Source organism: Dyella sp. A6, from assembly GCF_036320485.1.
Lineage (GTDB): Bacteria > Pseudomonadota > Gammaproteobacteria > Xanthomonadales > Rhodanobacteraceae > Rhodanobacter_A > Rhodanobacter_A aluminiiresistens.
In genome coordinates, this window is record NZ_CP132911.1 from 2,347,277 (window position 1) to 2,403,004 (window position 55,728).

Here is a 55,728-nt window from a genome sequence, read left to right on the forward strand (position 1 = left end):
GTCGCTCTTGATGAAGCGCATCTCGCGCAGATAGTCCAGCTCCTCGGCGGTGAAGCGCAGCTCGCACAGCGCGGCCAGTTCGGCCCGGATCTCATCGATATAGGGCACCAGGTCGATGCCCGGATTGCGGCACTTGAAGCGGTACTCGACCTGGGCGGCCGGGTAATGGTGCAGCACCACCTGCATCATCGAGAATTTGTAGAGATCGGTATCCAGCAGGGATTCGATGATCATGGGTCGTCCATCGTTCGCGGGGAATCGCCGTGCAGCAGACCTGGGGAGCGCGGCGGCAGGCCTGATTATGCCCGGCCCGGAGCGGTGGCGATCCATCGATGCCCGCCTACGGGCTGCCGGCAGGCATAAAAAAACCCCGCGAGCCAGGGGATGGACGCGCGGGGCTTGTCAGGTCGACGGCCTTGGGGAGGTTTGGCCGACCCCTCGGCGGCACGATGTACTGTGCCGCCTCTTGTCGCCATCACGGCGATACGTGTGCTTAGTGTGGCCGCCACGGGGAAAGTTCAAGGGCAGCGTTTATCCTCCAGACAGCCTGGCAGGCAACCGCCTCCCCGGCTCTACAATCGTTTCATTTCGCCGGAGAACACCATGCCGATGCGCTGGACCGCCTGCCTGATCGCGCTATGCCTTGCCCTGCCCGTCCATGCCGCAGACCTGAAGATCGACCTCGGGCACGGCAGCACCGTCTACAGCACCGCCCAGCTGCTCGCCCGGCCCGACGCACGCACGGTCGCCATTCCGCACGATGTCGCCTACGGCCGCGCCATGCGCTACCGCGCGATCCCCCTGCGGGATCTGCTGCCCGGCATCGCCCCCGGTGACCACCTTCAATTCGTCGCCGCCGACGGCTTCATTGCGGAGATACCTGCCGCCGTTCTCCTGAATCGGCAGGGCGCCCACCCCTGGCTGGCCGTGGAGGACCCCGCGCATGCCTGGCCCGACATGCCCCACGAAGACCAGAGTCCGGCGCCGCTCTACCTGGTGTGGACACACCCCGAAGCCGCCCACATCAGCTCGGAGCAGTGGCCCTACCGGCTGGTCGAGATCCGCCTGACCCGCAGCGTCGACCGCCGCTTCCCGGCGATCGTGCCCAGCCCGACACTGCCCGCCGGCAGCCCGGTTCGGCGGGGATTCGCGGTATTCAAGCGCACCTGCTTCGCCTGCCACACGCTCAACGGCGAAGGCCACGCCACGCTGGGGCCGGATCTCAACATTCCGTACAACCCCACCGAATACCTGCACCCCGACCTGCTACGCGCTTTCATCCGCAATCCGCAGTCGCTGCACCGCTGGCCCACAGCCAAGATGCACGGATTCCCCACGCAGGACGACATGTCCGATGCCGACCTGAACGCGGTCATCGCGTATCTCAGGTACATGGCAAAGCACAAGGTGAAGCACTGAGGCTTCAGGAGTGTACGTGTGACGTCTCCGCCAGTGTCTGGAGGGTCGAATCACGCTCTGCCTTGCGCTCATGGGCCAATGCCCGGACCCGCTGGTAGAACGCCGGCCACTGCCCATGGCTGGCCCGGAACAACACCGCGAAGGCAGGCGTCCACTGGTCATACAGGCCGAACGGCAACAGGCGCGCATTGTTGATCGGCCGCGCCACCCAGGCGTCATAGCGGTGGTCGCCCGGCCAATGCGTGTGGCGCCATGCCTTGTAGCGCTGACGGAAGGCTTCGATCTCGCGGTGCTTGCCGGCTGCCATGGCCTCCTCGTCCACGCCACTGGCATACAACGCCTTCAGACGATCGCGCAGCCCCAGTACCAGCCGGGTGAAACCGTCGGCCATCTGCCGAGCCTTGCCGTCGTCCGGAGGCAGGCCGCGCGCGGCACGCCATTCGCGCAGCCCCTCGGTCTGCACGAAGGTGGCGAACGATTCATTGAATGCGGTATCGCCCTTCACGTAGATCAGCTGGTGCGCCAGCTCGTGGAAGATGGTGCTGGCCAGATCGTCGTCGTCCCATTCCATCATGCTGGACAGGATCGGATCGGCAAACCAGCCCAGCGTGGAGTACGCCGGCACCCCGCCCACGTAGACGTCATCGCCGCGCTTGCGCAGCCGCGCAGCGTCGGCCTCGGCCCTCGCTTCGCTGAACCAGCCTCGATACGCCACGCAGCCGGCAAACGGGAAACACTGCGGGACGGCCTGGACCGAGAAACGTGGTGTGGCGAACACGTTCCACACCACATAAGGGCGATCCAGGGCCACGTAATAGGTATAGCTGCGGTTATGCGGCAAGCCCAGCCGCTGCCAGGCGAAGCGCCTTGCCTGCTGGGCAAGGCGCAGTCGTACCGCCAGTGCGGGTGACGTGGAAGGGTCGCGCAACACCTTGGCGATGCTGCGGCGATGCAGCAGCAGCTCACCCTCGCCATGCGTCACATGGGCGTAGTAACGCAGATTCGCGCAGGCCGACAGCAGGCACATCAACGCAATACCGAACAGCCACTTCGGAAACGGACCGCGACGCGGCAGATTCCACCGCCCCCTCATGCAGGCGCGAGGCCTCCCGCACACCCCACGGAATCAGTGATGACGGTGGTCATCGTGCCCCGAGTGACCGCGTGATCGACGGTCATGGCCACCGTCACCATGGTAGCCCCCCCGCTGCGCCGGGCGACCATGCCAGCCGCCATGATCACGGTCGCGATGGTAGTCGCCGCCGTAGCGCGGCCGGCTGTACCAGACTCCACCCACGGTGATACCCGGAGCCACGCAGCAGCCATAGCCATAACCACCATATCCGTAGTAGTACGGCGAGGCGTAATAGCTGTCGTTGTAGATCACCGCGGGACCGCGGCCGTAGTAGGCGCCACCCTGGTAGCCGTTGCTGCGTACATAACTGTAGCCGGGGGCCACGTAGCAGCCCGACAGCAATGCCGTCGCAGCGAGGATGGAAGCAATAGCCAGCAGACGTTTCATGGCAGTCCTCCATGGAAATATGGATCCAAGCTGACAGCACCCGCTTGAACTGGCACTGAGTCCCAAGAATCCACAAACAGGCTCCCTGTCCTGCCCATACGACTCAAGCCCCTTCGCACCACGCAACGTTCCGGTCGACACGCTACCTGTTCAGCGCTTGCCGCGTTTCGTGCCCTTGTCTGGTGCATGGGCCGCTGCCGCAGTGCCTGGCGCCTTGCTGGTCGTAGCGGCGGACGAATCGCGACGCATGCGCCGACGCTTGGCATCCAGCAGCGCCTGGATCTGCGCCACCGCCTCTTCCTGGGTGATATGTGGCACCGGTGCCGGAGCCGGTGATGTCGATACGTCGGCCGCGGACCGGGCAACCGTCTTGCGACCCAGCCCCGTCGTGCGGACAGCGGCCTTCTTCGTCACCGACTTTCTCGGCGGCGCTTTCTTTACGGCAAGCTTCCTGGCGGCAGGCTTTGCGGGTGCGGCTTTCTTCGCGGTGGGCTTTTGCGACGACGCCTTCTTGGCGGTGCTCGCAGCTGTCCCGGCCTTGTGGGCCGCTGACTTTCTGGCGGTGGATTTGGCTGCGGCCCGTTTGCCCGTGGCAGATGTCTTGGCTGCCGGGGGCGCTGCAGCGACCTTCCTGGTTGCCGCTTTTTTCGCAGGTGCTCCCGCGACCTTCCTGGAAGTCGTTCGGGAGACGGAAGTTCCGGCCGAGGATTTCTTCGCGGCCGACTTGCGGGTCGTTGCCATGCGTTCGTACTCCTTCGGTTGCCAATACCCCAGTATGGACACGCCCATCATGACCCGGACGTGAGCATGCCGCCCGTGTCAGAAGTGAGGCTGCGCCAGTTCGCCGAGAAAATGCGGCAGCACTTGCGGATTCACCAGCAAGGTGAACACCACGCCGTAAGCGGCGCCCCACAGATGTGCACTGTGATTGATGCTATCCCGTCCGCGCCGATCCATGTAGATGGAATAAGCCGTATACAGCACGGCATAGATGATCGCCGGCATCGGAATCACCAGCACGATGATCTGCGACCAGGGCGCCAGCAGGATGTAACCGAACAATACCGCCGACACGGCGCCCGAGGCACCGAGGCTGTGGTAGTTCGAGTTATTCCGGTTCTTGAGATACGTCGGCAGTATCGAAACCAGCAAGCCGCCGAGGTAGAACAGGGCGAACCCGAACATGCTGCCTATCGACCCGTCATAGAACGGCGCCATGTCACGACCGAAGAAGTACAGCGTCAGCATGTTGAACAGCAGATGGGTGCCGTCCGCATGCACCAGACCGTAGGTCAGCAGGCGGTAGTACTCGCGCTTGCGGGACACTGCCGGCGGCCAGAGGATCAGGTCGTCCATCACCTTGCGGTTGTTGAAGGCGATGAACGAGACAATGCAGGTGCCCGCGAGAATCAGGATCAACACAAGCGACATATGGCAATTCCGACCTTGAACATGAATCCTCCCATCTTCGCGTTCACGCGTGTGCTTGTCGACCGTTAGAATGCGCGCTCCCCATGCGGCCACGGCCGCCCGTCGAGCTCATGAATCCCATTCGTTACCTGCACCTGGACGTCTTCGCCGCACATCGTGGCGTCGGCAACCACCTTGGTGTGGTCACCGACGCGCGCGGCTGGAGCGACGCGCAGATGCAGCGCTTCGCGCGCTGGACCAACCTAGTCGAGACCACGTTCCTGTTGCCGCCATCCGCCCCCGGAGCCAGCTACCGCGTGCGGATATTCACCCCGCACAAGGAAATCCCCTTCGCCGGACACCCCAGCATCGGCAGCGCACACGCCGTGCTGGAGTGCGGGCTGGCTGCGCCGGTCGAGGGCCTGCTGTGGCAGGAGTGCGGCGCCGGCGTGTTGCCGGTGCGGGTGGAAGGCGAAGGCACCGACCGCCGCCTGCTACTGCAATCGCCTGGCGAGCGGATACTGGCCACCGGCAGCGACGCCCACCCGCTGTTCGCTGCGGCATTGAACGGCATTGGCACCGGCACGCTGCCGCCGGCCCTGGTCGACGGCGGCCGTCGCTGGTGGCTGGCCGAAGTGGAGAGCGAAGCCGCCCTGCGTGCCTGGCAGCCCGACCATCAGGCGATCGGCGCACTGGCCCATGCCAGCGACAGCATGGGCCTGTGCGCCTTTGCACGCAGCGGACACGCCGACTACCAGCTGGTGGTACGTGCCCTGCCCGCCGGTGTCGGCATCGTCGAGGACCCGGCATCGGGTGCCGCCAATGGCCTGATCGCCGCCTACATCGCGCACGCCGAACCGCACGGACCACTGGCCGGCGGCTATACCGTCAGCCAGGGACGCGAAATCGGCCACGACGCCAGCCTGACCGCGCATATCGTCGATGGCGCCGTATGGATCGGCGGCCGCACCCACACCATCGTCGACGGCATGCTGCACTGGAGCGACTGTTGAGCGACGGTGCACAGATCTGGGTCGACGCGGACGCCTGCCCGGGCGTCATCAAGGAGATCCTGTTCCGTGCCGCCGAGCGCGAACGGATCAACGTGACCCTGGTCGCCAACCAGTACCTGCGCACCCCGCCGTCACCGTTGGTCCGTGCGGTGCAGGTGCCGGCCGGCCTCGATGTGGCCGACAACGAGATCGTGCAGCGCGTGAACGCTGGCGACCTAGTGGTTACACAAGACATCCCGCTGGCTGCGCTGGTGGTCGAAAAGGGGGCGCTGGCGCTGGACCCGCGTGGCGCGCTGCACACCCCGGAGACCATCGCGCAACGCCTGTCGATGCGCAATTTCATGGACGAACTGCGTGGCAGCGGCATCGACACCGGTGGTCACGCCGCCTTCCATGCGCGCGACCGGCAGGCCTTCGCCAACCAGCTCGACCGCTGGCTGGCGCAACGCCGGCGCGGCTGAACGCCGTTCCGGAACCGTCCGCCGCTCAGTCGTCGGGCAGATTGGCCCGGCGCGCCGCTACTTGCGACAGCGCCGACCAGTCGCGGTCGGGATCACCGGTCGCCAACGCTTCGAGCAGGCTGTCGCGCAGCACACCGGCAAACGGCAACGGCACCCGCGCAGCTTCGCCCGCCGCCAGGGCCAGACTGACGTCCTTGTAACCCAGCGGCAGGGTGAAACCGGCTGGCTTGAAGCGCCGCTCCGCAATCAGCCTGGCGTAACCCTGGTAGGCCGGTGCAGCGAACAGCGTGGACGTCATCACCTCGAGAAAGTCGGCCGCCTCGATACCGTGCGCCCGGGTCAGCGCCGAGGCCTCGGCCATGCTTTCGATCGCCGCGGCCAGCATGAAATTGCCGGCGATCTTTGCCACGTTGGCGCGCTCGGGAGCCTCACCCAGTGACCACACCCGACGTCCCATCGCCTCCAGCAGCGCGCGCACCTGCTCAATGCTGGCCGCTTCACCCGCAGCCAGGATATTGAGCGTACCGGCGGCGGCCACGTCAGGACGGCCGAACACCGGTGCCGCGACATAACCGACCCCGTGCTGTGCATGTACCGCGACCAGTTCCTTCGCCAGAGCCACCGATATCGTGGCGTGGTTCACGTGCACGGCACCCGACGGCATCGCCTCGAGCACACCGCCGTCGAGAATCACCGCACGTACGGCCTGGTCGTTCGCCAGCATGCTCAGCACGGCCTCGCCTTGTGCCGCATCCGCAGGACGTTCTGCCACCAGCGCTCCCTGAGCAGCCAGGGCCGCGGCCGGTTCCGGCGAGCGGTTCCATACGGTGACCGTGTGCCCGGCCTTGAGCAGGTTGGCCGCCATGGCCGCCCCCATTGCGCCGAGCCCGATGAATCCAACGTTCATGCCGTTACTCCCGTGTGTCTGTTGAAAGTTTCGAAGTAGACCCGCTGCCGCATGCAGCCGATGCGAATAACGCTTACACCACCTGGCCCGCAGCCTGGCCGGACGCCCAGGCCCACTGGAAGTTGTAGCCACCCAGCCAGCCGGTGACGTCCACCACTTCGCCAATGAAGTACAGGCCGGGCACAAGCTTCGACTGCATCGTGCTCGACGACAGACCGTCGGTATCCACCCCGCCCAGGGTGACCTCCGCCGTGCGGTAGCCCTCGGTGCCACTGGCCGTTATGGGCCAGTCGTGCAGTTGGCGACCGATCTCGCGCAACTCGGCATCGCGGTACTGGCGCATCGGACGATTGTCGAACCAGTGCTCGCACAGACGCTGGGCCAGGCGCTTCGGCAACAGGTCGGCCAGCACGTTCTTGAATTCGGCGGCGGGACGGGCCGCGCGCTGATCGACCAGCCAGTCACCCGCAGCATGGTCGGGCAGCAGGTCGACGCGCAGGTCGTCGCCCGGTTGCCAGTAGGACGAAATCTGCAGCACTGCCGGCCCACTCAGACCTCGATGCGTAAACAGCATGCCGGCGCGAAAACTCAGCTTGCCCGTGCGCGTCTCGACCACCGGCAACGCCACGCCAGCCAGATCATGGTAATGCTGCTGATGCTTGCCGCTGAGCGTAAGCGGCACCAGGCCGGCACGCACCGGCAGCACGGCGTGACCGAACTGGCGCGCCAGTTCGTAACCGAAACCGGTCGCGCCCATGCTGGGAATCGACAGTCCACCGGTCGCCACCACCAGCGACTCCGCATGCACCTCGCCGTGCGCGGTGAGCACGCCAAAACCTTCATCCGTGTGTCGCACCCGCTCAACCGCACACGACGTCTCCACCCGCACGCCTGCATCCGCGCATTCGTCCAGCAGCATGCGCACGATCTGCTTGGACGAGTCGTCGCAGAACAGCTGCCCCAGCTCCTTCTCGTGATAGGCGATCCGGTGCCGCTCGACCAGTGCGATGAAATCCGCCGGGGTATAGCGCGCCAGCGCCGACTTGGCGAAATGCGGATTGGCGGAAAGGTAGTTGGCCGGTGTAACGCCAAGGTTGGTGAAGTTGCAGCGCCCCCCGCCCGACATCAGGATCTTCTTGCCCGGCCGGTTGGCGTGATCGACCACCAGCACGCGACGGCCGCGCTGCCCGGCAGCGATCGCGCACATCAAGCCGGCGGCGCCGGCACCGACGATCAGCACATCCACTTTCACGCAACCGTATTCCTTGCTCGCACAGGGCCTGCATTATCGCCCAGCCGCATCGCTTAAACTGCACCACAACTTCAACACGAGCCGCCGCCATGCCCTCATTCGATGTGATTTCCGAAGTCGACAAGCACGAACTGACCAATGCCGTCGACCAGGCCAACCGCGAACTGGCCAACCGTTTCGACTTCAAGGGCACCGATGCGAAGTTCGAACTGGAAGCATTCGTGATCACCCAGGTCGCGCCCAGCGAATTCCAGCTGCAGCAGATGCTGGACATCCTGCACGGCCGGCTGATCTCGCGGAAAATCGACATCCGCGCGCTGGACGTGGCCGACCCGGAGACCAACCTCGCCGGATCGCGCCAGAAGATCACCGTCAAGCAGGGCATCGAGCAGCCCACCGCGAAGAAACTGGTGGCGGAACTGAAGGCCGCCAAGCTGAAGGTCGAAGCCCAGATCAATGGCGACAAGCTGCGCGTCACCGGCAAGAAGCGCGACGACCTGCAGCTGGCCATGGCCCTGCTGCGCAAGGCGGATGCCGGCGTGCCGCTGCAGTTCGACAACCTGCGCGACTAGGCCGTCAGTCGGGCCAGCATGCTGCTAGCTGCCCAACCCGCCCACCACGCTCACGCTGATCGCGAGGATGAACACGTTGAAGAAGAACGCCACGACACTGTGCAACAGGGTGACGTGGCGCATGTGGCGGGCGGCGACCGTCACGTCCGATGTCTGGAAGCACATGCCGATGACAAAGGAAAAGTACACGAAGTCCCAGTAATCGGGTGCGGGCGTACCGGGAAACTCGAGTCCACCGCAAGCGCGGTCGCCGTCCCCGTAATAGCTGTGTGCATAGTGCAGCGCGAAGCTGGTGTTCATGAACAACCACGACAGCACGACCGTGGCAGCGGCCACCAGCACCGCCGTGACACTGCCGCCCTTCGCCGCATGCAGCTCGGTCGCCAGCGCCGTCAGCACCATCAGCGACACCATCACCGTCACCGCCAGCGTGCCGCGGCGACCGGTGTCCTGCAGCCGGGCCTGGCGTGCCAGGTGCTCCTGACTGGAGTGCGCGAACATGCGCGCTAGCGCCACCAGGTACAACAACGCACCCAGGTCGAAACCCAGCATCAAGGCCGAGCCGACACGCATGCCGCCGAGCAGCAGCAGGGTGCCGGCGATCAGGAACACCACGGTCGACGTCATCAGGCGCGGACGTACCCGGATGTATCGCCACGGACGCCAATGGTAGCGATGCACGGTGTCCGGTCCCGTGGGTGTCGGCCCGATCGGCGAATTCATGGATGAACCGTGCTCCTGTGGTTGATCGGCCATGGTGACCTCAGGCCAGAAGATCAGCGTAGCCGGGATGACGCCGAAGCCATGCCGCTATATAGCTGCAGGCAGACACCACCTTCCACCCCGCCGTGCGCGCGGCATCCATCGCCGCCTGCGCCAGCTCGCCAGCCAGGCCGCGTCCAGCTACTACCGAAGGCACCGCCGTGTGGACGATCGTCATGACCTGGCCATCCAGCACATAGTCCAGCTCGCAGCGTTGGCCGTCCACGTGCATCTCGAACCGGCACGCCTGGGCGTCATGTGGATATCGGATTTCACCAGCCGGTCCGCCTGGCTTCGGGCACAAGCGCGCAGCATACGACGCGCTTGGCGAAAAGAGTCGTGAAACATCGTCCACGAGCTTTTCGCACGTCCTGCACGGGTCCCGCATCATCCTCAAATCATTCGCCTTGAAACGGAGGCAGCAATGATCAAGCGATCCGCATCCGCAACCTGGACCGGCGGATTGGAGAACGGGAAAGGGCGCGTGTCCACCCAGACCGGCGTCCTGCGCAACGCGCCCTACGGATGCCGCTCCCGCTTCGGCAACGGCCCGGGAACCAGTCCCGAGGAATTGCTGGCGGCCGCACATGCCGGCTGCTACTCGATGGCACTGGCACATGACCTGGAAAGCGCCGGCACCCCAGCCACGCGCATCGAGACCCATGCCGAAGTCACGCTGGAACATCGCGACGACGGCTTTACCATCGCCGCCGTGCACCTTGCCTGTCGCGCCCATGTCCCTGACATCGACATGGGTCTGTTCGAGCAGATCGCGCAGGCGACCCGGTTCGGCTGCCCACTGTCGAAAGCGCTGAACGCGCGCATCACCCTGGATGCCAGCCTAGACGGTTGAGTCATGGCATGACGCCGGCACCTGTCCGCGCCGACACAGGCTCGGCGACGGACAGCTTGCTCAACCGGCCACCTGGCGCAACAGCGACTCGCGCGCATCGCTCCCGCGGACACGCCGGCGGCGCACGGCCTGCGCCAGGCGCTCCAGCACGCCCACCGATGCATCCCAGTCGATGCAGCCATCGGTAATGCTCTGGCCATAGGTCAGCGGCTGCCCCGCAACCAGATCCTGACGACCGGCCTGCAGATGGCTTTCCACCATCACACCGACAATGCGCCGCTCGCCGGCTTCGATCTGCGCGGCAATGTCGGCGACCACGTGCGGCTGGTTCTCGGGCTTCTTGCTGCTGTTGGCGTGGCTCGCGTCGATCATCACCTGCGGTAGCAGACCTGCCTTCTCGATCGCGACACACGCGGCGTCCACGCTGGCGGCATCGAAGTTCGGCGCCTTGCCGCCGCGCAGGATCACGTGGCAGTCCTCGTTGCCTGCCGTGGCGGCGATGGCCGTGCGACCGTCCTTGGTGACCGCCATGAAATGATGCGGATGCGCTGCCGCCTGCACCGCATCCACCGCGATCTTCACATTGCCGTCGGTACCGTTCTTGAAACCGACAGGACAGGACAGACCCGACGCCAGCTCGCGATGCACCTGGCTTTCGGTGGTACGCGCTCCGATCGCCCCCCAGGACACCAGGTCGGCGATGTACTGGGGCGTGATCATGTCCAGGAACTCGCAACCGGCCGGCAGGCCCAGCGCGTTGATGTCGCCCAGCAGGCCGCGTGCCATGCGCAGCCCTTTGTCGATGCGGCAGCTGCCATCGAGGTCGGGGTCGTTGATCAGCCCTTTCCAGCCGACGGTGGTGCGCGGCTTTTCGAAATACACGCGCATCACGATCTCCAGCGCGTCGGCATGACGTTCGCGCTCCGCAAGCAGGCGCCGGGCGTATTCCAGTGCCGCCTGCGGATCGTGGATCGAGCATGGCCCGATCACCACCGCAAGACGGTCGTCGCGCCCCTGCAGGATGTCATGCATCGCACGACGCGATTCGGACACGGTGGCAAGCGCACGCTCATCGATGGGGTGTTCGCGCATCACCTCGGCGGGTGTGGGCAGTTCCCTGATCTCGCGTATACGCAAATCGTCGGTATGGCTGGTGCTGGACACGGCGGACTCCTTCGGTTCGGTTCCCGGCGGCCAGCAAAAAAGCCGCCAGGGTGGCTGGCGGCTTCTCGTGGGATGTTTCGTGATCTGGGTTTCTTACGATCGCGCTCCACGCTCCGCCGCTGGCATCGGATAGCCGTAAAACCAGAACCAATAGCGGCGGGGGGCGAGAATCATGCTGCAAGTGATAGCACGCCCAGCACGTCATGCAAAGTCCGCTTTGGCATGAGGATCGTGCTCAAGACACGATCAGGCGTACCTCTCCGTCAGGGGATATTCCGCTGCAAGCCGGCCTCGAAGCGGCCCGGGAGGGTCGTCGCACACATTGACAGCGCGGCCGGTTCGGCTAACGTCCGGGCAGGGTTTCCAGGGAAGCAATCGACCGGTGGCAACACTCATTCCGACCCGCAACAGCTGCCTGCCGCGGATGACCGGCGGCGAAAAGCGCGTTTCCGAACGACTGGAGCAGAAGCTCGAAGACGACTACCTGCTGTGGTACGACGTGCCGATCGGGCTGAAGCAGCGCCGTCCGGATTTCGTGGTGTTCCATCCACGCCGCGGCCTGCTGGTGCTGGAGGTGAAGGACTGGAAAGCCGACACCGTCCGCCACGCCGACCGCACCCAGGTCACCCTGGTCACCGACCGCGGCCTGACGAAGGAAACCAATCCGCTGCTGCAGGCGCGCGCCTACGCCCTGGAAATCGGCGTGGTGCTGGAACACGACCCGGCCCTGCGCCACCCGGAAGGCCATCGGCATGCCGGCAAGCTGATCATGCCCTGGGCGTTCGGCGTGGTGCTGGCCAATGTTACCCGCCGGCAATTCGAGGAGGGCGGGCTGGACGCGGTGATCCCGCCGCACCTGGCGATCTGTCGCGACGAACTGTACGAGACGGTGGACGCCGAGGTGCTGCAGGAACGCCTCTGGGCCATGTTTCCGCAGGTGTTTCCGGTGGCCCTGACCCTGCCGCAGATCGACCGGGTGCGCTGGCACCTGTTTCCGGAACTGCGGGTCGAGCCGGGCAATGGTCAGTTCGGCCTTTTCGCCAGGAGCGGCGAGACTTCGACGCGTGCGCTGGCGATTCCCGATCTGGTCAAGGTCATGGACGCCCAGCAGGAACAACTCGCCCGCTCGCTGGGCGACGAACACCGCATCATTCATGGCGTTGCCGGGTCCGGCAAGACGATGATCCTGGGCTTTCGCGCGATGCAGCTGGCGCGTGCGATGCAGCGCCCGATCCTGGTGCTCTGCTACAACAAGACGCTGGCCGCACGACTCGACCAGCTGATGGGCGAACGCGGCCTCAGCGACAAGGTGCAGGTCTACAACTTCCACAAGTGGTGCCGGCAGATGCTCTCCGCCTACCACGTCGACCTGCCGTCGAAGGAAGGCAAGAGTACCGACGCCTTCTTCGCCGAGATGGTCGAGCAGGTGATCGCCGGCGTGGACCGCGGCCAGATTCCGCGCTTCCAGTACGGTGCCGTGCTGGTGGACGAAGGCCACGACTTCGAGCCGGACTGGTACAAGCTGATCGTGCAGATGATCGACCCGGCCACCAACTCGCTGCTGGTGCTGTACGACGACGCGCAGAACATCTACGGCCAGGCCCACCGCAAGCAGGTGAGCTGGAAGAGCCTGGGCGTGCAGGCGCAGGGGCGCACGACCATTCTCAAGCTCAATTACCGCAACACGCTGGAGATCCTCGCCGTGGCACGCGGCTTCGCCAGCGAGCTGTTGACCGAGCGCGTGGGCGAGGACGACGACGTGCCGCTGATCGCGCCGGAAAGTGCCGGCCGCCGTGGTCCGCTGCCGGAACTGATCCGCACCGATACCGCCGCCGCTCAGCTGCAGGTGCTGATCACCCAGCTGCGCGACGAATATGCACATGGTCGTCCCTGGTCCGACATGGCGGTGATCTTCCGCAATCAGTGGGAGGGCGAGAAACTGCAGGAAGCACTCAAGCGCGAGGACATACCCTGCCGCCTCGCCGAGGGCAACGGCAAGAGCTCGCTGTTCGTGGTCGAGGACAGCGTGAAGCTGGTCACCATGCATTCCAGCAAGGGACTCGAGTTCCCGTTCGTGATCATCCCCGGCCTGGGCTCGCTGCCCAAGGCCGGCAAGAGCGAGGCGGACGAGGCTCGCCTGCTTTACGTGGCCATGACCCGTGCCACCGAACGGCTGCTGCTGATCCACCATGACGACTCGGTCTTCAGCAAGCGCATCCGCGATTCGATCAACGATGTGCAGGCGCAGCTGGCACCGCCTGAGCGGGATTGACGGGCGATCCGTCATGGCGGTGTTCAGGCGACCGGGTACAGGCTCGTGTTCAGACGTACAACGCAAAGGAGAACGCCCATGAGTCGATTCGCCTGGCTTGCTTCGATCCCGCTGCTGGCGCTGCCTGCACTCGCCATGGCGGCGGATGGCTATACCACCACCAGCGTCAATATGCGCGCCGGACCCGACATCAGCTACCCGTGGATCGACACCATTCCGGCGGGCGCGCCGGTGGCGATCCAGGGTTGTACCGACGGCTGGGCCTGGTGCGATGTGATCTACCGCGACGAGCGCGGCTGGGTCGCCGGCAACTTCATCCAGTACATCTATGACAACCAGAATGTGCTGGTGCCCCGGTACGGTGCGCGCATCGGCATCCCGATCATTTCCTTCGTGATCGGCACGTACTGGGGCCATCATTACCGCGACCGTCCGTTCTACCGCGAGCGCGACCGCTGGTATGCACGTCCGGTGCCGCATCGTGCCCCACCGCGACCAGCCTACCGCCCGGTGCCGCCGCACCACGGTGCGTTCCCACGCCCGTTACCGCGTCCCACCTCGGGCCCGGTACGCCCGGTGCCCGGCCTGCATGCCCGACCGCTGCAATCGCGGCCTTACCAGCCTGTTCGATCCGGCCAGCCGATGCAGACACGACCGGCACCGTCATGGCATGGCCACGACCGATCGGCACCGGCGTCGCGAGGCCAACCGAACCGCAACGACAAGGGCAGAGGCAAGGACCAGCACGGACATTGAGTTTCACGCCATACCCGACCCGGCCGCCCGGCTCACGGGTGGCCGGGTCACTCGGCTAGACTGCATGCATCCTGTTGCCGGAATCCCTGCATGCGTCGCCTGATCTTCGCCTCCTCCCTTGCCGTCCTTGCCTTGCTGGCCACCGTCTCGGCCAGCGTGCCGGCCGAACTGGTAAAGATCGATACCGTCGTCGGCAAGGGCGCGGTCGCCCACGACGGCGACATGGTCAGCGTCGACTACACCGGCTGGCTGTATGACGCCAATGCCAAGGATCACCACGGCAAGGAATTCGACAGCTCCGACGAGAATGGCGCGCCGATCAGCTTCACGCTGGGTGCCGGCCAGGTCATCACCGGCTGGGACCAGGGCATCGCCGGCATGCATGTCGGCGGCGAACGCACCCTGATCATCCCGGCCAACCTGGCCTATGGCAGCAAGGGCTCCGGCGACGACATTCCGCCGGGCGCCACCCTGGTGTTCGACGTGACGCTGATCAGCGTCAACTGAGGTACACCGACGACCGGCGTCACGAACTGCACGATAGCATCGAGCAACCGGGACGACCCTTCGCCCAGTCGGGTCGACGCTGCGCGTAGGCCTCCTGGCCAGGCTGCTCGTCGTAGGGGTGACGCAAAACGTCCTGCAATGCGCTGATGCCGGCATAGTCGCCCTGCTCGGCACGGTCGATCGCCTGCTGCGCCAGGTAGTTGCGCAGGACATAGCGTGGATTGGCCGCGTGCATGCGTTGGCGTCGCATCTCGGACGACAGCGGATCGTCGGCGATGCGTGCGGCGTAACGGCCCAGCCAGTCAAGCATGGCCGGCTCGTTGGCGCGGCGCTTCGCCTCGTCGTAGAACGCTTCGCGCATGGGCTCGATCGAAGGACTCGCGGGATCGAAGTCGGCCAGGGTGCGAAACCATAGCGTCATGTCGACATCGGCCGCATGGAGCAGGCCCAGCAAGGCATGCATCAATGCCGAATCATCGTCACGGTACGCCGCCAGGCCAAGCTTCGCGGCAGTATGGCGGCGATCAGCCTCGGCGTAGACGTCCACATAGTGGTTCAGCCCGTCCTGCAACGGTCCGATATCGTCGAACAACGGCGCCAAGGCTCCGGCCAGGCGGGACAGGTTCCACCAGGCCACCTGCGGCTGCTGGCCGAAGCGGTAACGGCGCTGATGCGCGTCGGTCGTGTTGGGTGTCCAGTCCGGATCGAAACTGTCGATCCAGCCGTAGGGGCCGTAGTCCAGCGTGAGACCGAGAATCGACATGTTGTCGGTATTCATCACGCCGTGGACAAAGCCGACGCGCATCCAGTGCGCCACCATCGTCGCGGTGCGTTCGCAGACTTCGCCGAACCAGTCGGCGTAGCGTGTCGACGCAGGTCCGGCGAGATGCGGAAAGTCCCGCTGCAAGGTGAAGTCGACCAGTGTGCGCAGCAGTGTTTCGTCGCCACGCGCAGCCGGCAGCTCGAAACTGCCAAAGCGGATGAACGACGGTGCCATGCGACAGACGATGGCCCCCGGCTCGGTCCGCGGGTGACCGTCGTAGAACATGTCGCGCACCACCTCCTCGCCGGTGCCGACCAGGCACAGCGCCCGCGTGGTGGGAACACCCAGATGATGCATCGCCTCGCTGCACAGGAATTCGCGGATCGACGAGCGCAACACCGCGCGGCCATCCGCCCCACGCGAGTACGGCGTCGGGCCGGCGCCCTTCAGCTGCAACTCCCAGCGTCGCCCATCCTCAGTGACCGCCTCGCCGAGCGAGATCGCCCGGCCATCACCAAGCTGGCCGGCCCAGACACCGAACTGATGCCCCCCATAATTCGCGGCCCAAGGCTCCATGCCTTCCAGCAAACGGTTGCCCGCGAACACCTCGCTGAACATGCGTTCGGTCACATCGCGCGGGTCGAGCCCCAGCGCCGCCAGCATCTCGGTCGAATATGCCAGCACCCTGGGCGCCGCGACCGGACTGGCATGCGTCCGCGAATACAGCGCGCCCTCGACCTGGCGCAGTCGTGGGCCTGCTTCCGGGTCACCCGGCAAGTCATGCAGAAAGGCGTTATCGAAGCGTGGAAAGCGCATGCGGAACTCGTGCTTCGGCGAACGGATAAAGGAAAGAACAGCGCACCATTTTGCGAAGCAAAAACGCGCGTAACACATTGCACTGCAACATAATACGAGCCACTTCACATTTCGCAAAAAATTGATAGAGTGCATCCAGGGCGGCACGGGGGCCGACCGGAGTGAACCACATGCGCTTGCTTCATGCCGACTCCGCGCTAGGGCGCGGAGTAAACATGGTGGCAGGGATGCTTTCCAGCTTAACGACCCGGAACGTCAAACAAGAATTCGAAACGGGTCAAGACTTCCATCTGGTCTCATGGCAACCCGGCGCACGTTCGCGGCGGGAAGACGAACTGGCCAGGCACAGGCAGCTACCGACCAGCTGAATCAGCCTAGTTTGCGTCGGGCACCCTTCAGCCCGGCGCTGCGGCGGGACCGATGACTTTGTCGATGTCCTCACGGGTCATTGCGCGCCACTGACCCGGCGCCAGGTCATCGAGCCCAAGCTCGCCGATGGCCACGCGCTGCAGCGTTTCCACACGATTGCCGGTCGCAGCGAACATGCGCCGCACCTGGTGGTAGCGCCCCTCGGTCACGGCCAGTCGCGCATGACGCGGCCCGAGCACATGCAGGACCGCCGGTGCCAACGGTGTGGTTTCCGAATCCAGCATCAGGCTGCCGCTGGCGAACAGTTCGCCTTCATCGCCCTTGAGATCCTCGGCCAGGGTGACTTCGTACAGCTTGGTCACATGCGACTTCGGCGCAATGATCCGGTGCAGCAGCGCCCCGTCGTCGGTCAGCAGCAACATGCCCGAAGTGTCGCGGTCGAGCCGCCCCACGGTGGACAGCGCCGGCTCGCGACGGCGATAGCGCGGCGGCAACAGATCGTAGACCAGCCGCCCGGCATCCTTGCGCGAACAGGTGTAGCCGACTGGCTTGTGCATCAACAGCGCCAGCCCCGAAGGCGGGTCCAGCGGTTCGCCGTCGATCCGGATGCGCTCCTGCGGCAGCTTGTCGTCGGCATAAAGCACGTCACCGTCACTGTCGGTGACGCGACCCTCGCGGAACATCCATGCCACCTCCCTGCGACTGCCGTAACCGAGGTTGGCGATCAGTTTAACCAGCTTCATGCGTGCGCCCCGCTTGCCTCGATCACCTTGAAACCATCCTTCACCACCATCGTACGCACCGTGTTGAAACGACGTGCCAGCACCGACTCGTAGGGCAGGTGGCGGTTGGCCACCAGCCAGAACCTGCCATGCGGCAGCAACGCATCGGCTGCCGCAGCAATGAAGGCGCGCCCCAGCTCGGGCAGATCCGCACGGCCTTGATGGAACGGCGGGTTGCTGACAATGGCGTCGTAGCGATGCGGCAGACCCTGCGTCACATCGTGCCAGTGGAACGTCACGGAAACCGTCCGCCCGCTTTGCCGCACCGCGTACTCCAGATTCGCGCGTGACGGTTCCAGCGCACGCGCCTCGGCCTCGTACAGATCGACGGCGTCGATGCCGGGACACTGCGCCAGCAGGCGTGTCGAAAGAAAGCCGTAACCGGCACCCAGGTCAGCCACCCGTCCCTGCAGATCGGCCGGCAGCTGCGCGGCCAGCAGGGCCGAGGCGGTGTCGATGCGATCCCAGGCGAACAGCCCAGGTCGACTGACCAGGCCGGGCGCGATCGTCTGCATCCCGTCCAGTGCCAGCCAGTCCGCCAGGAGCTCCTTGTCCACCTGGGGTCCGGGGCGGGTCCAGAACACCCTGCACTTGTGCTTCGAAAGGCTGCGCAGCGGTCCGGCGAGCCTGGCAAGGTCCGCCTCGCTGGACCTGGCGCCTTCCGCATTCGGCACACTGGCCAGCACCACGCCCGACGGCGCCAGGTACGTCAATGCCCGGGCAAGCAGCGCACGCGACGCGTCACGCGAACGTGGCGGCAGCATCAGCACGCGGGCAAAGGTATCGCCCTCCGACGGTTCGCCCACCGCATGACCCGAGCGCCGCAACGCATCGGCGAACGGCTTGAAGCTCTGCTCGCACAGCCAGCCTGGCTGCGCCGTCTCGCGCAGGCGGAAGCCATCCCGCGCATGCAGGAACAGCACGCGGCCGTCCGCAGGCAGATCCAGCTCGCCCGTGGCGAACGGCAGGAACAGCGCATCGAGAGCGGCATCAGGAGCAGGCGCGGAAAAGCCGGTAACGGTCACGGCAGACTTCAGGGGTGAACAGGCCGCTATTGTACGGCCTGTTCCCGGAATACCGCGTCACCCGGCCGGTCGCCGGGGTGCCGTCGGCGCGAACAGACGATCATTTCCCGCCGGTCTGATGCCCCATCCGCCAGATCCAGCGGTACAGCACCACCACGCAGGCCACGAAAGCGATGCCGCCGATCCAGATCGCCGGCGTGGCGAAGCTCTTGCCCACCAGCGCCAGCGGCGCATCGTGGTTGCGGAAGCCCAGCTTGTCGGAGAACGCGACCAGGGCCGCGACCACCACTCCGAGCAGGCTCTCGCCCACGATCAGACCCGACGCCAGCAGCACGCCGAGCTGCTTGGTCGCCTCGGCCCTCGGGCCGCGTTCCGCGCGACGGTCGAACCAGGCGCCGACCAGCGCACCGACCACCACCATCAAGGTGGTCGAGGTCGGCAGGTAGATGCCCAGACCCACCGCCAGCGGCGGCAGGCGCACCGACGTGCCGGCCAGGCCGAGCAGCTCGTCGATCAGGATGATCGCCGCGCCGATCAGCGCACCGATACCGATCAGGCTCCAGTCGATATTGCCGGTGATCACACCCTGCGCCAGCGCCGAGATCAGGCCAGCCTGGGGTGCCGGCAGCGCGCGGGAAGGATCCACACCCGGCGCACCAAGGAATCCGTAGGCGTGGTTGAGCAGGTCCATCACCGGCGGAATCACGATCGCCCCGGCGATCACGCCGATCACCAGCGCCCACTGCTGCAGCGAGGGCGTGGCGTCGACCAGTTGACCGGTCTTGAGGTCCTGCAGATTGTTGTTGGCGATCGACGCCACCGCGAACACGATCGCCGTGATGAACAGCGCGAAGGCCACCAGCGCCTTACCCGCGTCCGCCGGCATCAGCGACTTCACGCCCACCACCAGCAGCAGCGCGGCAATGATCACCACCAGGATGCCGACGCCCGAAAGCGGGCTGTTCGACGAACCGATCAGGCCGGCCATGTAGCCGCACACCGCCGAGACCAGAAAGCTGAGGATGACCACGAACAGCACGCCGCCGATCACCAGCAGCGCCGCATGCGAGCCCAGCCCGCTGACCACGCTGAAATGACCGAGCAGCCAGGCCACCGGGATCAGGCACAGCAGGATGATCAGGCCAACCATGCCGATCGGCATGTCGTGTTCGGTGCGCGGCAGCGTGCCCAGTTGTCCGGCCTTGCGCACGCGCGAGGCCGCCATCGCACCGCTCAGGCCGGTCACCACCGGCTTGACCAGCTTGGCCAGGGTCCAGATCGCCGCCACGCCGATGGTGCCGGCGCCGACGTAGCGCACATCGTGGCTCCAGGCGCCCTGCGCCACATCCATCGCCGAACCCGCCGCCGGATGCAGCAGCAGGAAATGCGGTACCGCCCAGCCCCAGCCGATCAGCGCACCGACCAGCATCGCCACGCCGACCCACAGGCCGACCAGGTGGCCCACCGCGAACAGTGCGAAGGACAGGCTGAAGTCGAAGCCGGTCGCTGCGCCCTTGTCGCCCACGCGGAAATAGCTGGACACCGAGGTGGCGAACAGCTTGGTCTGCACGATCACGTAGAACAGCGCGGACACGATAGAGCCGGTGATCACCGCCTTCAGCCCGGCACCGCCGGATTCAACCGAATCGGCCGCGGCGGCCTCGTCGCCGGAGCCGACCTTCAGCACCTCGGCGCAGGCCACGCCTTCCGGGTACGGAAGGTCGGAATCGGTGACCAGCGCGCGGCGCAGCGGGATGGTGTACATCACGCCGAGGATGCCGCCGGTCGCACAGATGCCGAAGGACATCCAGAACGGAAAGCCGTTCCACCAGCCGATGATGATCAGGCCCGGCAGCACGAAGATGATGGCGGACAGCGTGCCGGCAGCCGAAGCCACCGTCTGCACGATGTTGTTCTCCTGGATCGTGGAGTTCTTCATCGCACGCAGGATCGCCATCGAGATCACCGCGGCGGGGATCGAGGTGGCGAAGGTCAGGCCGGCCTTCAGGCCGAAGAACACATTGGCCGCGGTGAACACCACGGTGATCACGATGCCGATGATCAGGCCACGAAGGGTCAGCTCGGTGCGCGGTGCCGCGCCGGATTGGGACTGTGGTTTCACGAACGGGACTCCCCTGGCAGGTTCGTGCCTCAAGATAGCGTGGAACGGGCCTGGCGTGGAATTTCCAGCACGCGCGTGCTCTCGAAGTGGCGCTGCTCGCCGCTCAGCGGATCGTTGAATGCCAGCGTCCGGGCCAGCAGTTGCAGCGGTCGGTCCGGGTCGTCCGGTGCTTCCGCGGCCAGCTCCGGATACAGCGGGTCATGCCGGATCGGCGCGCCTAGGCCGGCCATCTGCACACGCAGCTGGTGCTTGCGACCGGTGACCGGATACAGCGCGTAATGCCAGTCGTGCTGGCCGCGACCGATCACGTCGATGCGCGTCTCGCTGTTGGGTTCGCCGTCGGCCTCGCGCATGCGGAAGAACGGCTCGCCGGGCTCGATTCGGCTACGACGCAGCAGCGGAAACGACTGATCCGGCAGCGGCGGCGCCAGTGCCTCGTAGTGTTTGGCAATGCGCCGCTCGCGGAACAACGCCTGGTAGGCGGCGCGGCTGCCCGGGTCGACCGAGAACAACACCAGCCCCGAGGTCAGCCGGTCGATGCGGTGCAGGGGCACCAGGTCTGCATGGCCGGTGCGGCGGATCAGCCGCGTCAGCAAGGTCTCTTCCACGAAGCGTCCCGCCGGCGTCACCGGCAGGAACGGCGGCTTGTCGGCGACCAGCAGATGCCGGTCGAGATGCACGATCGCCTCGTCGAACGGTATCCGTGGCTCATCCGTCACCTCGCGCCAGTAGCGTACACACAGGCCGGCGCGATAGCGCGTCTGCGCCACCACCGGCAGACCCGCGCTATCCAGCACACGGCCGCGCGCCATGCGGTCCAGCCAGCGTTCGCGGCCGATCGCCGGAAAATGCGCGCACAGTCCGTCCAGCACCGTTGCCCAGGGTCCCGGCGGCAGATGGAAGGTACTGGGTGCGATGGCGGGCATGGCCGCTCCGTCGACGGTTCGAGCCCTGCATTTTAGTGCCGTCTGGGATGCCGTCGAAGGGCCGTCTACTGACAGCAGGTTGTCAGCAGGCCTGCCGGACCATGGCGACGTCCATCCACGGAGCATTCCATGAACACCATCGAAGGTATCGTCCTGCACGGCAGCAACCCCGGCTTCGGCCTGCCCGAAGCCAGCCCGTTCGTGATTAAGACCGACGTGCAACTGCAACTGGCCGGCCTGCCCTACCGCAAGGTCGGCGGCACGCCTCCGCAGGCACCGAAAGGCAAGATTCCATGGCTCGTCGACGGCGACGAGACCGTGTGCGATTCCACCTTCATCCGCGCGCACCTCGAACGCAAGTACAGCATCGACCTGGACGCCGGTCTGGACGCACGCCAGCGGGCCGAATCCTGGGCGATCGAACGCATGCTCGAGGACCACCTGTACTGGACTATGGTCTGGTTCCGCTGGATCGATCCGGTGAATTTCGCCAAGGGGCCGGCGCACTTCGTCGACGCCGCACCGGAAGCCGCCCGCGCTTCGCTGCGCGAGGAACTGCAGGCACGCAGGCGCGCCGAACTGCATGCCCAGGGACTCGGCCGCCACACCGCCGACCAGATCGCCATGCTGGGCCAACGCTCGCTGGATGCGCTTTCCACCCTGCTGGACGACCGCGCGCATGTGACAGGAAGGCAGCCCGCTGCGGTCGACGCGTTCGCATTCGGAATGCTGGCATCGATCCTCACGCCGTTCTTCGACTCGCCGCTGCGCGACGCCGCACTCGGCTATCCGAACCTGGTCGCCTACACCGCACGCATGATGCAGCGGCACTACCCGGAACATCCGTGGACAGCCAGCGCGTAGAATGGGCGGTTATTGTCCCGCAGGCACCCACCCGCATGGCCCTCACCGCCACCATCCACAAGGCCGAACTGTCGATCAGCGACATGGACCGGCATTACTACGCCACCCATCCGCTGACCCTCGCACGGCATCCGTCGGAGACCGAAGAGCGACTGATGGCGCGCCTGCTCGCCTTCGCGCTGTACGCCGGCGAGCGGCTGGAGTTCGGCCGCGGCATCAGCGATGTCGATGAACCGGCCTTGTGGCGCAAGGACTACACCGGCGAGATCGAGCTGTGGATCGATGTCGGACAGCCCGACGAAACACGTATCCGCAAGGCCTGCCGGCAGGCGCAGCAGGTGGTGGTGATCGCCTACGGCGGGCATGTCGCCGACGTGTGGTGGGAAAAGATCGCCGGCAGCCTGGGCCGCCACGACAATCTCAGCGTCCTCGCCATCGTCGCCGACGACATGCGCCAACTCGAGGCGCTGTGCGATCGCGGCATGCGCCTACAGTGCCTGATCCAGGACGGCGAACTGCAGATGATCACCGGCGACACCACGCTGGCGATCCGCCCGGACATCCTCATGGGCGGCTACGCTGCCGCCTGACCCAACGCACCCATCCAAGGAATCGCCATGCGCCGGTTGCTGTCCATCCTCGCCCTGCTTGCCCTGCCCGTTGTGCTCGCCGCCTGCAGCCACCCACCGCAGCCCTACGACGGCGGTCAGGTGACGAAGCTGACGATCACCGACCTGAAGGTCGGTACCGGCGCCGAAGCCAAACCCGGTATGCAGGTGAAGGTGAACTACACCGGCTGGCTCTACGACCAGCACGCCAAGGACAAGCGCGGCAAGAAGTTCGACAGCTCGTTCGATCACGGCGCACCGTTCACGTTTACGCTGGGCAAGGGCATGGTGATCAAGGGCTGGGACGAGGGCGTGACCGGCATGCGCGTGGGCGGCAAGCGCCTCTTGCTGATCCCGGCCGCGCTCGGCTATGGCGCGCAGGGCGCCGGCGGCGTGATCCCGCCGAACGCCTCGCTGGTGTTCGAAGTCGACCTGCTCGGCGTTTCCGCTGCCCAGTAACAAGGCCCGGTCGCGGGCCGGCAGGACACGAGCCTTGCCGGCCACTGGCCGCACCTATCACATGGATGCGTGCAGCACAGACACCGCAGGCGCTCAGCCGACCGGTTGAGCCGCCAGCCGCCCGCGCACCGCCGCCGCCAGCTCGAACGAGCGCAGGCGCGCGGCATGGTCGAACACATTGGCGGTCAACATCAGCTCGTCCGGGCGATGCCGCTCGATGAAGTCGGCGATGCCGCGTTCCACCGTGTCGCTGTCGCCGACCACCGCGCAGGCCAGCGCATGCTCCATGCCCAGCCGTTCGTGCGACGCGCCGTAGCGGTTGATGTCGTCGATCGGCGGCGGCAGCAGTCCGGGCATGCCCCGTCGCAGGTTGACGAACGCCTGTTGCTGGCTGGTGAACAGGCGTCTTGCCTCGGCATCGCTGTCGGCCACCACCACGTTGATCGCCAGCATCGCATGTGGCTTTTGAAGATACTTCGACGGCTGGAACTCACGGCGGTAGACATCGAGTGCCGTGTCGAGCGCATCCGGCGCAAAGTGCGAGGCGAATGCATAAGGCAGGCCGAGCATCGCCGCCAGCCTCGCGCCGAACAAGCTGGAACCGAGCAGCCACACCGCAACGTCGACGCCAGACCCCGGCACCGCTTGCACCAGTTGTCCCGGACGCACCGGATCGAAATAGTGCAGCAGTTCCGCCACATCGTCGGGAAAATTGTCGGCGGACAGACCGTAGCGCCGCAGCGCGCGCATGGTGGCCTGATCGGTACCCGGCGCACGGCCCAGCCCCAGGTCGATGCGCCCCGGATAGAGTGAAGCCAGCGTGCCGAACTGCTCGGCCACCTGCAGCGGCGAGTGGTTCGGCAGCATGATGCCACCCGCCCCCACGCGGATACGCGACGTTCCGCCCGCCACATGGCCGATCAGCACGGCCGTCGCCGCGCTGGCAATGCCCGGCATGTTGTGGTGTTCGGCCAGCCAGTAGCGCGTGTAGCCGAGCGCATCGCCCAGCTGCGCTAGCTCCAGCGTGTTGCGGAAGGTCTGGCTGGGATCACTGCCTTCGGCCACCGGCGCGAGATCGAGAATCGAGAACGGAATCATGACAACCTCCTGGGATGCCCCCCATCTGGGGGCACCCGCCGGAATTGCCAGCCGGGTGGCATGGTCTTCCGCCGATCATGCCTTTGGGCACAGGCCGTGAAGGCTCACGGCCACTAGTCTTGGAGGGTTATCCGATCATTGAGGTTCACCGTGCGCAAGATTCTGCAAACCACCGCGTTGGCCGCACTCGTCATCGCGGGTCTCCAGTCGGCTCCGAGCATGGCCCATGGGCATCACCCCGCTGCCACGCCAGCCAGTGCCTCCACCAGTGGCCAGGCCAACGGTTTCCACCTGCCGGCCTTTCCCGCCGATGCGCATATCAGCCAGACCACCCGCGCCGATGGCCGCACGTTGAAGTACACCGTCACGGTCGGATCGCTGCCGGTGCGCGACGACAAGGGTACGGTGATTGGCCAGGTCATGTTCACCGCCTACACCATGCCCGGCAAGAACCGCCCGGTGACCTTCGCGGTGAACGGCGGTCCGGGCGCTTCGTCGGTATTCCTCAACTTCGGCGCGATCGGCCCGAAGAAGGTCGACTTCGGCGTGGAGGGCGACACGCCGTCCGAACCGGCCGTGCTGCACGACAACCCGGGCACCTGGCTGGGCTTCACCGATCTGGTGTTCATCGACCCGGTCGGCACCGGCTTCAGCCGTGCCCTGGTCGACCAGAAAAAGGCGGTCAAGGATTTCTACAGCACCGACAGCGATATCCACTATCTCTCGCGCATCATCTACGACTGGCTGCTGAAGAACGGCCGCATGGAGTCGCGCAAGTACCTGGTCGGCGAAAGCTATGGCGGCTTCCGCGGACCGCGCATCACCGAATACCTGCAGACCCAGTTGGGCGTGGCGATGAACGGCGTGGTGCTGCTGTCGCCCTACCTCGATCCGGGCGCGTCCGACGACCGCAATGTCTCGCCGCTACCCTGGATGCTGACCCTGCCGTCGATTGCCGCCGCCCACCTGGAGCGCGAGGGCAAGCTGACCGCCCAGGCGATGCAGCCGATCATCGACTACACCCGTACCACCTACGCCTCGACCCTGATGGAGGGCCGCAGCAACCCGGCCGCCACCGCCGCGATGATCCGTAAGGTCACCGCGTTGACCGGTCTCGATCCGACCTTCGTGAAGGAGTCCGGCGGGCGCCTGGACACCCAGGCCTACCTGCGCGAGGTCTACCGCGCCGAAGGCAAGCTGGGCAGCCGCTACGACTCCAACGTCACCGCCTGGGATCCGTTCCCGTATGCGCCTCACCAGCGCTCGGGCGACCCGATCCTCAACGGCATCATCGCGCCTACGACCACCGCGATGGTCAACTTCATCACCCAGACCGTGGGCTGGAAGTACGACGGCCGCTACAACGCACTCAGCTACAAGGTGAATGGCCTGTGGCACGAGGACAAGGACGCCCGCAAGGGTTCCGTCCGGCAGCTGCGTGAAGCGGTCGCCAACGACCCCAACCTGCACGTGCTGATCGCACACGGCTGGGACGACCTGTCCTGCCCGTTCATGGCCTCGCTGCTGATCGTCGACCAGATGCCGGCAATGGGTAACCCTGACCGGGTACAGGTGAAGGAATATCCGGGTGGCCACATGTTCTATGCACGCCCGGCCAGCCAGGCCATGCTGCTGAAAGACGTGAAAAAGATGTACGGCGCACACTGAATCCGCGCCTGCCGGGCGCGCCTTCATGGTTGCGCCCGGCCCCGCCGTATCCGGCCGGACCTGCCCATCGGGAGCTGTCGATGAAACGTATCTTGTGTACGCTGGCCCTGCTGCTGTGCTCCGCCGCATCGGCGCATGCCAGATCGGTTCAAGCCGCCACGGCGCAACCGGGTTTCCAGATCGTCGAGAGCGTGCCCGAGGCCACCATCTACGGGCAGCCCGGGGTGCCGCGCACGCAGGCGGTATGGCTGCAGATGATCCACGGCGCGCAACACCGCATCGACATCGCCGCGTTCTACATCGCCGAAAAACCCAACGGTCCGTTGCGGCCGGTGCTCGACGCACTGGCCGCGCGGGCGCGTGCCGGTGTCAAGGTGCGCATCCTGATCGACCAGACCTTCCTCAAGGACAGCACGCCCAGCCTCGACCGCCTGCGCAAGGTGCCGGGCATCCAGGTCCGCGTGCTTCCGGTGAACAAACTCACCGGCGGCGTGCTGCATGCCAAGTACATGGTGATCGACGGGCGCAGTGTCTTCGTCGGCAGCCAGAACTGGGACTGGCGGGCACTCACCCAGATCCACGAGATCGGTGCACGCATCGTCGACCCGCGCTTCGCACAGACCTTCGATGCCGTGTTCGATTTCGACTGGCGACTGGCGGCCGACCCCGACCTGCCCAAGGCCACAAGGCGCGCCATGCGGCCACCGACATTCGCGCCGGCCACCGAGCAGGACCCGGTGCTGCTGCATACCGCCCAGGGCGAAACGGTGACGGCCTTCCCGGCCTTCAGCCCGCCAGCACTGGTACCGCACTGGGTCAGCACCGAGCAACCCGCCCTGGTCCGCATGATCGAACGGGCGCAGCACGTGTTCCGCCTACAGGTGATGACGCTGTCGGCGATCCGCCACTATGGCCCCAGGGGCTGGTGGCCGGCGATCGACAATGCCCTGCGCGATGCTGCCGCACGCGGCGTGCAGGTGCGCATCATCGTCGCCGACTGGGCCCTGCGCGAACCGATGCAGTCGTACCTGAAGAGCCTGGCCGCCCTGCCCGGCATCACGGTGAAGTTCAGCCGGCTGCCGCTCTCGCCGCAGGGCTTCATTCCGTTTGCGCGGGTGGAGCACGCCAAGTACGCGGTGGCCGACGACCGCAGTGTCTACATCGGCACCGGCAACTGGGAATGGAGCTATTTCAACAACACCGTCGATGCCTCGGTGTTCGTGCACGGCAGCAGTCCGGCGCGGACCCTGGCGGCCATCTTCGACCGCGACTGGAACGGCCCCTATGTCACCACGCTGCAGCCCGGCACCAACTACAAGCCGCCGCGCATCCGCTGACGGCCGGCGACGCGCAGGTTCAGGCTCGCGGGCGCGCCGGCAAGCGCACCAGCCACCATGCGGCCTGCAGCAACCACCATACGATCAGAACGATCAACAGCTTCTGTTCCAGGCCGCACGGCATGCCTTTCCAGAATGCATCGATCCAGATGCCCGCGAAGCAGGCCAGCGCGAGCGTCATGGCAAAGCCACTACGCGACGCCCATCGCGAATCGCCACGCAGGCGCCAGGACTGCACAAGCATCGCCACGGTGACGCAAAGAAACGTCGCGGCCGCCGCCGCCCCATGCACGAATCCCTGCAGGGTATGCGGCTGCCCGGGCAGATTGCTGTGCGCCAGTGCGGTGACTATCAGCGCCACTGCGGAAACGGCAAACAGCAACAAGGGTGCCGCGCTGCGTGCCGTCGGCTGCAGCCCGCCATAAAAGCCCAGCCCCAGCGATACCAGCGCCACGGCCAGCGCCACATAGGCGGCTTGCAGGACGTGGCCGTCGTGCCCCAGCAGATACAGGCTCAGCGGCGCGTCCAGCCAGTCCAGATCGTGGCGCAACCATTGCAATACGAACGCCGTCGCCACAAACGCCGATATGCCCGCCAGCGACAGCGCACCGCAGCGACGTACGGCGACATCACGCATCCGGTTCCACCCCGGGGTGTCGTTCGCGCCAGGCGGCCAGGTCTTCGTTATAACGGTCCAGCGCGTTTTCGTAGCGGTCGTAGACGCAGGGCACGCAGCCCTCGCCACAGCATTCTTCCGGAGACGGCTCGGCCGGGCGCCGCGGCGGCAGGTCGTCGCCGTGGATCGGCGCATCACTGGAGTGGTGCAAGGTCATACCATGTCCCGTTGGATCCGGCAGACCATGCCTGCCGTCGAGTCCGCGCGCAGCGCGCCGTATTTGGACGTCTAAATTCAAAACCGTACTTGGGCCGTCATCGCAGTGCTGCGATGATCCATCGATCACCCACCACTGCCGCCACTGAAGGAGCCGTACATGCGCCGCCTCCCCACCCTGCTGTGCGCCACGCTCTGCATCGGCCTGTTCGCCGCCGCAGCCACTGCCGCCACACCCTACCGCATCATCGGCTACATCACCCACCGCGATCCGGCCCAGGACCAAGATATCGGCAAGATCAACACGCTGATCTTCGCCACCACGCGCATCGTGGACGGCCGCGTCTCGCTTGACCCTGCCGGTGCCGCGCGGCTGCAGAAGGTCATCGCGCTCAAGGCCAACCACCCGCAGCTCAAAGTGGAAATCTCGGTCGGCGGCTGGACCGTCGGCGGCTTTTCCGAGGCCGCCAGCACGCCGGCCAGCCGACGCATATTCGCCGACAGCGCCGCGCAGCTGGTCGCGGACCAGCACGCCGACGGCCTCGACGTGGACTGGGAATACCCGGGTCACCATGAGTCCGGCATCCACTCCAGCCCGCATGACCGCGCCAACTTCACCCTGCTGCTGAAGGCGATCCGAACCAGCCTCGACCGGGTGGGCGCCGCGCACGGCCGCACCGGCGCCAACCACTACACGCTGAGCATCGCCGCTGCCGACGGTCCGTTTGTCAGCGGCATCGACATCCATGCGGTCGCCAGGTATCTGGACTGGTTCAACCTGATGACCTACGACTTCGTCAATGCGATGACGCCCACCACCGGGCACCACACCGGCCTGTACGCGTCGAAATACGCGCCGGCCGACGCGCGCACCACACGGCGTGCCGTGCGCCAGTTCCTGGCCGCTGGCGTGCCGCCGCGCAAGCTGGTGATCGGAGTGGCGTTCTATGGCCGCGAGTTTGCCGACGTGAACCCGTTGCATCATGGCCTGTACCAGCCTTACGGCCATTTCGCCGGCACCCACGCGTGGCCACAGCTGCTGACCGACTACATCAACAAGAACGGTTATGTACGCTACTGGGACGCCAGAGCCAAGGCACCCTGGCTGTGGAACGCGAAAACGCACAGCTTCATCAGCTACGACGATCCGCGCTCGATCGCCGCCAAGGCCGCCTTCGTCAAAGCCCGGCACCTGGGCGGCATCATGTACTGGGAGCAGAGCCTGGACCCGAGCGACACCCTGCTGGATGCGATCTGGCACGACCTGCATTGACGGATCTTTCGCTGCCCCGCGACACGCGGGGCAGCGAAAACACGTGCCGGCGCCCTATTTGGCCGGCTTGCGGAAGCGATACATGAACTGGTCGGTGTGACCGCGTATCGACTTGTCGAAAACCGGAATGGTGTGCGGATCGTGCGGGTTGCGCAGCGCATCGCTCTTGCCGGCGAATACGAAGCCCGCCCCCTCGACTTCCTTCTTCACCACCGCCGGATCGATGCGGTGCAGGGTGTTGGTATCGGCAGTGCCGGAGCCGGCCGGCGCCACATGGTCGATCACCACGAACAGCCCGCCCGGCTTCAGCGTGTCGTAGACCTTCTTGTCGAACTGCGCCATGTTCACCGGACCCATGAACGGATCGTGGTAGTCGTGGTAGTTCTGCACGGTGAAGACCAGGTCCGCCTTCGCCGGCACGCTCAGGTCGGCCGCCGGCTGCTCCAGCACGCTGACGTTGGCGTAGTGCGGGATCGCCGAGAGCTGGCGCCACTCGGCGAGGCTCTTGCCATCGTACTTGGCCATCTGGTCCGGCCAGATGGTGTAGACGTGGCCGTGCGTACCTACGATCTGGCTGAACACGCGCGTCCAGTAGCCGGTGCCAGGCACCAGCTCCACCACGGTCTGACCCGGCTTGACCTCCGCAAAAGTCATCACCGCAGCCATCTGACGGCGCTTATCGTTGACCATGTCGGCCTTGCGCGCCGGGTCGTGCATGGCCTTCAGGACGTAGGCGGGGACGCGTACGTGAGTGTGCGCTGCTGGCGCAGCGGTGACCGCGGCGGCAGGCAGGGCGAGTGCAATCAATGCAGCAAGCACGGCAGAACGCATGGATGGCTCCTTGACGTCGATGGTCCATCCATTCTGCGCCGACCAGGGCTGGCCGAACAGTACTGGCCGCCAGTGCTGACTGATCAAGCCGCGCATGCGGCTCTGTCGGGTCGACAGTCGCCGGTCCGGCAGCCTCGCGGTTACCGGACCGGCGTCGATTCAATGCGCTGCGGGTGATGTCGTTACAAGCTTGCGCCCGGTCAGCTGCGAACGGATGTCACGCAGCGTGGCCTTGATCGCCGCCTCGTCGGCCGGCCCGGAGCGCAGCAGCATCTTCTGACCCACGGTCAGCGACTCCAGCGCCGGATCCACGTATGCATAGTGCTCGTTCACCTTGGTCAATGCCGCCGGCTTGGCCAGATCTGGCGTCGCCAGCAGGTTGTCGATCACCACGATCAGGCGGTCGTTGAAATAGCCTTTGGGATATCCCAACTGCCGATAGGCTTCCTGGAACAGCGGGTACGCATGCACGTACCAGTCGACCAGTGCCTTGGCATCCACGCCCTGCAGGGCTTTCATGTAGGGCGCGTAACGCTCGGTATTGCGCGCGGACATGACCGTGCCGCCGTTCACCTGCGTCGTGACGAAGGTCCCCCTGGGCTCGCGTACCGGCAGCACGGAATGCCCCAGCGCATGCCTGGGCAGGGCGTCCACGGTCGCCACGATGCGGCTGATGATCTGTCGCTGGATCAGCAACGAAGCCAGGTCCTTGCCGCCCTGCATGGACTCCAGCGCCGACAGCACACTCGAATCGCTGCTGTCCAGCGGCGGCAGCGGTGCGCTCGACGCGGATGCCGGTGCGGCCGCCTGGGTAATGGGATGCTGGATCGGCACGCTCGCCGGCGCCGCGGGCGCCGCAGTCGCCGCAGGTGCCGGCGCAGCGGGTGCAGGCGCTGCCGGATGCATGGCCCGATACGCCAGATAGCCACCAGCCGCTACGACGGCCGCGACAACGATCACTGCCACGATCCAACTGCCTGCCGAACTTTGTTTGCTCACGGATATTTCCCAGATTGCATGCGCCCTGTCGTTGTGACTCGCGCCCCGACGATTCGTTCAACGTCCCGTCAAGAATAAAGCACGAAACCTGCCGCATGCGTGACCTGTTCATCGCCGCTCTTACCTGTGGCCAGTTACAGCCGGGAGCGGGTGCGCGGCGACGTCCGCGCAAACGACAGGGGCCGGGTTTGCCCCGGCCCCTGCCTGGCTGTCCTGATCAGGACAAGCTGGTGCTTACCGCCCCAGGTCCTGCAGGAAGCGGTTGGTGTACTCCAGCGGCGTGGTTCCACTCACCGAGTTGCAGGTCGGCGACGCCGTGGTGCTGCCGCTCGAGCACGGCGTATCCCGGTCCAGTGACCAGAAATGCAGCCCGGCAAGCCCGTTGGTCGCCGCATAACTGGTGATGGTGTCGACATCCGCCGTGGTGAACGTCTCGCTGGAGACATCGTTCACACCGATCATCGGGGTCAGCTCGATCTTGCTGGCAGGTATACCGTAGGTGTGCTCCAGATTCGTCACCGCCTGGATCGCCGACTGACCCATCTCGCAGCTGCCGTTGGATACCACGCATACGCTCGAACTCGGGCTGCCGAAGTCCATCACCATGAGATTGATGGTGTAGTTGGTCAGGTTGGCCGCCTGGATCGCCTTCACTACCGAGTCGCCCAGCGAATTGAGTCCGCCGTAACTGCCGTCGGAAGCGGCCAGCGTGGCCAGGGTGAAGGAGAACCGCAGATTCGGATACAAGGTCTCCGCGTAGGCGACCGACGAGATCAGATTGCTGATGTCGGTCGAGGTCTGGCCACCTTCGATGTCGAAGTCCACGCCCACCATGTGCGGCGACATGTAGCGCGACAGGAACTGCGCCATGCCCGACTCGCTGGAACAGGTGAACACACCGGCCTGGCCACCGGTGGAAACCACATAGTCGAGTCCAGCGCTGTCCAACGCGGAAACGTTCGCGCTGGCGAAGCTGGCACCCGGCACGCCCCCCCAGTTCTCACTGCCGCACTCGCCGGTGGCAAAGGCCAGTGTGATCGCGCCCAGGTTCGGTTCTGCGGTGGACACCAGGCTGCCGCTGCCCACCACCGGGATCGCCGTACCGGTCACCGCCGTTTGCATCACGTTGGTGTTCCAGTTGAGGTTGATGGTGACGTCCTTGTATGGACTGAACAGCAGGCCGCTGGGCGCAGGGGTCGGCGTGGGAGTTGGCGTCGGTGTGGGGGTCGGCGTAGGCGTGGGGGTCGGTGTCGGGCTGGGCGAACTGCTGCTGCACGAACCGATCGGTGTCCACGGTTCGCCACTGCCGCTGGCGCCGCTGTTGGTGGCTGGATCATTGCCCTGAGTCCACCAGTTGGCCTGGTAGTTTTCGCCGTTTTCGCTGACCGTGGCCCCGCCGTTGTAGGCCGTGGTGGAAACCCAGGCCGGGTCGCAGCTGCCCGAGGGCGAAGGGGTCGGGGTCGGAGTCGGCGTTGGAGTTGGTGTCGGGCTGGGCGTGCCGCTGGTGCAGGCACCCTGCGAAGTCCATGGCTGGCCACTCCCGGTGGCGCCATTGTTGGTGGCCGGGTCGTTACCCTGGGTCCACCAGTTGGCCACATAGTCGATACCGTTCTCGCTGACCACCGCACCCCCGCTGTAGGCCGTGGTCGAGACCCAGGCCGCGGCACAGGTCGGGGTAGTTGTCGTGGTAGTGGCGGCGTGCACCGTCTGTACTGGAACAATGGCGAGCAGGCTCGCCGACAGGGCGGCTCCGATGGCACTGCTCAGGACTGCAGCGGTCGGACGCGACCACTTCTGCGATCGTTTGGCATGCATGAACTGTCTCCGGTTTGGATACATCGCTACGAATGCGTTACCGGGCGAATCGCAGCCAATCGTCCTGACGGCCACGTGGGGGACAGTCGCCACACCGCGTCCATGCCCCTGTTGTTTCATGGGTGAGCCCGACAAGTAGTAGACCCAATTGACAACGTTGTCTAGACACCGATGGTCATAACCACTCCATGGATCGCCGTAGCGCGAACCAGGTCTCACGAGCACATAAGTCGTCAGATTTGCGTAAGGAAATAATCCACACCTGCACCGCGCATGGCGATATGGGACGCAGGGATTTCGCAGGCATCAACGCCGCTCGCTATGGACAAGACAAATAGCCAGTCAAATCTGACAACGTTATCCCCAAAAGCCCAGAAACCGAAGCAGGCACGACCACCCAATCGGCTGGCGAAAGTCCGCACGCAAATATGAGGATCGAAGCGCTGTCATGGACGTTTTTCCGGCTAAAGTGGTCCGCGTGGCCGCTGCTCTCAACGACGCGACCATGCCTTACGTTCCGGCCGCCGATCATGGAAAAGCACGCCAACGCACCGCTCGCCAATGTTGCCGATCTGCTGCTGGACGCGATCTGCGTGGTCGACGCCGAAGGCCGCTACCTGTATGTGAACGCAGCCTACGAACGGATCTTCGGCTATAAGCCCGAAGAGATACTGGGCACCCGCATGATCGACCTGGTTCACCCCGACGATCGCGAGCGCACGCTGCATGTCGTCGACGAGATCATGGGTGGCCAGCCCAAGCCGCATTTCGAAAACCGTTATGTGCGCAAGGACGGGCAAGTCGTCCATATCATGTGGTCGGCACGCTGGTCCGAAGCCGAGCAGGCGCGCTTCGCGGTGGCACGGGACATTACCGAGCTCAAGCGCATCGAGCGCGTGCAGGCAGCGCTCTACGCCATCTCCGAAGCTGCCTTCGCCGCCGCCGACCTGCTGACCCTGTTCGGGCATATCCACCGCATCGTGGGCGAGCTGCTGACCGCCCGCAATCTGTTCGTCGCACTGCTGGACGAGAACGACATGCTCGACTTCCCCTACTTCGTGGACGAATACAACCAACGCCCACCGCCGCAACGGCTGGACTCCGATGCACTCAGCGCACTGGTCGTGCGCACTGGCGAAGCGCTGCTTCTGACGCCGGACAACCGCTCCGAAGTGTTGGCCCACGGGCGTCACCTTGTCGGCCGCGCCGCTCTCGACTGGCTGGGTGTGCCGCTACGTGTATCCCGCGGCGTCATCGGCGCCCTGGTCGTGCAGACCTATGCCGGCGATGTGCGCTACAGCGATCGCGACAAGCATCTGCTGCAGTTCGTCTCCGACCAGGTGGCCGCCGCCATCGAGCGCAAGCAGATCGAGGCAAGGCTGCATTACGTCGCCCATCACGATCCGCTGACCGAGCTACCCAACCGCGACGTCTTCCACCGGCGCCTGGACGATGCCCTGGCTCGTGCACGGCAAGACGGCCATATGTTGGCCCTGCTCTACATCGATCTCGATCGCTTCAAGCCGATAAACGACAGCTACGGTCACGACGTCGGCGACCTGCTGTTGCGCGAAGTAGCCGCACGGCTACGCCGTTGCGTGCGCGAATCCGACACGGTGAGCCGGCTAGGCGGGGACGAGTTCGCCGTGCTTCTGGAGCAGATCTCGCACCCGGAGGACGCCGCCCATATTGCAGCGAAGATCTGTCATACCTTCGATCACCCCTGCGTGCTTGGCGGGCACAGCCTGAACATTGCGGCCAGCATCGGTATCGCATTGCATCCTGCACACGGCAGCAGCAGGGAACGGCTGTTGCGCAACGCAGATGATGCAATGTACCTCGCCAAGAGTCGGGGCGGAAACCAGTTCGTGACCGCAACGGCTGGCACCGGGAACGCGACCGGTGTCGATTCACAACTCACCGATTGAACTTCTCGGCCAGCGCCTCGAATGCCCGTAATCGAATCGTGAATTCCATCAATGGGATCACGCGAGCCGCCTCCAGCGGCTGCTGCGGCGCAACAGGCCGGCGCGATTGACCACGCGATTTTCTTACACGGCCGGCATTTGTCCGTAGTGCGACCTTATGCCGCACCGCATGCTGTGCTTCGCCACGCCCCGCGCTATGGTCATTTCGCAAGTCCAACGCTCGGGGGAGTGATGGCAAGGCACGCATTGCAAGGCGTCGAAACGATGATCCTTATGCGCTGGCCGATCGGCCTGCTGGCCGGTCTTGCGGCCTGTGCGGGCGTGCATTACGGCTTCCACAGCGGACTGGCATTGATGCCGACTCCCGCGCCGCGGCACGACACCCTGGCGTGGTGGCTACTCGGCGGTTGCTGGTTCCTCACCTTGTGCACCAGCCCGGGCTACCAGCGCCGCAGGCACCGCAAGGTGCTCCACGAACAGCTCGACCAGTTGGCCGGCATGCCGCAGCCGGTCTTCGAGGAAGCCGTGATCGAAGCTTTCCATCGTCGTGGTTACGTGTTGGAAGACAACCTGCGCACCGAACATGGCGATCTGGCCGAACTGCTGCTCTACCGCAACGGCACTACGCTGCTCGTCAGCTGCCGCAACTGGCGGCGACGCGTCGTCGATGCCGACGCCGTGCGCATGCTGCCCGAATGGATGGCACAACAGCATGCCCATTCCGCCAGGCTGCTGGCCATCGGCGATTACGACGATACCGCCTGGAAACTCGTGGTGGGGCAACCGATCGAACTGATCCATGGCGAATCATTGCTGGCCATGCTGCACGAGGCGCAGATGCCTCCGCCGCCAAACCTGCACAAGTTCACGCGCACCGCCCAGCGACGCAACCAGCGTCACCAGGCACTGCGCATCGTGCATTGAGAAACGGCCATACCTGACATGCCGGCCCCTGGCGACCGGCATGTTTTTTATACGCGTGCTGCGTCACGATGACACCGGGCCGCAAGCCCGCGCGCAGGCGAAACGGATCAGGTCCCCGAACGCCGCGGCAAGCGCCAGCCGGGGCGCACGTAATGGCAGGTATAGCCGGTCGGGTAATGCTGCAGGTAATCCTGGTGCTCCGGCTCGGCCTCCCAGAAATCGCCGGCGGGAACCAGTTCGGTAACCACCTTGCCGGGCCACAACCCGGAAGCATCGACATCGGCAACGGTGTCTTCGGCCACCTGCTTCTGCGCATCGCCCAGGTACAGGATCATCGAACGATACGACGAACCGCGGTCGTTGCCCTGCCGGTTCGGCGTCGTCGGATCATGGATCTGGAAGAAAAACTCCAGCAGGGCGCGGTAACTGGTCTGTGCCGGATCGAACATGATCTCCACCGCCTCGGCATGCGTACCGTGGTTGCGGTAGGTTGCATGAGCCACGTCGCCGCCCGCGTAGCCGACACGCGTGGAGAGCACCCCCGGTTGCCGGCGGATCAATTCCTGCATGCCCCAGAAGCAACCGCCGGCGAAAATCGCCCGTTCGCTGTTCATCGCGCGCACTCCACCTGGTCCAGCCATGCGCCGTAGCCTTCGGCCTCCATCGCTTCACGCGGAATGAAACGCAGCGACGCGGAGTTGATGCAATAGCGCAGTCCGCCCCGATCGGCCGGGCCGTCGGGAAACACGTGACCGAGATGGCTGTCGCCCGAGGTCGAGCGGACTTCCGTGCGGACCATGCCATGCGACGCGTCATGCAACTCCTGCACCCTGGCCGCATCGATGGGCCGGGTAAAACTGGGCCAGCCACACCCCGACTCGTACTTGTCCGAGGAAGCGAACAACGGCTCGCCGGACACCACGTCGACGTAGATGCCGGCGGCCTTGTTGTGCAGGTACTCGCCGGTGCCTGGATATTCGGTAGCGTTTTCCTGGGTCACCCGGTACTGCTCGGGCGTAAGACGCGCCACGGCGTCAGGTGACTTGCGATAGCTCGACATGACGGGCCTCTTCTCGGTATCGATCACACCATGGTGGTGGCAGGCAGGCTGCTTCAAAAGGGGAGCCGGATGGCGCACGCCATCGGCTCCCGAAATAGGAAGCCTACCTTTACAGTTACCCTTCCAATATGTATGATCCGCACGCCATGACCGACGACCGCTCCGATAGCCGCATCGCCCAGGCCCACACGGCCGCCGCCGAGCTGCGCGTGCTGATCGGCAAGCTGAAGCGCCGCCTGCGCGAGCGGATGGCGCTTGACGGCATCACCCTCTCGCAACTGTCGGTACTGAGCCACCTGGACCGCGAAGGCCCGGCCACGATCAGCGAACTTGCACGGGTCGAAAACGTGCGACCGCAGTCGATGGGCGCCACGGTCGCCGGCATGCAGGCGGCCGGCCTGCTCAACGGCGAACCCGACCCAGGTGACGGCCGCCGTCACCTGCTTTCGCTGACGCCGATGGCGCGCGAGAAGATCCGCACCACCCGCGCCGCCCGCGAAGACTGGCTGTTCCACGCCATCCGCGAGCGCTACAACGCGAGCGAACAGGATGCCCTCGCACGCGGCATCGGCCTGCTCAAGCGATTGGTCGACGACTGACCACCTTGCTCCCGCACGACACTTCCCTCCCCCATACGAGTACTCCCCCATGGCACTCAGCACACTCGATCCCCGCACCGCCCTGATCGTCATCGACATGCAGCACGGCATCGTCAGCCTGCCGTGTGCGCACCCGATGGACACCGTGATCGGGCATGTCGCCGAACTGGTGCAGGCCTTCCGCCAGAAGCACTGCCCGGTCGTACTGGTGAACGTGACCGGCGGCGCGCCCGGCCGCAACGAACAGCCCCCGCGCAGCGGCAGCATGCCCGACGACTGGGCCGAACTGATCCCGCAGCTTGACCAGCAGGCCAGCGACCACACGGTGTCCAAGCGCACCTGGGGCGCGTTCATGCATACCGATCTGCACGACTACCTGCAGCAGCAGGGTGTAACCCAGGTGGTGATCGCCGGTGTGGCGACCAGCATCGGCGTGGAGTCGACCGCGCGCCAGGCCTACGAACTGGGCTACAACGTCAGCCTGGTCACCGATGCCATGACCGACCTGAACCGCGATGCGCACGAAAACAGCGTGGCGCGCGTTTTCCCCCGGCTGGGCGAAGGCGGTTCCACCCGCGACATGATCGACCTGCTCGGCCGCACGCACGGCTGATCCTGAAGAGCACACCCCATATGACCTGGCTGCATGCCCTGTCCTGGTTCGTCGGTGGCGCCCTGCTCGCCAATGCGTTGCCCCACACGGTCAGCGGCGTGCTGGGGCGCGCTTTCCAGACGCCATTCGCCAGGCCACGCGGCGAAGGAACCTCCACAGCCACCGTGAACGTGCTGTGGGGCTTCTTCAATCTGGCCATGGGTTACCTGCTGCTCGATCACGTGGGCCAGTTCAATCCGCACGCACTCCCGTGCATGGCCGTGGCCGGTACGGGTGCGCTGCTGTCGAGTCTCGGCATGGCCCGCTGGTTCGGCCGTTTCAATGGCGGCAACAAGGCACAGCGGCCATGAGCGACAACGCATCCGGCATGTTCCGCTCGCTGCGCGTATACAACTACCGCGTATGGGCCAGCGGCGCCTTGGTGTCGAATGTCGGCACCTGGATGCAGCGCGTGGCGCAGGACTGGCTGGTACTGACCGCCCTGACCCACCACAACGCCAGCGCGGTCGGCGTGACCATGGCGCTGCAGTTCGGCCCGCAGCTGCTGCTGCTGCCCTGGACCGGCTACGCCGCCGACCGCTTCGACCGCCGCAAGCTGCTGATGGCCACCCAGGCCATGCTCGGCCTGCTCGCGCTGGGGCTGGGCCTGGTCACCGTGACCGGCATCGTGACGCTATGGCAGGTGTACGGCTTCGCGCTGCTGCTGGGCTGTGTCACCGCCTTCGACGCACCGGCACGCCAGACCTTTGTCAATGAACTGGTCGGCGAGGCGCAGCTGGCCAACGCGGTGGCGCTGAACTCCACCTCGTTCAACGCCGCACGCATGATCGGGCCCGCCGTGGCCGGCCTGCTGATCGCCGCGGTAGGCACCGGCTGGGTGTTCCTGATCAATGCCGTGTCGTTCGCCGGCGTGCTGGCCTCGCTGAGCCTGCTGCGGGTACACGAGCTGCACACCAGCGAACGGGTCGGCCGCAAGGCCGGCGGCATCGCCGAAGGCTTCCGCTACGTGTGGCGCCGCCCCGACCTGATGACGGTACTGGTGATGCTGTTCCTGATCGGCACCTTCGGCTTCAACTTCCCGATCTACATTTCCACCATGTCGCTGACGGCCTTCCACGGCGGTGCCGGACAGTACGGCCTGCTGACCTCGGCCTTCGCGATCGGCTCGGTCGGCGGCGCGCTGTACGCTGCCCGCCGCGAACTGCCGGAAATGCGGCGACTGTGCATCGCGTCAGCCGTCTTCGGCGTAGGCTGCCTGCTGGCTGCCCTGTCGCCGAACGAAGGCCTGTTCGCGGCTGCACTGGTCGTCACCGGCCTGTCGGCGCTGATCTTCACCACCGGCACCAACAGCCTGATGCAGCTCACCACGGAACCGGCGATGCGCGGCCGCGTGATGGCATTGCGCATTGCCATCGCGATGGGCGGCACGCCGATCGGCGCGCCGATCGTCGGCAGCATCGCGGACCATTTCGGTCCCCGCTGGGCCATGGTGGCAGGTGCGGCGGCAGGCATCGTCGCAATGCTGGTGGGTCTGCGCCACCTGTCGGTCTCGCGCACGCGCGAGGCGACAGCCAAGGCCTAGCCGGCTAAGGCTGTTCGATCGAACTCGCGCGTATACGACATTTTTCCAACTGCCGTGGTACATCCTGCACGGCAGGACCGACGGCCAGTCATCGGCACCGGTCCTGCCTGGAACCCTCAGCAGGAGCGCTCAGCCATGCCACGCACACTCTTCGTGATCGGCACCATGCTCACCCTGGCCGGCCTGCCGGCCACCTTGCCTGCGCAGACCGGCCTCAGCAACATCACCCGGAGTGTGGCGATCCTCGACAAGAACTTCGAGATCGCCGACCGCAACCACGACGGCGAGCTGAGCCTGAAGGAAGCCCAGGACGGCCCGGTCCCCTTCATCGCCCGCAACTTCGCCGCCATCGATACCGCACATACCGGACTGGTCTCGAAAAAGGACGTGCATGCCTACATCGCGCGCATGCTGATGCGCTCGCAACCCAAACCGGGTCCGGTGACAGACCAGAAGCACTGATCGCGTCGGCCGGCCCGCCGCGAGGCTCATTTCGCCTGCAGGGTCTCCATCGCCTTCTTCGCATCCGCATGGGCGGTCGCCAGGTTATGCGACTTCAGGCCGCTACGGGCATCGGCCAGCGCCTTGTGCAGGCGTGCCTCCATCGCCTTGTCGCCCTTGGCATCCGCGATGGCGCCATGCCCCATGCCCTTGCACGGGTCGCCCGCCTTGGCGTCGAAGCCCCAGCCCGACGGGCCGACCAGGCAGTTGACCACGTGGTGCAGGTGCAGGTGTGCCGTCTTCAGGTTGCCGGCACCCAGCGACATGCCGGCATGCGCCGCCGCAGTCGCAGCCTGTTTGGTTGCCGCCGCACTGCCATCCGCGGCCAGTGCCATCGCCGGCACGAAGGCCACCAGCAGCACGGCCGGCATCCAGAAGGACAACTTGCTCGCCATGACACGACTCCTCGACAGCGCGGCGGTAGCCGCAAAGCGACAAGCGTAGAACGGCAAACGTGAGCAAAAAGTCAGCCCGGCACGCCGGCGCAGCCCTGCTGGGGCTGCGGCATGGCGGCACCCGACCCGGACTGGGTGGCTAGTGCCGCGCCGCGATGATCTGGTCCAGATAGTCCGGCGTGCCCTCGATGCGGACCAGATGCGGATACTGCAGGCCGCCGTGGTAGTCCACCGGCACGGTGGTCAGCCCGCCCTGGTACTTCATCAGCAGCCTGATCGGCGCCTGCGTGCCCTTGGCCGCGGCGATCGCCTGCTTGAGCACGTCGCTGGTGTAGGCCCGGCCGTCGACCGCAACGAGCGTGGCGCCGGTGCTGACGCCTGCCTTGAAGGCCGGCCCGTTCCAGCGCACGTCGTTGATCTCGCCGTTCCTTGTCAGGGTGATGCCGATCGACCAGGTGAAGTTGTACAGGTGCCGCGGCGATTCCGGCTGGCTGTCGTAGGCCTTCTCATAGGCGCTGGGCTGGTCGGTGTAGACCAGCTTCCAGCCCGAGGCCGTCACACCCTGCAGGAACGGCGGTCGAAGCGCATCGACACGGGCGCGCAGGAAGTGCGCCCAGTCGTATTTCGCAACTCCGTTCAGCGCCGTCACCACGTCGTCGAAGGTATAGGTCTTGGTGACGTAGCTGCCGTTGTCGATGCCGTAGAAAGCCCTGGCGAAATCGTCCAGCGACTTGCGGTCGTGCGTCAGCGCGCGGATTTTGGCATCGACTGCCAGCCACATCATCTGGCCGCCGCTGTAGTAGTCCTCGCTCATCTGCCAGCTGCGGTAAGGCAACGCGGCACGATGGGCGGCGGTGGGGTCGTTGGTGGTGTCTTCCAGGGTGCGCCAGTCGAAGCCGACCCGGTTGCGGTCGTAGTTGGCCGCCACCATCGCCAGCGCGTCGCGGAACTGCTGCGGCGTCCACATGCCCGAGCGCGCCGTCAGCACATAGCCCCAATACTGGGTCAGCCCCTCGTACACCCACAGCAGCGAGTCGCCCATCGGCACGTTGAAGTTGGGCGTCCACAGGTCAGCCGGACGGCGGAACTTGCCGTTCCACGAGTGCGTGTATTCGTGCGCCAGCAGGTCGCGGTTCGGGGCGTTGTGGGCCCAGTCGGTGAAGTAGTCGGCGCCCATGCCGTCCTCGCTCGACTGGTGATGTTCCAGGCCGTTGCCGGCCAGCTGGTCGGACAGCGAGAACAGGAAGTCGTAGTGATCGTAATGATGCGCACCGAACAGCCTGAGTGCCTGCGTCACCAGGGCGCGATGCACCTTCAGCTGTTCCGGTGTCATCACCAGGTCTTTAGGCGCGTCGGCGACGATGTCCAGGTGCACCGGCGCCTTGCCGCCGGGGTTGAGGTCGACGCGCTTGAAATAGAGCCCGGCATAGATCGGCGAATCGACCAGGTTGTTGAACGTGACCGGCTTGAACGTGGTGGTGCCCGCCGCGCTCGATGCCGTCTCCAGCGCGGTGCCGAAGCGCCAGCCCCGGGGCAGCGTGACGCTGGGCGCGAAGGTGATCTCGCGCGAATAGTGACCGGCCGGATACAGCGCCACCCGGTTCCATTCCAGGTCGAGCATGCGGTCGGTCATCTGGAACCCGCCGCGGCGGGGCGAGAGGTACTGAAAATCGGCATCCAGCACCGAAACGCCTTGCGGAACAACCACGTGGAAGGCGTACACGTTGTATTCGTCACGCTTCCACATCAGCGGCTTGCCGCCTGCACTGAGCGTCAGCCCGGCCAGCATGTCGACCGGGCCGGTCGGCGAGTGGTCGCCGGGAATCCACTGCGGGTACAGCAGGGTCAGCGCACCGGGACGTACCGGAATCGTTTCGTGCACGCGGAAGATGCCCTGCCGCGTGTCGCCGGCATAGACGTGCAGGGTGATCGTGCCGGGATAGACCGTATCCTGCGGAGCCGGCACCTGGCCGCCGCGCTGGCCCTCGGCCAGCGCGGCCTGCGTGGCGAGCGCCATCGAAACGGCGATGGCGAGGCGTGCCGCGACACGACGCGCACCCTGCGACGGTGCAATGGAAACGGCGGTCGGCATGACGAACTCCTGCAGGCAGTCGATGACCAGGCAACTTAACATGACCGTCCGGACCGGGCATGCCGACAGCGCCGTTCCTGCACGGCAAGGATGCCGCTACGATCATCCCGATGACGCCTCTGGATTCCACGCTCGCCCAACTCGAACGCGATGCCTCGCTTGTCCTTCCCGCACGGTTGAAAGCGCGCACGGAGGCCCTGGACTGGCTCGAACGCATGTTCCCGGAAGACATACCGCACACCCGCCTGGACGCGCGCGTGCAGGCCCTGCGGGAGCGGCTGAGCGCCGCCGATGCCGGCCTGTTCCACAGCCTGCGCGAAGCGATCCGCCAGGGGCACGGCATCGCGGCCATGGAACCATGGCTGGACGAAACCCCGGCCGGAGGCGACGGCTACGACCACGCCGACGCGCTGGTCAGCGGCATTCTTCAGCTGGAAGAACCCGCGACACCGGCGGTGACGCTATCGCCGGACATGGTGTTCTACCAGCCCACCCCGGCCCGGCACATCTTCAGCCTGCTGCGGCAGCTTCGGCTGGCACCTGACGACGTGCTGGTGGACATCGGCTCCGGACTCGGCCACGTGCCACTGCTGGCGGCGATCCTCACGCCCGCACGCAGCATCGGCATCGAACTCGAGCCTGCCTACGTCGCCTGCGCCCGGCATGCGGCGGATGCGCTGGCGCTCAGGCGGGTCCGCTTCGATGCCGTCGATGCGCGTGCCGCCAACTACGCCGAAGGCAACGTGTTCTATCTCTACACACCGTTCCGCGGCAGCGTGCTGCGGGCCGTACTCGACACGCTGCACGAATGCAGCACACGGCGTGACATACGCGTCTGCACCTACGGCCCTTGCACCGCGACCGTCGCCGGCGAGACATGGCTGACACCGCTGGACTCCCGCGTGAGCAGCGACCAGGTCGCCATCTTCACCTCGCGGGCACCGGACGCGATGGCTTAGTGCTGCAGCCGTTCCTTGCGCTGGCGCTTGACCTGGTACATGGCCGCATCGGCTCGCTCCAGCAATGCTTCCGCATCGGAGGCGCCCGGCTCGGCCACGATCACTCCGATGCTCGGTCCGTCGTAATCGATCGTGAGCTCGCCCAGTGCGAAGCTGCCACAGGTTGCAGCCAGCAGCCGTGCCGACAAGGCTTCGGCCATGGCTGGTGCGGCATCGGCTGCGGCCGACGAGAGCACCACGAATTCATCGCCACCCTGCCGTGCCACCAGATCCAGCCCGCGTAGCACGCCCTGCAGGCGCTGGCCGATGGCGATCAGGAAACGGTCGCCTATGGCGTGGCCGTAGCGGTCGTTGATGCCCTTGAATCCGTCCAGGTCGATGAAGGCGACCAGCACCCGCCCACCGTCCGTGGCCGTCGCAGCAAGACGTCGTTCCATCGATTCGAGCAGGGCACGACGGTTGGGCAAGCGCGTCACCTGATCGGTATGCGCGCTGACCGACAGTTCGTCGTTGGCCTGACGCAGCGACTGCACGGTCTGTTCCCGCTCGACCTGCTGGGCGATCAGCTTCGAGAACATTTCCATCACGTGCATGGCCCCGGGTACGCCAGGCCGGCGCTCGTCACTGGCCGCGCACAAGGTGCCGTACAGGTGGCCGTCACCGGTATGCACCGGCGTACTGGCATACGTCGCAATGCCGAGTTCGCGCGCCGCATCGACATTGCCCCAGCGTTCGGGCACGTCGCTGACATAGGTACTGCCGTCTTCGAGTGCCCGTTTGCACAGCGTGTCCTCCCACGGAACGGAGAGACCCTCGGGCACCTTCATCCGGCGCGTGTTGCGGGCAAACAGAATCCGCTGGTAACCAGCCTCGATGTCGATCGTGGTGAGGTAGGTCGACTCCAGCCCCGTCACTGTTTCCAGCAGCTCGAGCAATGGCCGGACCAGTGTTTCCAGCGAATCCGCCTGGGCGACAACGTCGGGCAGAGCGTCGATCAGCTCGCGCACGACCGGGTCGGTAGAAAGCATCGTCATCGAAACACCCGCGCCTGGGTTCAGGCCATGTGTGCCAAGGCGAAATCGATGGCCGCGTGCACGGCGGCCACCTGCGCGGCATTGCACAGCTCGGGCGTGGCGCGCGGGCTGTCCGGATAGACCTCGGTGGTCGTGGTGTAGCGCGCGCCACTGATCCCCGCGCACAAGCCCAGCGGCTTCAGCGCATAGTTGATGACGCCCGGCGCAACCACCGGCGAACCGATGATCTCGCCACGTTCGTCAGCCGGCGCGATGTGGGTGACCTTCGCCACCGCCTCGATCACCGCCTTCTGGAATGCCGGTTGCGGATTCTCGCTGTCGTCCACCAGGTAGAAGCCGTCCGGAATCGTATCCGGCGCGTAGACCTTGCCGTCGCGTGCCGCCAGTGCGGGACGGAACTCGGACTCGTCGCTGTCGGTGGTCTCGTGCAGGTCGATATGCATCACGATGCGCTCGTGCAGCGGTGCGACCAGCCGCATCAGCGCGGCCGACTCGCCGGCCGGGCTGTCCGCGTGGAACGAGCGGTTCGGGTCGATCGCATCCGGGTTCCAGCGGTGGATCCGCTCGTAGGCCCACGGACTGACGCACGGCACGATCAGCAGGTTGGCACGGCCGTCGTAGGCCGATGCATGCTGCTCGGCGAATTGCAGCGCGCCATGCACGCCACTGGTTTCGTAACCGTGCACGCCACCCGTCACCAGCATGCACGGCAACTCGTCGGACCAGCCGCGCGAGCGCAGCGCGAACAACGGGAAGCTGCCGTCAGGCGCGTAATCCAGGCAACCGTATTCCTCGACATCGAAACGCGACCGCAGCCGCTCGACCACGCTCAACACGTCCTGTTCGTAACTGCGTTGCGGACGCTGCTGCGAGCGCCACTCGGCCCGCTCCGCGGCACCCCAGGGCTGGCCCGGTGTACCGATGGGATAAAACGACGACGTGCTGGTCATGCCACTACTCTCTGGGTCATGTAAGGGAACCCCCACACGATAACCGAAGCCGGCGGCAGCTACCGAGCCCTAGTGCGTGGTGGCAGCAGCCTCCGGTTCACCATCGCCGAGCCCGTGCCGCCGATACGCCTTCATCCGCCATACCCGCAGATGCAGCACCGTGGCCTTGCCGCCCCGGGCGCTGGCCGACCAGCGCAGTTGCTCGCTGCCCGGGAAAAAGCGCTCGGTCATCACCGTGCGGCCACCGTCGGCGAAGACCTCGATGATCGAACGGTCGACGAACAGATGCAGACGCAGGTGCCGGTCGTGCATGTCGACCCTGGCCACCTGGCGGCCACCGAAGGCATCGCTGAAATGCGGCCCCGAGCGGTCCCGGTCGACGAAGATCTCGTTCACGGCGGGATTCGCGCCGATCTGCGTGACGTAACCCTTGGCATCGGTGATCGTGAACAGGATCTGCCGCGCATGACCGGTGTCGATGTCCAGCTCGAGCTCGGCCGAACGACCATCGGTCACCCACCGCGACAGGTCGAGCGGCGTCCCGTCCAGCGTCAGCTTGCTGGCGGTGCGTGGGTCCGCGCGCAGGGACTGCAACTCGCGGACCGGTGCCTGCCACAGGCGGAATCCGTCCGCGCCACGATGCAGGGTCAGCACCCGCGGCAGCGACATCGCACCGCGTTCGGGGTAACCCGGTATCGCCTGCGAATAGGCGTGCCCGTCGGCCCAGCCGATCAGTAGGCGCCGGCCGTCGCTGGCGGGTATGTCGTTCCAGGTGGAACTGGCATAGAAGTCGGCGCCCTTGTCGATCCAGCGCGGCGCGCTGCCCCAAGACGGATCGGGCACGAAACGCTTACCGTCGAAGCTGCCGACGAAATACTGCGCGCCCGATCCGGCCGGTGCGCCATTGCTCAGGTTCACCGCCAGCACCCAGCGCGTTTCGCCTGGATGGCCCACGACCGGCATCGGATACAGATCGGGACACTCCCACTCGCGCGCTCGTGCGCCGGCCGGTCCGAACACGCTGGCAAGCGTCCAGTCGATCAGGTTCGGCGAATCGTAGATCGCCACCTGGTTGGCGGTGGCGCGCACCACCGCCATCACCCAGTGATGCCCCGGCGCATACCAGAACACCTTGGGATCGCGAAACTCGGTCGAGCCGATGTCGAGCACCGGCTTGTCTCCGTAGCGCGTCCAGGCAAGGCCGCCGTCGTTACTGTAGGCCAGGTACTGCGCCTGGATTTTCGTCTTCGGATTGAAACCGGTATACAGCGCCACCAACGGTGGCTGGCCGGACTTGCCCAGACCGCTGGTGTCATGCCAGTCGACCACCGCGCTGCCGGAAAACGCCATCACATCCGTTTCCGGAATCGCGACCGGCAAGAGGTGCCAGTGCACCAGGTCGCGGCTGACCGCGTGTCCCCAGTTCATGTGCCCCCACAGGTCGCCGTAGGGGTTGTACTGGAAGAACAGGTTGTACTGGCCCTTGTACCAGACCAGCCCGTTCGGATCGTTCATCCAGTTGCGCGTCGGCGTGAAGTGGTAACGCGGCCGGTACATGTCCGGCTTCGGCGGCCCATCCTGCGCTTGTGCCAGTCCGGACCCGGCCGCGCCAGCCAGCAGCAGGACGACCACCCCGACGAACCACCGGACCCTGGACATGGCGCTGAACCCCTGGCTGGCAAGCGATGCGCCAAGCCTAGCGCATCGCTGCTGCCACATCGCAGGCGCGATGCGGCATCCGGTTTACAGGTGCGCGTCGGGCTCGAAATGCTGCAGGAACTCGTAGCGCGCTGCCTTGTGGTCGACGATAGTATGCGTGTGCGCACCGATCACCTGGCGCAGCAGCCCGCCGTCCTTCGGCGCCGTCGCCGGCCAGTGCGGCAAACCCTTGCCGTTCGGGTTGCCGGTCTTGATGAAGTTGGCCCAGTAGGCCTCCATGGTGGTCGAAACCCTGCGGTCGACCGGCGTCCACGCATATACATGGTTGCCGTCAAGGTTGCCCAGTGCGTATTCGATCTCGCCGCTGTGCACCGCGCCCGGATCGGGACCAGCACTGCCGTCGCGCTTGGCCGGGCGCCCCTTGTCGAAATAGTAGTAATACACCGGCGCCTCACCGGTCTGGCGCTGCAGATGCATCCAGCGCCAGGTGGCGAAGGCGATGAACTGGTCGCCGGCCAGCGCCGTGCCGGAGGCCTTCACCTGCGCCTCGGTCTGCCCCGGATACAGCTTCAATGCTTCATTCGCCTGGCTGCCGAACTGCTTTTCCAGCACCGCGCGGTAGTTGGCCGGGGTCGGTGGCTTGTCGCCGAACAGGCTGGCGTAATAACCCTCCTGCGAGTTCGAACCCACCAGCAGCGGAATATGCGCCTGCTCACCGGCCTTGAAGATGGCCTCGGGCGAACGCGGGAAGAACCAGCCGTCGATGTTCGGTCCGAAGCCGTCGATGGTCGAACCGAATGCAGCCGCGCTCTTGTCGCCGCAGGCTTTCAGCAGTTTGTCCGCGCTCATCGCGCGCAGGTCCGCCAGTGAATGGGCACCGACATCCCGCATGAAGGCCTCGCCCTGCTGCTCGCTCAGTGCCAAAGGCCGTGGCTTGAGATTGCCGAGCACCGCGCCGCTCTCGCCGATGGCCTGATGCATCAGGCCCTTCGACAACGGCGAAGCCATCTGTGCGGATACCGACATCGAGCCGGCCGATTCACCACCGATGGTGACCCGCGACGGATCGCCGCCGAAAGCCGCGATATTGCGTTGCACCCAATGCAGCGCGGCATTCTGGTCGAGCAGCCCGTAGTTGCCGGTGGCGTGGTACGGGGATTCCCTGGCCAACGCCGGCAGCGCCAGGAAGCCGAATACGTCCAGCCGGTAGTTCACGGTCACCGTGACGATGCCGCGGCGGGCCAGGCTGGCACCGTCGTAGCGCGACTCCGAGCCGTCGCCGGTGAGGAAACCACCGCCATAGAAATACACCAGCACCGGCAGCTTCTTGCCTTCGCTGTGCGCCGGCGTCCACACGTTCAGATACAGGCAGTCCTCGCTCATGCCGTTGGAACGGAACACCATGTCGCTGAACAGTGGCCGCTGCATGCAGCGCGGTGCGAAGCGGTCGGCCTTGCGCACGCCGATCCACGGTGCCACCGGTTGCGGCGGTTTCCAGCGCAGCGCGCCAAGCGGCGGCGCGGCATAGGGAATGCCCTTGAATTCGTCCAGCCCCATGCGCGCATTGCGGATGCCCGACAACTGCCCGCTGTCGACATGCACTTCCGGCGGCGTGCCTGTCGCCATGACCGATACCGCCGACATCGCAAGCGTCACCCCCAGCAGGACACGGCTAATGCGCGCGAATGCAGTGGACATGATCATGAGCCTCACATGGACAATGAACGCCCATCATAGCGATATGACAGCGCTGACGGCAGCGTGCCGGAGCATCGTCGAAGCGTGTACATGGGCACCATCGCACGTTGCGCGGTGCCACATGCCCGGACGCCGGGAGACAAGCTCCCGGCGTCCGGCCCGGGTGAGCCCGGGATGCGCGTTTCGGACTCAGTTCGACTCGGTGAACTGGATGTACGGCATCGAGCCGCCGTAGGCACTGCAGCTGCCCAGGTTGAGGTTGTTGCTCTCGCCGGTGGAACCGGAATTAGCCACACAGCTCGGCACGCTGGTGGCGCCGTCGTTCACCGCCACGTTGACCGTCAGCGACGAACCGCTGTTGAAGTCGGCCTCCGAACCGCCGGCGTTGCCGACGACGTTGAACTCGGACGAGTTCCACACCTGCGACAGGTACAGCACGCTGTCGCTGCCGCTGGAGCTGTAGGCATTGGTACCGTAGGTGAAGACGACCGTGTCGTTGCCGCCGGAGGTCACGGTGCCGGTCAGCTTCGCGCTCGCCAGGTCGGTCGCCGGCACATCCGGCGCAACCGTGATCGCACTGTTGCGATAGCAGTCGCCATAACCGTCGCTACCCCAGCTGCGCGGGCAGCGACGACCGCCGTAGCCGATCAGCCAGTACTGCATGAACACCGAGGCCTCGCCGCTGGTCTGGTAGTCCGGCGCATAGACGAACTGCTGCCAGATCGTGCAGCCCGAACGACCGCCACAGGCGGAGGTAGTGGAATTGAAGCTGGAATTGATCTGCAGCGAATACTCGTTCGCCCCGAGAATGCCGCCGCCCCCATACGACGCCACGCCGACACCGGTCTCCGAGGTCACCCCACTGACCGAGGGGAAGCTGCCGACCGTCTCGCTGATCAGCGACGCGGTCTGGATGGTGTAGTCGTTGCCATTGCCGGTGGTCTGCGAACTGCCGTTGGTCTGCGCAATACCGAACGCATGCCAGCGCGGCACCGGATGCGAGCGCGGAGCCATGTCGTTGCAGGCGACCTGCTGCCATACGATGCTCGGGTAGACAGCATGGAAGCAGCCCTGCGCCGGCGTGGCGACATGCGCCATGTCATGACGCCAGGATGCACGTGCGGCCGCCTCCAGCGGGCCAACCTGCGCATCGCTGGCACTCGATCCGAACGAGTACCCGGCCGGGGCCGCAAACGCTGACGGCAACAAGGCCGCTCCGGCGAGTCCCATGGCGAGCAGGCAGGTCATCTTGAGCTTGGATTGCATTGCGATCTCCTCAGAATATGTAACTGCATGGGTTTCGAATCCCCTCGACAGAACGAGGGGCTGGCTTTCCCAACTACACATCTCGCAAATACAGGCAGCACGTCGCAGCGTGCTGCATCGGGGACACCGGACGATTCACGGCGACACGATTCGACGGCCTCGGGACATCGCACGTCACGCCACATCCGGGACCGCATGGCATGGACATGCGCGCGCACATCCGCACGGGTGAGGCATGCGCCGCGTTCGCAGCGGGCGGCTCACATCCAGCATGCGTCGATCACTACATCATCGATGCCGCAGCAGCGACAGGTATCCCATCGCCATGCGACAAGCCCCCATAACGCCCCTCGTCCGTTTCCCCGTGGCCTCGATCCGTCCTTCATCCCCAGCGACTCAACCGGGGCGATTCGCCGAATTGCTCGGCACGCCCCGCAAGAGTCGACGTCACTATGCGCAGACGATGCCATCACACGATGTGACACGGGACACGTTACGGCACTGGCATTTTCTTGCGGCACGTGCTTGCTTGCACGTGCCTTACAAATCGCGGCAAAAAGGCTACCCCTGTAGATTTGGGCCACCGTCCCCACATACGGCGGAGGGCCATTCCGGCCACGCATTCGAGGTCAAGCCATGAGCGACGCACTCCACATCGTCTGTCCGCACTGCGAGGCAGTGAACCGCGTGCCGGCCGAGCGCCTTGGCGCAGCCCCGACCTGCGGCCGCTGCCATCAGGCGCTGTTCCAGCGACAGCCGCACGAAGTGAACGACGCCGCTTTCCAGAAGCACCTGGCGCGCAACGACATCCCGGTGCTGGTGGACTTCTGGGCACCGTGGTGCGGCCCGTGCCGGATGATGGCGCCGCAGTTCGTGCAGGCGGCCGCGCAGCTGGAGCCGCGGGTGCGTCTGCTCAAACTGGATACCGAAGCGGAACAGGCTGTGGGCGCCCGCTACGACATCCGCAGCATTCCCACCCTCGCGCTGTTCCGCGGCGGCCGTGAAATCGCCCGCCAGGCAGGCGCCATGCAAAGCGCGGGCATCGTGCAGTGGGCACGCTCGCACGGCGCCTGAGGATAGCCGGGCGCGTCGCGAACAGACTCAGCCCACCGCTTTCACGATCAGGGCCGCGATGCGCTTTTCCACGGCCGGCGTCCATGCCGTCAGCGCGAATGCCGTCGGCCACATCGCACCATCGTCGAGGCCGGCCTTGTCGCTGAAACCGAGCGTGGCGTAGCGGGTTCCGAACTTCTGCGAGCTCTGGAAGAAGCAGAGAATCTTGCCGTCCCGCGCATACGCCGGCATGCCGTACCACGTCCTGGGCACCAGCATCGGCGCGCGGACCTTGAGCAAGGCATGCAGCCGGCCCGCCATCTCGCGGTCCGGCTCCGGCATCGAGGCGATTTTGTCCAGCACATCACGCTCGCCATCGGCGCCGCGACGAGCGGACGCCTTCGTTTCACGGGTGCGCTCGCGCATCGCCGCGCGTTCCTCGGCGGAGAAGCCTGCCGTCGATGTTTCCGCCCGGCGACGGACGACGGCTTTCTTCGCGGCCTTGGCCGGTGACCGGATCTCGGGTGTCGTGCGTGCCATGTACTCAACTCCTCTGCTGCACGCGCAACAGGTTGCCGGCCGGATCGCGCACGGCGCAGTCGCGCACCCCGTACGGCTGCATGGTGGGTTCCTCGACGATCTCGGCGCCACTGGCCTGGATGCGCTCGAACGCCGCATCGAGATCCGGCGTTGCCAGCAACATGATCGCGTAGGTTCCCTTGGCCATCATCTCGGCGATGGTGCGTTTCTCGTCGTCGGTGACGCCAGGGCTCGCCGCTGGCGGAAACAGCACGATGGACGTACCTGGCTGTTCCGCCGGCCCCATCGTGATCCAGCGCATACCGTTGTAGCCCACGTCGTTGCGCACCTCGAAACCGAGCGTGTCGCGGTAGAACGCCAGCGAGGCGTCGGGATCGGTGTGCGGCAGAAAACTGGCGTGAATGCTGATGTCCATGCGTGCGATACCTCCTGTGGAAGAAGCCGTCATGCTAGATCCGGAGTCGCGGCCGGCGCTTCTCGATTCCTGATCGGTCGCGTCACCTGCCTTGCCACGCAGGAAGGCAGCCCCTCCGTCGCAAGTGCCGCGTCGCGCCGGTAGGCACTGGGTGACATGCCCACCAGCTCGGCAAAGCGCGTACTGAAGGTACCCAGCGAGGCACATCCCACCGCGAAGCAGACCTCGGTGACACCCAGGTCGCCCCGCCGCAACAGGGCCATTGCGCGCTCGATGCGACGGGTCATCAGGTAGCTGTAGGGCGACTCGCCGAAGGCCGCCCTGAACTGGCGACTCAGGTGACCGGCCGACATGCCGATGCCACGTGCCAGCACATCGACATTCAGCGGCCGCGCATACTCGCGGTCGATGCGATCGCGCACGTGGCGCAACCGTGCCAGGTCACGCAACTGCACTGCCGAAGCGGGTTCGCGGGTCATCGCCGGATCGTCCCACGCAGTACCGACGCGCTCAAGTGCGCAGTTGCACAACCCCTGGGCAAGTGCCAGCCACGCCTAGTCCGACCATGCCGTATGCAGCGGCACCAGCCATGGATGATCCGGGCGCGAACGGCTGTCCAGATGATTGACGTCGCCGGGGCAACCGGTGCCTTGCGCGACCCGGGTCAGGCGCTCGTCGCGCGAACGCAGCGCCGTGCTATAGCAGCTACCCAGCGAATCGCGGAAGGTCGCGCGCTCGCTGCCCGCCTCGTCATGCGCGAAGCGGCTGCGGTCGAGCGGATCGGGAATGGTGTTGCCGTCGGCGTGGTCGCGGGTGGCTAGGTTTTCGTCCAGCACGGCGTGATAGACCGCGCCGTGCGCGTCGGTCCGCCGCGTCTCGATACGATGCCCCTGCTTCATCGCCACATTGGCGGTGAAATCCTGCCCCTTGGTCCGCATGGTCTTGCGCACGGAGAGGTACAGCGGGTCGCGCTGGCTCAGCGTATAGCCGTCCAGATGATGACCATCGAGCGTGCGCTCCACCGCCAGCGAAGTCGTGCCGACCTGATCGATGGTCTCGTCGTAGCGCCTGGCGCCGGGGCGCGCGAAAGTCTGGTGATTATGGAATCCGCCGTGGTAGCGCACGGTGGTGACGATCGTGCCGCGCGGCGTGTGCAGGTGCCCGGCGATCACGTACGACTGCACCTGGTCGGTGTCGATCGTGCCGATGATGCGCCCCCTGGGGTCCTTGTGCAGGGTGTCGCGCACGACCAGTCCGGCCGGCTGCCGCACCACCAGCGTGTCCCGGATCAACCCGCCATGCAGCTCGGTGGCATGTGGGTCCTGGTAGACCAGCAGGTTCGCCGCCACATTGAAAAAGTGGTCGGCGCCCGGCACGCGTACCGCGACGGTGTGCGGCTGGCCGTCGTCGAGCAGGCCGGCGAACGGCGTCAGGTCCACCCGCGCCGGAATGAAATTGACCGTCTGGATACCCGGTGTGGGCAGCCACAGGTGCGGCGCCACGCCACCGGTGTAGATCCACGGATAGACCGGCGCCAGCCCGGCCGGCTTGCCGTCCACCAGCACCTCGACACCACGGAAACTGCCGCCGTCGCAGGCCTCGAACGACTCCAGCGAATAGTCACGCGTCCGTTCCAGGTAGGCCTTGTCGACGCATGTGTACCAGCGCTCGTCATGCGCCTGGCTCTGGGCGATCACGTCCAGATAGGCCCGTTCCACATTGCGGGGGAACGTGATTTTCCGCGACAGGCTCGCGCTACCGTTTTCCAGCGGCGTCTGCTCGCCGCGCGGATCGCTTCCGAGCGGATACACCTTGTCGGCCGCCGACGCCGCCTTCTGCCCGTTGCCCGCCGGATAGAAGAGCAGCCGGACATCCGCGTAGATCGGCTGATTGGTGGTGGGGCTGACCCAGTTGTTGAGAATCATCTGCCCCGCTTCCGCCTGACGGAACAGGGCGGTGTAGTCGGTAAGGTCGCGCGCCGCATGCCAGTGCTGCGCCACGTCCGGTTCCGGCTCGATGGTGGTACCGAAGTAGAGGTTCACGCCGCCCAGCCAGATCGCCACCGTGCGGTCGAACTGGCGCCCCGCCGGCACGGAAAAGTCGGCTTCCAGCACCACCTTGCTCCAGCTGTCGCCGCAGCCCTTCGGCGGCGTGTAGTCGAAACGGTGCGGATGCGCCGCCATCGACGAAGCGTCGCCATGGTCGTCGAACGACTCGTGCGCGAACAGCGTCACCACGCAGGGCTTCGTCGCCAGTCGCGACACCGGCGGCTCGGCCGAAGCCACCACCCGCGAACCGATCTCGAATCCCGCCCCGGACGCCACCTGCGTCCCCATCGCCGGCCCCATGCCGGCGGCAAGCAGCGCCACCGCACCCGGCAGCCAGCGCCACCCCATCATCGTTTTCGCTGTCACGACCGTCACCGCTCCCGTTTCCGGCTATTCACGACGTATCGTGCCGGTCCGACGACGAACTGCCAAGCAGCTAACGGCCCGGCCTAACGAACACATGGGAAGTCATGCAGCCATCACGACCATAAAGACAGACCTCGACCAGCAGAGCGCCCCTGCGATTGGCGATGCCAATTTGGATCTCAAACACCCGGCTTTGCCAGCATGGCAAGCGATATGAGGCGCGTTCGAGTGGAACGCGCGCTCAGAGATCATGGCTTGGCAACCAAGGATTAATGTCGCGCTTTCGCCCCTTACGTATCTGCTCAGCAGCCTGAGGAAAGACATAGGCTGTTGGAACGCGCGCTCTATTGCTCAATGACTCAACCAAAGGGATTTTCTCGGCAGACCTGTCGAGAAAGCGAATCAGCGCTCGCCACCATTTCTTGGCCTCGGGATGTGCTGACTTACCTATGGATTTGTAGTGATCGATAGCCCAAGAAAACTCAGAGCGGGCAAGGTTACCGGATGCCTCGCATCCATCTTCCGCAAACGTGAAGTGATATGGCCCGGGAAGGTTCGCTCCAAACCAGGGACAGGTAGCCCCTTCGTA

The 55,728-nt window shown here is 65.7% G+C and carries 58 protein-coding genes (2 of these 58 only partly in view); 24 read left to right on the forward strand and 34 right to left on the reverse strand.

What is annotated here, in order from left to right:
• Positions 1-234 carry the 5' portion of a nicotinate phosphoribosyltransferase gene (pncB, locus tag RA164_RS10480; RefSeq protein ID WP_329740795.1) on the reverse strand. The gene continues 951 nt to the left of window position 1, outside the view, so only the first 234 of its 1,185 coding nucleotides appear in the window; its start codon is at positions 232-234; the stop codon falls past the left edge of the window.
• A gap of 369 nt (positions 235-603) precedes the next feature.
• On the opposite strand from pncB, the gene RA164_RS10485 reads away from it, so the two are divergent.
• On the forward strand, positions 604-1,419 hold the full coding sequence (locus tag RA164_RS10485) for a c-type cytochrome (RefSeq protein ID WP_329740796.1): 816 nt from the start codon (positions 604-606) through the stop codon (positions 1,417-1,419).
• Between the two features lie 4 nt (positions 1,420-1,423).
• On the opposite strand, the gene RA164_RS10490 is transcribed toward RA164_RS10485, so the two are convergent.
• Together RA164_RS10490 and RA164_RS10495 are read right to left on the reverse strand one after the other, a co-directional pair.
• Positions 1,424-2,446, reverse strand: coding sequence for an aminopeptidase (locus RA164_RS10490; RefSeq protein WP_329743530.1), 1,023 nt, complete (start codon positions 2,444-2,446; stop codon positions 1,424-1,426).
• 99 nt (positions 2,447-2,545) lie between these two features.
• The gene (locus RA164_RS10495; protein WP_329740797.1) at positions 2,546-2,941 is read right to left on the reverse strand and encodes a hypothetical protein; all 396 of its coding nucleotides are present in this window, start codon (positions 2,939-2,941) and stop codon (positions 2,546-2,548) included.
• A gap of 247 nt (positions 2,942-3,188) precedes the next feature.
• On the opposite strand from RA164_RS10495, the gene RA164_RS10500 reads away from it, so the two are divergent.
• Positions 3,189-3,746 carry a hypothetical protein gene (locus RA164_RS10500; RefSeq protein WP_329740798.1) on the forward strand — a complete coding sequence of 186 codons (558 nt, stop codon included), beginning with the start codon at positions 3,189-3,191 and terminating at the stop codon, positions 3,744-3,746.
• A 14-nt stretch (positions 3,747-3,760) separates the two neighbouring features.
• On the opposite strand, the gene RA164_RS10505 is transcribed toward RA164_RS10500, so the two are convergent.
• Positions 3,761-4,372, reverse strand: coding sequence for a rhomboid family intramembrane serine protease (locus tag RA164_RS10505; protein ID WP_329740799.1), 612 nt, complete (start codon positions 4,370-4,372; stop codon positions 3,761-3,763).
• 110 nt (positions 4,373-4,482) lie between these two features.
• Here RA164_RS10505 and RA164_RS10510 point away from each other — a divergent pair, with 110 nt between their 5' ends.
• Both RA164_RS10510 and RA164_RS10515 read left to right on the forward strand, forming a co-directional pair.
• The gene (locus RA164_RS10510; protein ID WP_329740800.1) at positions 4,483-5,364 is read left to right on the forward strand and encodes a PhzF family phenazine biosynthesis protein; all 882 of its coding nucleotides are present in this window, start codon (positions 4,483-4,485) and stop codon (positions 5,362-5,364) included.
• A complete protein-coding gene (locus RA164_RS10515; RefSeq protein WP_329740801.1) occupies positions 5,361-5,825 on the forward strand; it encodes a YaiI/YqxD family protein in 465 nt (154 codons plus the stop codon). Before RA164_RS10510 ends, RA164_RS10515 begins: the two co-directional genes overlap by 4 nt.
• 25 nt (positions 5,826-5,850) lie before the next feature.
• Here RA164_RS10515 and RA164_RS10520 read toward each other — a convergent pair whose 3' ends face one another.
• Positions 5,851-6,732: an NAD(P)-dependent oxidoreductase gene (locus RA164_RS10520; protein ID WP_412731020.1), complete on the reverse strand. Its 882-nt coding sequence runs from the start codon at positions 6,730-6,732 to the stop codon at positions 5,851-5,853.
• A gap of 73 nt (positions 6,733-6,805) precedes the next feature.
• Positions 6,806-7,984: a BaiN/RdsA family NAD(P)/FAD-dependent oxidoreductase gene (locus tag RA164_RS10525; RefSeq protein ID WP_329740802.1), complete on the reverse strand. Its 1,179-nt coding sequence runs from the start codon at positions 7,982-7,984 to the stop codon at positions 6,806-6,808.
• Between the two features lie 89 nt (positions 7,985-8,073).
• Between RA164_RS10525 and RA164_RS10530 the strand changes: the two genes are divergently transcribed.
• Complete coding sequence (locus RA164_RS10530; RefSeq protein WP_329740803.1) at positions 8,074-8,556, forward strand: YajQ family cyclic di-GMP-binding protein; 483 nt, start codon at positions 8,074-8,076, stop codon at positions 8,554-8,556.
• Between the two features lie 24 nt (positions 8,557-8,580).
• Here the strand turns inward: RA164_RS10530 and RA164_RS10535 are convergent, their stop codons facing one another.
• Both RA164_RS10535 and RA164_RS10540 read right to left on the reverse strand, forming a co-directional pair.
• Complete coding sequence (locus RA164_RS10535) at positions 8,581-9,279, reverse strand: DUF1345 domain-containing protein (protein WP_329740804.1); 699 nt, start codon at positions 9,277-9,279, stop codon at positions 8,581-8,583.
• Between the two features lie 40 nt (positions 9,280-9,319).
• Positions 9,320-9,550 carry a GNAT family N-acetyltransferase gene (locus RA164_RS10540; protein WP_329740805.1) on the reverse strand — a complete coding sequence of 77 codons (231 nt, stop codon included), beginning with the start codon at positions 9,548-9,550 and terminating at the stop codon, positions 9,320-9,322.
• 192 nt (positions 9,551-9,742) lie between these two features.
• Here RA164_RS10540 and RA164_RS10545 point away from each other — a divergent pair, with 192 nt between their 5' ends.
• Positions 9,743-10,171: an OsmC family protein gene (locus tag RA164_RS10545; protein ID WP_329740806.1), complete on the forward strand. Its 429-nt coding sequence runs from the start codon at positions 9,743-9,745 to the stop codon at positions 10,169-10,171.
• Between the two features lie 60 nt (positions 10,172-10,231).
• Here RA164_RS10545 and RA164_RS10550 read toward each other — a convergent pair whose 3' ends face one another.
• Positions 10,232-11,335, reverse strand: a complete 1,104-nt coding sequence (locus RA164_RS10550) for a 3-deoxy-7-phosphoheptulonate synthase (RefSeq protein ID WP_329740807.1) — start codon at positions 11,333-11,335, stop codon at positions 10,232-10,234.
• A gap of 382 nt (positions 11,336-11,717) precedes the next feature.
• On the opposite strand from RA164_RS10550, the gene RA164_RS10555 reads away from it, so the two are divergent.
• From RA164_RS10555 to RA164_RS10565, 3 genes are all read left to right on the forward strand, one after another.
• A complete protein-coding gene (locus RA164_RS10555) occupies positions 11,718-13,607 on the forward strand; it encodes a 3'-5' exonuclease (RefSeq protein WP_329740808.1) in 1,890 nt (629 codons plus the stop codon).
• Between the two features lie 78 nt (positions 13,608-13,685).
• On the forward strand, positions 13,686-14,363 hold the full coding sequence (locus tag RA164_RS10560; protein ID WP_329740809.1) for an SH3 domain-containing protein: 678 nt from the start codon (positions 13,686-13,688) through the stop codon (positions 14,361-14,363).
• Positions 14,364-14,453: 90 nt separating this feature from the next.
• Positions 14,454-14,870, forward strand: a complete 417-nt coding sequence (locus tag RA164_RS10565) for an FKBP-type peptidyl-prolyl cis-trans isomerase (RefSeq protein ID WP_329740810.1) — start codon at positions 14,454-14,456, stop codon at positions 14,868-14,870.
• 19 nt (positions 14,871-14,889) lie between these two features.
• Here the strand turns inward: RA164_RS10565 and RA164_RS10570 are convergent, their stop codons facing one another.
• From RA164_RS10570 to RA164_RS10590, 5 genes are all read right to left on the reverse strand, one after another.
• Positions 14,890-16,449, reverse strand: a complete 1,560-nt coding sequence (locus RA164_RS10570; protein WP_329740811.1) for a protein adenylyltransferase SelO — start codon at positions 16,447-16,449, stop codon at positions 14,890-14,892.
• Between the two features lie 395 nt (positions 16,450-16,844).
• Complete coding sequence (locus RA164_RS10575; protein ID WP_329740812.1) at positions 16,845-17,561, reverse strand: pseudouridine synthase; 717 nt, start codon at positions 17,559-17,561, stop codon at positions 16,845-16,847.
• A complete protein-coding gene (locus RA164_RS10580) occupies positions 17,558-18,625 on the reverse strand; it encodes a class I SAM-dependent methyltransferase (protein ID WP_329740813.1) in 1,068 nt (355 codons plus the stop codon). The genes RA164_RS10575 and RA164_RS10580 overlap by 4 nt, the downstream gene beginning before the upstream one ends.
• A gap of 100 nt (positions 18,626-18,725) precedes the next feature.
• The gene (locus RA164_RS10585) at positions 18,726-20,747 is read right to left on the reverse strand and encodes an OPT family oligopeptide transporter (RefSeq protein ID WP_329740814.1); all 2,022 of its coding nucleotides are present in this window, start codon (positions 20,745-20,747) and stop codon (positions 18,726-18,728) included.
• A gap of 29 nt (positions 20,748-20,776) precedes the next feature.
• On the reverse strand, positions 20,777-21,673 hold the full coding sequence (locus RA164_RS10590; protein ID WP_329740815.1) for a pseudouridine synthase: 897 nt from the start codon (positions 21,671-21,673) through the stop codon (positions 20,777-20,779).
• A gap of 129 nt (positions 21,674-21,802) precedes the next feature.
• Here RA164_RS10590 and RA164_RS10595 point away from each other — a divergent pair, with 129 nt between their 5' ends.
• From RA164_RS10595 to RA164_RS10605, 3 genes are read left to right on the forward strand one after another with little or no spacing between them, the layout of a single operon-like run.
• Positions 21,803-22,537, forward strand: coding sequence for a glutathione S-transferase family protein (locus tag RA164_RS10595; RefSeq protein ID WP_329740816.1), 735 nt, complete (start codon positions 21,803-21,805; stop codon positions 22,535-22,537).
• Positions 22,538-22,572: 35 nt separating this feature from the next.
• Positions 22,573-23,127, forward strand: coding sequence for a YaeQ family protein (locus RA164_RS10600; protein ID WP_329740817.1), 555 nt, complete (start codon positions 22,573-22,575; stop codon positions 23,125-23,127).
• 27 nt (positions 23,128-23,154) lie between these two features.
• Positions 23,155-23,604: an FKBP-type peptidyl-prolyl cis-trans isomerase gene (locus RA164_RS10605; protein ID WP_329740818.1), complete on the forward strand. Its 450-nt coding sequence runs from the start codon at positions 23,155-23,157 to the stop codon at positions 23,602-23,604.
• A gap of 93 nt (positions 23,605-23,697) precedes the next feature.
• Here the strand turns inward: RA164_RS10605 and RA164_RS10610 are convergent, their stop codons facing one another.
• Positions 23,698-24,702: an LLM class flavin-dependent oxidoreductase gene (locus RA164_RS10610; RefSeq protein WP_329740819.1), complete on the reverse strand. Its 1,005-nt coding sequence runs from the start codon at positions 24,700-24,702 to the stop codon at positions 23,698-23,700.
• Between the two features lie 150 nt (positions 24,703-24,852).
• Here RA164_RS10610 and RA164_RS10615 point away from each other — a divergent pair, with 150 nt between their 5' ends.
• Together RA164_RS10615 and RA164_RS10620 are read left to right on the forward strand one after the other, a co-directional pair.
• The gene (locus RA164_RS10615; protein WP_329740820.1) at positions 24,853-26,370 is read left to right on the forward strand and encodes a S10 family peptidase; all 1,518 of its coding nucleotides are present in this window, start codon (positions 24,853-24,855) and stop codon (positions 26,368-26,370) included.
• 80 nt (positions 26,371-26,450) lie between these two features.
• Positions 26,451-27,707: a phospholipase D-like domain-containing protein gene (locus tag RA164_RS10620; RefSeq protein WP_329740821.1), complete on the forward strand. Its 1,257-nt coding sequence runs from the start codon at positions 26,451-26,453 to the stop codon at positions 27,705-27,707.
• A 19-nt stretch (positions 27,708-27,726) separates the two neighbouring features.
• On the opposite strand, the gene RA164_RS10625 is transcribed toward RA164_RS10620, so the two are convergent.
• Positions 27,727-28,344 carry a DUF998 domain-containing protein gene (locus tag RA164_RS10625; protein ID WP_329740822.1) on the reverse strand — a complete coding sequence of 206 codons (618 nt, stop codon included), beginning with the start codon at positions 28,342-28,344 and terminating at the stop codon, positions 27,727-27,729.
• Positions 28,337-28,540, reverse strand: coding sequence for an oxidoreductase-like domain-containing protein (locus tag RA164_RS10630; RefSeq protein WP_329740823.1), 204 nt, complete (start codon positions 28,538-28,540; stop codon positions 28,337-28,339). Before RA164_RS10630 ends, RA164_RS10625 begins: the two co-directional genes overlap by 8 nt.
• A 159-nt stretch (positions 28,541-28,699) precedes the next feature.
• Here RA164_RS10630 and RA164_RS10635 point away from each other — a divergent pair, with 159 nt between their 5' ends.
• Complete coding sequence (locus RA164_RS10635; RefSeq protein WP_329740824.1) at positions 28,700-29,812, forward strand: glycoside hydrolase family 18 protein; 1,113 nt, start codon at positions 28,700-28,702, stop codon at positions 29,810-29,812.
• 54 nt (positions 29,813-29,866) lie between these two features.
• Here the strand turns inward: RA164_RS10635 and RA164_RS10640 are convergent, their stop codons facing one another.
• From RA164_RS10640 to RA164_RS10650, 3 genes are all read right to left on the reverse strand, one after another.
• Positions 29,867-30,643: a class I SAM-dependent methyltransferase gene (locus tag RA164_RS10640; protein WP_329740825.1), complete on the reverse strand. Its 777-nt coding sequence runs from the start codon at positions 30,641-30,643 to the stop codon at positions 29,867-29,869.
• 159 nt (positions 30,644-30,802) lie between these two features.
• Complete coding sequence (locus RA164_RS10645; protein WP_329740826.1) at positions 30,803-31,642, reverse strand: DUF3014 domain-containing protein; 840 nt, start codon at positions 31,640-31,642, stop codon at positions 30,803-30,805.
• 234 nt (positions 31,643-31,876) lie between these two features.
• Positions 31,877-33,457 (reverse strand): carbohydrate-binding protein, encoded by a 1,581-nt coding sequence (locus RA164_RS10650; protein WP_329740827.1) that lies wholly within the window; start codon positions 33,455-33,457, stop codon positions 31,877-31,879.
• A 530-nt stretch (positions 33,458-33,987) separates the two neighbouring features.
• Between RA164_RS10650 and RA164_RS10655 the strand changes: the two genes are divergently transcribed.
• Positions 33,988-35,385, forward strand: a complete 1,398-nt coding sequence (locus RA164_RS10655) for a sensor domain-containing protein (protein ID WP_329740828.1) — start codon at positions 33,988-33,990, stop codon at positions 35,383-35,385.
• A 264-nt stretch (positions 35,386-35,649) separates the two neighbouring features.
• Entirely contained in the window at positions 35,650-36,309 is a 660-nt protein-coding gene (locus RA164_RS10660; protein WP_329740829.1) for a restriction endonuclease, read from the forward strand.
• A gap of 107 nt (positions 36,310-36,416) precedes the next feature.
• On the opposite strand, the gene msrA is transcribed toward RA164_RS10660, so the two are convergent.
• Together msrA and msrB are read right to left on the reverse strand one after the other, a co-directional pair.
• A complete protein-coding gene (gene msrA, locus RA164_RS10665; RefSeq protein WP_329740830.1) occupies positions 36,417-36,923 on the reverse strand; it encodes a peptide-methionine (S)-S-oxide reductase MsrA in 507 nt (168 codons plus the stop codon).
• Positions 36,920-37,369, reverse strand: coding sequence for a peptide-methionine (R)-S-oxide reductase MsrB (gene msrB / locus RA164_RS10670; protein WP_329740831.1), 450 nt, complete (start codon positions 37,367-37,369; stop codon positions 36,920-36,922). Before msrB ends, msrA begins: the two co-directional genes overlap by 4 nt.
• A gap of 146 nt (positions 37,370-37,515) precedes the next feature.
• Between msrB and RA164_RS10675 the strand changes: the two genes are divergently transcribed.
• The 5 genes from RA164_RS10675 to RA164_RS10695 all read left to right on the forward strand — a co-directional run bounded on the left by RA164_RS10675 (position 37,516) and on the right by RA164_RS10695 (position 40,625).
• Positions 37,516-37,968, forward strand: coding sequence for a MarR family winged helix-turn-helix transcriptional regulator (locus tag RA164_RS10675; RefSeq protein WP_329740832.1), 453 nt, complete (start codon positions 37,516-37,518; stop codon positions 37,966-37,968).
• A gap of 49 nt (positions 37,969-38,017) precedes the next feature.
• A complete protein-coding gene (locus RA164_RS10680) occupies positions 38,018-38,581 on the forward strand; it encodes a cysteine hydrolase family protein (RefSeq protein WP_329740833.1) in 564 nt (187 codons plus the stop codon).
• Positions 38,582-38,601: 20 nt separating this feature from the next.
• Complete coding sequence (locus RA164_RS10685) at positions 38,602-38,931, forward strand: hypothetical protein (RefSeq protein WP_329740834.1); 330 nt, start codon at positions 38,602-38,604, stop codon at positions 38,929-38,931.
• Positions 38,928-40,163 (forward strand): MFS transporter, encoded by a 1,236-nt coding sequence (locus RA164_RS10690; RefSeq protein ID WP_329740835.1) that lies wholly within the window; start codon positions 38,928-38,930, stop codon positions 40,161-40,163. Before RA164_RS10685 ends, RA164_RS10690 begins: the two co-directional genes overlap by 4 nt.
• 135 nt (positions 40,164-40,298) lie before the next feature.
• Complete coding sequence (locus RA164_RS10695) at positions 40,299-40,625, forward strand: EF-hand domain-containing protein (RefSeq protein WP_329740836.1); 327 nt, start codon at positions 40,299-40,301, stop codon at positions 40,623-40,625.
• Positions 40,626-40,651: 26 nt separating this feature from the next.
• Here the strand turns inward: RA164_RS10695 and RA164_RS10700 are convergent, their stop codons facing one another.
• On the reverse strand, positions 40,652-41,059 hold the full coding sequence (locus RA164_RS10700) for a hypothetical protein (RefSeq protein WP_329740837.1): 408 nt from the start codon (positions 41,057-41,059) through the stop codon (positions 40,652-40,654).
• Positions 41,060-41,198: 139 nt separating this feature from the next.
• The gene (locus tag RA164_RS10705) at positions 41,199-43,151 is read right to left on the reverse strand and encodes a M61 family metallopeptidase (protein ID WP_329740838.1); all 1,953 of its coding nucleotides are present in this window, start codon (positions 43,149-43,151) and stop codon (positions 41,199-41,201) included.
• Between the two features lie 59 nt (positions 43,152-43,210).
• Here RA164_RS10705 and RA164_RS10710 point away from each other — a divergent pair, with 59 nt between their 5' ends.
• The gene (locus RA164_RS10710) at positions 43,211-44,110 is read left to right on the forward strand and encodes a class I SAM-dependent methyltransferase (RefSeq protein WP_329740839.1); all 900 of its coding nucleotides are present in this window, start codon (positions 43,211-43,213) and stop codon (positions 44,108-44,110) included.
• Here RA164_RS10710 and RA164_RS10715 read toward each other — a convergent pair.
• From RA164_RS10715 to RA164_RS10735, 5 genes are all read right to left on the reverse strand, one after another.
• Entirely contained in the window at positions 44,107-45,144 is a 1,038-nt protein-coding gene (locus RA164_RS10715; protein WP_329740840.1) for a sensor domain-containing diguanylate cyclase, read from the reverse strand. The two genes, RA164_RS10710 and RA164_RS10715, sit on opposite strands and share 4 nt — an antisense overlap.
• A gap of 20 nt (positions 45,145-45,164) precedes the next feature.
• Positions 45,165-46,094: a M14 family metallopeptidase gene (locus RA164_RS10720; protein WP_329740841.1), complete on the reverse strand. Its 930-nt coding sequence runs from the start codon at positions 46,092-46,094 to the stop codon at positions 45,165-45,167.
• A gap of 69 nt (positions 46,095-46,163) precedes the next feature.
• On the reverse strand, positions 46,164-47,753 hold the full coding sequence (locus RA164_RS10725; protein WP_329740842.1) for a glycoside hydrolase family 32 protein: 1,590 nt from the start codon (positions 47,751-47,753) through the stop codon (positions 46,164-46,166).
• Between the two features lie 84 nt (positions 47,754-47,837).
• Positions 47,838-49,451 (reverse strand): carboxylesterase/lipase family protein, encoded by a 1,614-nt coding sequence (locus tag RA164_RS10730; protein ID WP_329740843.1) that lies wholly within the window; start codon positions 49,449-49,451, stop codon positions 47,838-47,840.
• 189 nt (positions 49,452-49,640) lie between these two features.
• Complete coding sequence (locus RA164_RS10735) at positions 49,641-50,717, reverse strand: hypothetical protein (protein ID WP_329740844.1); 1,077 nt, start codon at positions 50,715-50,717, stop codon at positions 49,641-49,643.
• A 636-nt stretch (positions 50,718-51,353) separates the two neighbouring features.
• Between RA164_RS10735 and trxC the strand changes: the two genes are divergently transcribed.
• Positions 51,354-51,791, forward strand: a complete 438-nt coding sequence (gene trxC / locus RA164_RS10740; RefSeq protein WP_329740845.1) for a thioredoxin TrxC — start codon at positions 51,354-51,356, stop codon at positions 51,789-51,791.
• Positions 51,792-51,818: 27 nt separating this feature from the next.
• Here trxC and RA164_RS10745 read toward each other — a convergent pair whose 3' ends face one another.
• The 5 genes from RA164_RS10745 to RA164_RS10765 form a co-directional block, all read right to left on the reverse strand.
• On the reverse strand, positions 51,819-52,310 hold the full coding sequence (locus RA164_RS10745) for an iron chaperone (protein ID WP_329740846.1): 492 nt from the start codon (positions 52,308-52,310) through the stop codon (positions 51,819-51,821).
• A gap of 4 nt (positions 52,311-52,314) precedes the next feature.
• Complete coding sequence (locus RA164_RS10750) at positions 52,315-52,725, reverse strand: VOC family protein (protein WP_329740847.1); 411 nt, start codon at positions 52,723-52,725, stop codon at positions 52,315-52,317.
• Between the two features lie 29 nt (positions 52,726-52,754).
• Positions 52,755-53,204, reverse strand: a complete 450-nt coding sequence (locus tag RA164_RS10755; protein WP_329740848.1) for a helix-turn-helix transcriptional regulator — start codon at positions 53,202-53,204, stop codon at positions 52,755-52,757.
• A gap of 75 nt (positions 53,205-53,279) precedes the next feature.
• Complete coding sequence (locus RA164_RS10760) at positions 53,280-55,139, reverse strand: peptide-N4-asparagine amidase (protein ID WP_329740849.1); 1,860 nt, start codon at positions 55,137-55,139, stop codon at positions 53,280-53,282.
• Between the two features lie 241 nt (positions 55,140-55,380).
• A protein-coding gene (locus tag RA164_RS10765; protein ID WP_329740850.1) for a hypothetical protein crosses the window boundary here: on the reverse strand, positions 55,381-55,728 show its 3' portion. Its footprint extends 267 nt past the window's final position; only the last 348 of its 615 coding nucleotides appear in the window; the start codon falls outside the window, past its right edge; the stop codon is at positions 55,381-55,383.

Coding starts and splice junctions, on each gene's coding strand:
- RA164_RS10485 (WP_329740796.1), top strand. CDS start 604: ATGCCGATGCGCTGGACCGCCTGCCTGATCGCGCTATGCCTTGCCCTG.
- RA164_RS10490 (WP_329743530.1), bottom strand. CDS start 2,446: ATGTGCCTGCTGTCGGCCTGCGCGAATCTGCGTTACTACGCCCATGTG.
- RA164_RS10495 (WP_329740797.1), bottom strand. CDS start 2,941: ATGAAACGTCTGCTGGCTATTGCTTCCATCCTCGCTGCGACGGCATTG.
- RA164_RS10500 (WP_329740798.1), top strand. CDS start 3,189: ATGCGCCGACGCTTGGCATCCAGCAGCGCCTGGATCTGCGCCACCGCC.
- RA164_RS10505 (WP_329740799.1), bottom strand. CDS start 4,372: ATGTCGCTTGTGTTGATCCTGATTCTCGCGGGCACCTGCATTGTCTCG.
- RA164_RS10510 (WP_329740800.1), top strand. CDS start 4,483: ATGAATCCCATTCGTTACCTGCACCTGGACGTCTTCGCCGCACATCGT.
- RA164_RS10520 (WP_412731020.1), bottom strand. CDS start 6,732: ATGAACGTTGGATTCATCGGGCTCGGCGCAATGGGGGCGGCCATGGCG.
- RA164_RS10530 (WP_329740803.1), top strand. CDS start 8,074: ATGCCCTCATTCGATGTGATTTCCGAAGTCGACAAGCACGAACTGACC.
- RA164_RS10535 (WP_329740804.1), bottom strand. CDS start 9,279: ATGAATTCGCCGATCGGGCCGACACCCACGGGACCGGACACCGTGCAT.
- RA164_RS10540 (WP_329740805.1), bottom strand. CDS start 9,550: ATGCACGTGGACGGCCAACGCTGCGAGCTGGACTATGTGCTGGATGGC.
- RA164_RS10545 (WP_329740806.1), top strand. CDS start 9,743: ATGATCAAGCGATCCGCATCCGCAACCTGGACCGGCGGATTGGAGAAC.
- RA164_RS10560 (WP_329740809.1), top strand. CDS start 13,686: ATGAGTCGATTCGCCTGGCTTGCTTCGATCCCGCTGCTGGCGCTGCCT.
- RA164_RS10565 (WP_329740810.1), top strand. CDS start 14,454: ATGCGTCGCCTGATCTTCGCCTCCTCCCTTGCCGTCCTTGCCTTGCTG.
- RA164_RS10570 (WP_329740811.1), bottom strand. CDS start 16,449: ATGCGCTTTCCACGCTTCGATAACGCCTTTCTGCATGACTTGCCGGGT.
- RA164_RS10575 (WP_329740812.1), bottom strand. CDS start 17,561: ATGAAGCTGGTTAAACTGATCGCCAACCTCGGTTACGGCAGTCGCAGG.
- RA164_RS10590 (WP_329740815.1), bottom strand. CDS start 21,673: ATGCCCGCCATCGCACCCAGTACCTTCCATCTGCCGCCGGGACCCTGG.
- RA164_RS10595 (WP_329740816.1), top strand. CDS start 21,803: ATGAACACCATCGAAGGTATCGTCCTGCACGGCAGCAACCCCGGCTTC.
- RA164_RS10600 (WP_329740817.1), top strand. CDS start 22,573: ATGGCCCTCACCGCCACCATCCACAAGGCCGAACTGTCGATCAGCGAC.
- RA164_RS10605 (WP_329740818.1), top strand. CDS start 23,155: ATGCGCCGGTTGCTGTCCATCCTCGCCCTGCTTGCCCTGCCCGTTGTG.
- RA164_RS10610 (WP_329740819.1), bottom strand. CDS start 24,702: ATGATTCCGTTCTCGATTCTCGATCTCGCGCCGGTGGCCGAAGGCAGT.
- RA164_RS10620 (WP_329740821.1), top strand. CDS start 26,451: ATGAAACGTATCTTGTGTACGCTGGCCCTGCTGCTGTGCTCCGCCGCA.
- RA164_RS10625 (WP_329740822.1), bottom strand. CDS start 28,344: ATGCGTGATGTCGCCGTACGTCGCTGCGGTGCGCTGTCGCTGGCGGGC.
- RA164_RS10630 (WP_329740823.1), bottom strand. CDS start 28,540: ATGACCTTGCACCACTCCAGTGATGCGCCGATCCACGGCGACGACCTG.
- RA164_RS10635 (WP_329740824.1), top strand. CDS start 28,700: ATGCGCCGCCTCCCCACCCTGCTGTGCGCCACGCTCTGCATCGGCCTG.
- RA164_RS10640 (WP_329740825.1), bottom strand. CDS start 30,643: ATGCGTTCTGCCGTGCTTGCTGCATTGATTGCACTCGCCCTGCCTGCC.
- RA164_RS10650 (WP_329740827.1), bottom strand. CDS start 33,457: ATGCATGCCAAACGATCGCAGAAGTGGTCGCGTCCGACCGCTGCAGTC.
- RA164_RS10655 (WP_329740828.1), top strand. CDS start 33,988: ATGGAAAAGCACGCCAACGCACCGCTCGCCAATGTTGCCGATCTGCTG.
- RA164_RS10660 (WP_329740829.1), top strand. CDS start 35,650: ATGATCCTTATGCGCTGGCCGATCGGCCTGCTGGCCGGTCTTGCGGCC.
- msrA (WP_329740830.1), bottom strand. CDS start 36,923: ATGAACAGCGAACGGGCGATTTTCGCCGGCGGTTGCTTCTGGGGCATG.
- msrB (WP_329740831.1), bottom strand. CDS start 37,369: ATGTCGAGCTATCGCAAGTCACCTGACGCCGTGGCGCGTCTTACGCCC.
- RA164_RS10675 (WP_329740832.1), top strand. CDS start 37,516: ATGACCGACGACCGCTCCGATAGCCGCATCGCCCAGGCCCACACGGCC.
- RA164_RS10680 (WP_329740833.1), top strand. CDS start 38,018: ATGGCACTCAGCACACTCGATCCCCGCACCGCCCTGATCGTCATCGAC.
- RA164_RS10685 (WP_329740834.1), top strand. CDS start 38,602: ATGACCTGGCTGCATGCCCTGTCCTGGTTCGTCGGTGGCGCCCTGCTC.
- RA164_RS10690 (WP_329740835.1), top strand. CDS start 38,928: ATGAGCGACAACGCATCCGGCATGTTCCGCTCGCTGCGCGTATACAAC.
- RA164_RS10695 (WP_329740836.1), top strand. CDS start 40,299: ATGCCACGCACACTCTTCGTGATCGGCACCATGCTCACCCTGGCCGGC.
- RA164_RS10700 (WP_329740837.1), bottom strand. CDS start 41,059: ATGGCGAGCAAGTTGTCCTTCTGGATGCCGGCCGTGCTGCTGGTGGCC.
- RA164_RS10705 (WP_329740838.1), bottom strand. CDS start 43,151: ATGCCGACCGCCGTTTCCATTGCACCGTCGCAGGGTGCGCGTCGTGTC.
- RA164_RS10710 (WP_329740839.1), top strand. CDS start 43,211: ATGCCGACAGCGCCGTTCCTGCACGGCAAGGATGCCGCTACGATCATC.
- RA164_RS10715 (WP_329740840.1), bottom strand. CDS start 45,144: ATGACGATGCTTTCTACCGACCCGGTCGTGCGCGAGCTGATCGACGCT.
- RA164_RS10720 (WP_329740841.1), bottom strand. CDS start 46,094: ATGACCAGCACGTCGTCGTTTTATCCCATCGGTACACCGGGCCAGCCC.
- RA164_RS10725 (WP_329740842.1), bottom strand. CDS start 47,753: ATGTCCAGGGTCCGGTGGTTCGTCGGGGTGGTCGTCCTGCTGCTGGCT.
- RA164_RS10730 (WP_329740843.1), bottom strand. CDS start 49,451: ATGTCCACTGCATTCGCGCGCATTAGCCGTGTCCTGCTGGGGGTGACG.
- RA164_RS10735 (WP_329740844.1), bottom strand. CDS start 50,717: ATGCAATCCAAGCTCAAGATGACCTGCCTGCTCGCCATGGGACTCGCC.
- trxC (WP_329740845.1), top strand. CDS start 51,354: ATGAGCGACGCACTCCACATCGTCTGTCCGCACTGCGAGGCAGTGAAC.
- RA164_RS10745 (WP_329740846.1), bottom strand. CDS start 52,310: ATGGCACGCACGACACCCGAGATCCGGTCACCGGCCAAGGCCGCGAAG.
- RA164_RS10750 (WP_329740847.1), bottom strand. CDS start 52,725: ATGGACATCAGCATTCACGCCAGTTTTCTGCCGCACACCGATCCCGAC.
- RA164_RS10755 (WP_329740848.1), bottom strand. CDS start 53,204: ATGACCCGCGAACCCGCTTCGGCAGTGCAGTTGCGTGACCTGGCACGG.